Source organism: Pontibacter toksunensis, from assembly GCF_042686245.1.
In the GTDB taxonomy this organism is placed as follows: Bacteria; Bacteroidota; Bacteroidia; order Cytophagales; family Hymenobacteraceae; genus Pontibacter; species Pontibacter toksunensis.
The window spans coordinates 288,358-344,016 of record NZ_JBHUOX010000001.1; the positions used below are offsets into that span (position 1 = coordinate 288,358).

Consider the following 55,659-nt stretch of genomic DNA (forward strand, 5'->3'; position numbering starts at 1 on the left):
TAAGCTAATCGACGACATCCGCATTGGGAAATTACTCATGGCAGATGAGGAGCAAACAGTAGAGTCGTTGATGGACTATGCATTTGTGAGCCTGACCACCACCATGAGCAGAGAGGAGTCTATTGAGCAGTTTAATAAATATGATCGGGCTGTGATGCCAGTGGTGTCGGAGAATGGCGTGCTGGTAGGTATTGTAACGTTTGATGATATTTTTGATGAGATAGAGCGCCGGGATACGGAAGACATTCAAAAGTTTGGTGGTCTGGAGGCCCTGGAGCTGTCCTATACTGAGACACCCCTGCTTACGCTGGTACGTAAGCGGGCAAGCGTTTTGCTAATCCTTTTTTTAGGTGAGATGCTGACGGCCTCTGCCATGGGCTTTTTTGAGGGAGAAATTGAGCAGGCCGTTGTACTGGCCTTGTTTATACCTCTCATCATTTCCAGTGGCGGTAACTCCGGGTCACAGGCAGCCACACTGATTGTGCGGGCGATGGCTATAAAGGAACTCGGCATTAAGGACTGGTGGTATGTGATGCGAAAGGAAGTGTTATCCGGTATGCTTCTGGGATTGATTTTAGGTGCTGTAGGGTACCTTCGGATTATCCTGTGGCAGCAGGCAGGCTTTTATGACTATGGCGAATATGCGCATTTAATTGGATTAACTGTTGGTTTCTCACTGATTGGTATAGTGCTTTGGGGTACTATAACGGGCTCCATGATTCCTTTTGTGCTTCGTTTGTTGCGTCTGGACCCAGCCACCTCATCAGCACCATTTGTGGCTACGCTAGTTGATGTAACAGGTCTGGTAATTTATTTCTCTATTGCGGCAGCGATGTTGACAGGCACATTGCTTTAAAATTTTCAGGCATTGGCTATACTTTATAGGCAGCAAGTTCTATCTTTGTAACCATGGCAGGCATTAACAGGAACATGCATCACCACTACGCACGAAACAATAGTTTCGGAGCCGTCTGCCTATGGATTTGCTAAAAACATAAAAAAATATCCAGAAGCCTGACTCCGAAATGGGTCAGGCTTTTTTATTTGTTTGAATCAGGATTATTAACATTAACAGGATTAGTGCTTTAGCTTAGCATATTTCCCATTACTGAGATAGAAACGGGTAGCCTGTAAAATAATGTCTTAGGTCTAACATCTAATTTCTTACGTCTATCTAGATGAACTTAGTTATAGTTGATTATAAAGCCGGGAACGTACAGTCGGTGCTGTTTGCACTGGAACGGCTGGGCATACAGGCAACGCTGAGCTCCGACTTCGAAACCATCAAGTCTGCTGATAAAGTCATCTTTCCGGGAGTGGGAGAGGCCTCTTCGGCTATGGCACAGTTGAAGTCCCGCAACCTCGACAAGCTTTTGCCAACACTAAAGCAGCCATTTTTTGGTGTTTGCCTGGGCATGCAGCTCCTCTGTGAGCATTCTGAGGAAGGAGATATCGATTTGCTCGGAATCATCCCGTTAAAGGTGAAGCGTTTCCAGACAGATTTGAAAGTGCCACACATGGGCTGGAACCAGCTGGAGAACTTAAACTCGCCACTTTTTGAGGGTATTAAGGAGCAGGAGTATGTTTACTTTGTGCACAGCTATTATGTGCCGAACAGCGACTGCACCATTGCCCAGGCACTTTACCCGGAACCGTTTTCTGCCGCGTTGCAATACAAAAACTTTTATGCCGCGCAGTTCCACCCGGAGAAAAGCGGACCTGCCGGCTCACTAATCATCCAGAACTTCTTAGCCTTATGATGGAAATTATACCAGCAATAGATTTAATTGGAGGCCAGTGCGTACGCCTGACCGAGGGAGACTTTGCCCAGCAGACAACCTACGACAGTAATCCGCTGGAAGTAGCCAAACGCTTTGAGGTGCATGGTATAAAGCGCCTGCATTTAGTTGATTTAGACGGTGCCCGGGCCCGAAAGCCGGTGAACTTAGCTGTTCTGGAGAACATTGCATCCAATACCGGGTTAACGATTGACTTCGGGGGCGGTTTACAATCCGAGGCGGCGGTACAACAGGCATTTGATGCAGGTGCTGCGCAAATTACGGCCGGTAGCATTGCGGTGCGCGAACCGGAAATAGTAAAAGTCTGGCTGCAGCAGTATGGCGCTGATAAAATTATTATTGGCGCTGATTTTAAAGGCCAGCATATCGCCATCAGCGCCTGGACGGAAGAAAGTGACTATGCACTGCAGGCCTTTATCTCCGACTATGTAGAAACGGGTGCAAAGCTGTTTATCTGCACCGACGTAAGCAAAGACGGTAAGCTTCAAGGACCTTCCATCGACACTTACCGGGAGTTAAAAGCGACACTCCCGAAAGCAGGACTCATAGCCAGTGGCGGGGTTACGACAATAGAAGACCTGGAAGTGCTGCAGAAAATAGGAGTGGAGGGTGCCATCATTGGAAAAGCCATTTATGAGGGTACTATTCAGTTAAAAGATTTAGAACGATTCATATGCTAACAAAACGCATCATACCCTGTCTCGACATCAAGAACGGGCGCACCGTGAAAGGCGTCCGTTTCGAGAACATCCGGGATGCAGGCGACCCAGTGGAACTGGCGAAGTGGTATGCCGGGCAAGGCGCCGATGAACTCGTTTTCCTGGATATCACAGCTACAAACGAAGAACGGAAGACTTTTGCTGAACTTGTACGCGATGTAGCCCGGCATATCGATATACCTTTCACAGTGGGTGGTGGTATCAGTGCTGTGGCAGATGTAGAGGTATTGTTACAAGCCGGAGCGGATAAAGTATCTATTAACTCAGCTGCCATTCGAAACCCACAATTGGTGGAGGATTTGGCAAAACGCTTCGGCAGCCAGTGCGTCACTGTGGCAGTGGACACAAAGTATACCCAAGACACCGGGTGGAAAGTTTACGCCCGTGCCGGCACTGTAGAAACAGAACACGCCACTATGGATTGGGCCCGGAAGGTAACAGATTTAGGGGCAGGCGAAATTCTGCTCACCAGCATGAACAACGACGGCACCAAAGCAGGCTTTGCGCTGGATATAACAGGCGCGGTAGCCAAAGCAGTAACTGTACCTGTAGTAGCCTCTGGAGGTGCAGGCAGCATGGAACATTTTGCAGATGTCTTTCATCAGGCACATGCTGATGCTGCTTTAGCTGCCAGCCTGTTCCACTTCCGCGAACTGGAAGTGCCAGACCTGAAAAGATACCTCAAGGAGCAGGGTGTGGATGTGCGTATCTAAAGATATTGAAGGAGTGAATGCATCTATGTTTCACTTTATAACTCTCTAAATTTCTAACTTTCAAACTTATTTACGTGGAATTAGACTTCGATAAAACAGGCGGACTTGTACCAGCCGTGATACAGGACGAACTGACGGGGCAGGTGCTCATGCTGGGCTATATGAACCAGGAGGCGCTGGACAAAACACGGCAGGAAGGCCTGGTTACCTTTTTTTCCCGCTCTAAAAACCGTCTCTGGACAAAAGGAGAGACATCGGGCAACACCCTGCAAGTAAAAAGCATTACCCGCGACTGCGATGCAGACTCGCTGTTGATAAAAGTAAAGCCCACAGGCCCCACCTGCCACACCGGCTCTACCAGTTGCTTCGGTGAGGAAGCCGCCTCTAACAGGGCAGCTGCTATCAGGTTTATTGCTGACCTGGAAGAGGTAATACAGCAGCGAAAATCTGAACCAATTGAAGGCTCCTATACGAACTTCCTTTTTGAGAAGGGTGTTAACAAAATTGCCCAGAAAGTAGGGGAGGAGGCTGTTGAAACGGTTATTGACGCCGTGGCTGGCAAACTCGATACGATGAAAGGCGAAGCAGCAGATTTATTGTACCACCTACTGGTGCTGCTTTCTGCTACAGGGCTGGAACTGAAAGACGTGGTGGAAGTGTTGCAGGAGCGGCACAAAAAATAGGAACTGTAGTATAAGCTTATGCAAAAGCCAGCGGCAGGTTTTTTTACACCTGCCGCTGGCTTTATTTTTTATGGTTGCACCAGTTTAAGGTTTTTGAATCCGCCTGAGACAGTGATATCGCAGGTGCGTACATCAGCTAAGCTGGCATTATACTTTGTAGGGTCAAATGCATCCTCCATGACAACAGTAAATTTGCCGCTGGCCAATTTATTCTTTGGATCGAATGAAATAATTTGTAATTCTCCGTCTATTGTATTGCCACCACTGAACAGGGCACTGCCGGACCCTGAGCCCATGTAATAGTAATAGGTGGTTTCGGCAGGACCAGAATCTGCGTCCGGCAGGGACTTCACTTTATATTTTCCCACATACCCATTTACCAGGTCTGCCTTGTTTATAATGAAAACAAGCGCTTCTTTTCCCTGCGGCCGTGCAGGCGCAAAGATTATTTCGAGCACATCGTTTTCAAGTGCCATTTGGACTTCTGCTGCACCCAAGGTATAGCTCTCCTCGTCATTTGCATCAGCATTGTGAAAGTCGAAAACTCTTTCCATTGTTGCCTCTGTTTCGGGTACAACAGAGGCTGTTTCTTCTTCATCACAGGCTGTAAAAAGGAAGCAGAAGAGAAACAGGATGGAGAGTGGGAATAGCTTTTTCATATGCTTTGAATTTTATCATCAGATGGAATTGCTTCTTCTATTTTCATGCCAGTATTTTATATAGCTAATACCTTTTTTATTTCATCCGTCACCTCGCCTCCTTTTTCTTCCTGTAGAAAATGACCGGCTTCTATCCGCACTACTTTTGCCTCAGGGAAAGCTGTTTTCCACTTGTCCAGGAAATGCAGGGGAAGCAGGGCATCTTTCTCTCCCCATAGTATTAGTTTAAGAATTTTTTTAAGCTTTTCCCGTTGCTCCCAGAGCGATTCAAAATAAGGGTTTGCCTCATGTAGAGCCATTGCAAATTGCCAGGTACCGAATCTTTCAGATGAATTGGAGAGCGGCTTCAGGTAATGTGTATGGATGTCTTTGGGAATGTTCTTTCGCTTGTGGTAACCTCTTGGGAGTAATAAGCGTGCGGAAAAGCCTAGCTGTAGGTACAAGAACCTGCCGATGCCCCCGCTCATGAACTTACTGATTTTGCTTATTTGCTTTTCCTCTTCCAGGCTCCACATCCACGAGTTCAGCACCACCAGGTTCTTCACATTCTCAGGGTGGCGCAGGGCATAAAGCAAACCAATCGGGCCACCAAAGTCGTGCACAACCAGCGTAATGTTCCGGAGCCGGAGGTGCGCTATCAAGCTCTCCAGGTTCTCGGCATGAGCGGCGGGAGTATAGGCAAAGTCATGAGGTTTTTCAGAAAGGCCAAAACCCAAATGGTCTGGGGCGATACAGCGAAAATTACGGCTGAGGCCTTTTATTTGCTGACGCCACACAAAAGACCAGGTGGGCGTACCATGTACAAAAAGAATAACCTCGCCACTTCCTTCGTCTACATAGTGCATTTGTCCTGCCTCTAGCTGCAGCGTGTTGTGCTGAAAGGGATAGAGTATCTTGTCGAGCCATCTTGGGAATTGCATAGTCTTTTCTTTAGAGGTTGGAGTATCTTTGAATTAGAAGATTTGCCACTTCATCAATAGGGTAGTTTTCGTTAAGAAGATAGTGCGCTGCCATGCCATCAATAGCGGCAAACAGCAGCTTCGCTTCTAATTCCGGCGACTGCACTCCAGCCTCTTCAAGGTTCTTTTTTAGCTGTTCCTCTATAAAAGATACCTGTTCCTTTACTTCCAGCGCCATCTGCTCCATCACATTGCCCTGAAAACGCAGGCTATGCAACAGGCGCCAGAAGTTTCTCTTATATTTTAGTAGCTGCACCGTCTGCAGAATATGCTGCTTCAAAGAGGAAGTACCGACAGGTTTGTCATGTATAGCAAAAGAATTGATAATATCGCTGTTGCCCTGTCGGAAAACCTCGTGTAACAGTTCTTCCTTACTGCTGAAGTAGTTGTACATCAGGCCCAATGATACCCTGGCCTCCGCTGCAATCGTACGGATAGAAGTAGCGTCATAGCCTTTTTCAGAAAAAAGCATCAGGGCTGTGTCTACCAGTTGCTTTTTGCTTTTTTCCCGCTTCTCATCTGCTTTGCCCATACAATGAATGAACGTTTGTTCAATAAATATAAGAAGCTACCGGCTGATTTCAAAATAATTATGTTTTGAAATCAGCCTGTATCCTACAATGAAAGAAGAAATGCAGAAATAGCGGCTTATAGAAAATGCAGCAAAAAACGGAAAGGCTTCTTGGGAGGCTTTAGATGTTCGTGGTTTTGATTAGCAGTTTGCGGTATTTGGTGAAAATACTCGATTTGGACACAAACCCGATGTACGTCTCGTTCAGAAGCACAGGCAGGTTCCAGGCGCCTGACTCATCAAATTTCTGCATCACCTCCGCCATACTAGCATCGTACTGCACCACGGCTGGAGGTTTTATCATGAGCTCCTTCACCTGTACTACATTATACTTTTCTGTCTTAAACATGATTTCCCGCACATTCTCCAACAGAATAACGCCTGCTAATTGCTGCTCCGCATTGACCACCGGGAACAGGTTGCGGCGCGAATCAGCGATTACACGCACCAACTCGCCCAGGGTGGAATCCGGTGAAACAGGCTGAAAGTCTGTTTCTATCAAGTGGCGTATTTTCATGATATGCAGGATCGTGCGGTCTTTGTTGTGCGTTAGTAGCTGTCCTTTTTGCGCCAGCTTTTTTGTGTCCAGTGAGTAGGGCTCGAAGTATTTAACCATAGCGAATGAAGTTGCCGCCACAATCATAAGCGGTATCATCAGGGTGTATCCACCGGTTATCTCGGCTATAAGAAAGACAGCAGTCAGGGGTGCATGCATCACCCCGCTCAGTATACCTGCCATGCCCACCATCGAAAAGCTGCTGACAGGAAGGGTGCTGATGTGGAGCATGTTGACAAGACGAGAAAAGAAAAAGCCTGTACAGGCCCCTACAAACATAGAGGGAGCAAAATTTCCGCCGTTACCGCCAGAGGCAATGGTGATGGTGGTCGCAAACGCTTTTATCAGTGCGAGTGCCCCTACAAAGGCAAGTACCAGCCACTCGTTGGTATCTGAGAAAGGCAGCCAGCTGTCCTGAAACAACATTTCCGCATTGTTTCCTTCAAGCAACGTGATACTTCCGTAGCCTTCCCCGAACAGGGGCGGGAAAAGCATAATGAGCAGCCCCAGCAACATACCACCTACAAGCGCACGGGTGTACGCTTTTCCCGGATACGACTCAAAAACCTCCTCTACCCGAAGCGCCATACGGGTGTAGTAAACCGACATCATTCCGGCCAAAACACCCAGCAGCACATAGAATGGTACATGGTAAGCGGCAAAGAATTCACTCTGCCCGATGTTGAAGAGTATCTCTTCCTGGAGGATGATCTTAGAGCAAAGTGCCCCTACCACTGCTGCCATTATGAGCGGAATAAAGGCCGCGATGCTGATATCAGTTAAAAGCACTTCTATGGCAAAGAGAACTCCCGCGATGGGTGCATTGAAAACAGCCGCTATGCCAGCCGCCGCACCACTTGCCAGCAGTAAGGTGCGGTCGCGGTAATTCAGGTGATATTCCCTGCCGTAATTAGAACCAATGGCTGAGCCGGTAACCACAATAGGGGACTCAAGGCCTGCCGAGCCTCCAAAACCAGCAGTGATTCCGCTCGTCAGCACATGCGAAAACATTTTGTGCCGCTCCATCATACTGGACTTCTGGGAAATAATGAACAATACACTGGCCGTTCCGCGCCCGATGGTGCCGTTAAAAAGCGTGCGCACCAGCAGCACAGTGAGCAGGATGCCTATTAGCGGGAATATAACAAGCCAGTACGGCTGGTCCAGCAGGCGATTGCCGTAAGCCAGCAGCACATGTACATAATGCACGAGTGTTTTGAGTGCAACGGCAGCTAGGCCAGCTGTGAAACCAACCAGCACACTTGAAATAAGCATGAACTCGCGATCAGAGGCGTGGCGCCGTAACCAAAGGAGCGGAATCTTAGATTTCTTGTAAAAAGGCATTGCTTGTAGCCACCCTATGGAAGCTTTTAAGTAGAAGGTAAAAGTAGGAAGAACTGAAGCGAACCTCAACCACAACGGTATATGTTATGCGGCAGCCTGCAAAAAAAAATCAGGACTAAACTCAACTTACTGGCTCAGAATGCTGTTAATTTCAAGGAGTATCTCTATCTATACATGAGGTAATGTCTTGATATGGCAGCACAGTTACAGCACGAATATGATTTCCTCACGCTTAGGGATGAGCAGGGCCCTTTTCATATAGTTGGGGATGTGCACGGCTGTTTTGAGGAATTGCTGGAGCTGTTGCAGCGACTGAACTACCGCATTGCGTTTAACGAACAGGATCAGCGGTACGAGGTACAGCCGCCCGATCATTTCAAAGCGCTATTTGTAGGGGATTTGGTTGACAGGGGGCCAAACTCACCGGAGGTGCTTCGGCTGGTGATGGACATGGTAGCAGCAGGGCAAGCTTACTGTGTGAGCGGCAACCATGACAATAAACTGTACCGTAAACTGTTGGGCCACCAGGTGCAGGTGCGTCATGGGCTGGAGCTGACAGTAGCGCAGATGGAAAAGTACCCCCCGGCATTCCATGAGCGCGTCAAAAGCTTCTTAGGAAGTCTCCCGCATCATATTATACTGGACCAGGGGCGGCTGGTGCTGGCTCATGCCGGGTTGGAGGAAAACCTGCACGGCCGAAACAATAAAAAGGTTCAGGCTATGTGCCTGTATGGTCCTACCACGGGAGCCCAGGATGAAAAGGGACTGCCCGTACGCTTAGACTGGGCTGCTGCTTATTGTGGCAAAGCCATTGTGGTATATGGTCATACTCCGGTTTTCAAGCCATTCTGGAGAAACAACACGATTAACATAGATACCGGCTGTGTTTTCGGGGGAAGCCTCACGGCTTTAACTTATCCGCATCATGAACTCACGGTTATAAATGCCTTCCGAAAGTATGCTGATCCTACCAGGCCATTCATTCACCACCACCCTCACGCGCAGCAGCCTTCTTCTTCGCCCTCTTCTTAAACACCTGCTCCTCATATTTGTCGTAATTTACCACTTCCTCAAGGTGTTCCCGGTGCAGGTATTTTCTGAAATCTCTCAGATTTGTTCTGTCCCAGAAAGGTATCTTGTTCTGCACAGCCGTTCTGCCAATTACGTGCGCAGCCACCGGAGCAGTTATAAAAGTGAACATGATTATGGAAAACACTTTCAGCAGCATGCTTGGCTGGTTGAAGTAGATGCCAAGCCCAAGTAGTATCAGCCCCAGGCCAAGGGTGCTTCCTTTCGTAATGGCGGACATTCGGATGTAAAAATCAGGTAAACGCAGCAGCCCTATGGTGGCCACCAGCATAAAGAAAACGCCAGACAGGATAAACACACAGCTGATGATTTCCCTTATCAGGTCATAGTCTATGGTCTCAAACATTTTTATTTGGTGGTTTTCATGAGATAATAGGCAAAGGAAATAGACCCTAAAAATCCAAAAAGCGATAAAATGATGGCGACGTCTATAAAATCCTCGTTGCCCGTGTACTCTGTATAGATAGCAATGATGCCAATGACATTAGCCACTATCAGATCGAAGGCTGTAATCCGATCTGGTAGTGTAGGGCCGATAGCAAACCGTACGGCTGTCAGCAGCAGGCACAGGCTAAGCACCACTATTGCTATCATTAAAGTTGCCTGAAAAATGCTCATGTTGTCAATTCGATTAATCTTCTTTCAAAACCGTCTTTTATTTGCTGCTTCAGCTTCTCTGTGTCATTGTTTTTTATGTACAGGGCGTGCACATACAGGATCTTCCGATTTTTACTGACGTCAATACTCAATGTTCCGGGGGTAAGCGTAATCATGTTCGCCAGGAGCATAATTTCGAAGTTCGTTCTCACGCGCAGCGGTATTGCTATAACTGCTGGGTTCATGTAGTAATGGGGCGTCAAAATATCGAAGGCTATTTTTACATTAGCTATGAGGAGCTCTTTCATAAAAAAGAGACCAAAATTGATTCCCTTGGGCAGCTTCCGGAAATAGTCGCGATTATAAAACCAAGAGCTCAGCCAGAGCAAAATAAAAACAACAACAAAGGCAAGGAAAGCTGTTGCAGCACTATAGGGGAGAAGGCGAAGCAGGCCCTGCCGCAGAAGTATAAATACTGCAACCAAGGTGAATATAAAATGATAAAAGAACAGCTTCATAGTCTACCTTTTGTACCAATGGGTTTTAAAGATTACCAAGATATTTTACTTAAAACGCCTTTGTTGCTTTATTACCTCTATCCCACTTTTCCAATTTTGGCTACTCTGACCAGCGATGTTACAAACTCAGCAGCGTAAGAAAAAACAAGTATAAGCTGCATACTATACTCATCGTGTAGCACTACATTATCATAAGCCTTCTTTCTGATTTAGTACGGCATCTATATAAGTATTGGTGTAAAATAATTGGTTAGCGGCCTCTTGGGCAAGCTGAATGACTGGTTGCGCGAATAGACTGATAAATAATATAAAAAACATGAGCAACACCACGGGCACGTACATAAACCGAATGTGCTTCTGGTTTACTATTTTAGAAAGAGTTTTAAGTTTAGCTTTCTCAGGTTTTGACTTCCAGAATACCTCATTCCAAATCTTGGTCATCGAAAAAAGCGTTATCATGCTTACACCCAGCGACGTGGCCACTAAGTCATAACTGCCTGCTTCAAAACCTCCCTTCGCCAGCATGAATTTTCCCCAGAAGCCTGAGAGTGGCGGCAGGCCGGCCAAAGCGAGTGCCGACAGCAGAAACAGGAGCGCCAGGAACGGTTGCCTGAGGTAAAGCCCTCCCAGTTTTTTCAGGGAGAAGGTATGGTGCTGGTGTGCCACCACACCGCTAACCAGGAAAAGATTTGTTTTGACCAGTATGTTATGAAGTATAAAATAGATGCTTCCGGCTATAGCCAGGGGAGTATAAATTGCAAGGCCCATGAGCATATACCCAATCTGGCTGATGATGTGGAACGAAAGTATTTTCCGGAAGTCTTTTTGCGCGGCGGCACCTATTACTCCTATGACCATGGTTAAGCCCGACATGGCCAGCAACAGGGGCATCATAAAATCTGCTGTGGGTACAAATACCAATGTGAAGAGCCGGATAAAGGTGTAAATGCCAACTTTAGATATTAGTCCAGCTATAAAGGATGATATGGCTATCGGTGGCGCATGATAAGAGGCCGGCAGCCAGAAAAATAGCGGAAAAAGGGCAGACTTTATTCCAAAGCCTGTCAGGAAAAAGATACTGCAAAGGCTCAGCAGTGGCAGATTAGGGTGGTCGGGCCGGCGAACAATCAAAGCCAGTTCAGCCAGGTTAAGGGAGCCATACAGCGCATAAACCACACCCACCCCGGTAAGCAGTATGCCAGAGGCAAAAAAGTTAATGGTCACATACTTCAGCGTCCCTTCCAGTTGTGCTCTCGTGCCACCCAGCGCCAAAAGTGCGAAACAGCAAATCAGCAGCACTTCGAACCATACATACAAGTTAAAAATATCTCCGGTCAGGCACACTCCGCTCACGCCCATCTGCAAAAAAAGCAGCATCGGATAGTACCCGTATTTTTTGCGGGTGTTATCCAGGCCATACAGGGAGAAGAGGAAAACTGCAATGCCAACTATAGCGGCACTGAGGATAACGAGGGCGCTGAAAAGGTCTGCGACAAACGTGATTCCGAATGGGGCAGGCCAGCTCCCGATTTGAGTTGTCAGGATGATGCCCTCCGACACTTCATATAAGAGCAGGCAGGCCGAAGCAAACCAACAAACCTGTGCGATTCCTGCCACTACTGCCTGCGTCCTGACCTGCCTCCAGAAGAGTAGGCACAAGATTGCTCCGTAGAGTGGCATGAGCAACGGAAATAACAAGAGCATACTTTGATCCATTTTGGGGTAGTATTTACCTGCTGTCGGAATAAAAAAGCTTATAAAACTAGTGATGCGAAGGGTTCAGGTTTTATCTGTTTTGTTCAAATCATCGAGGTTATTGGATTTGAATGTCTGATACACCCGTCGGATAAGCACAATGGCAAACGCCTGCAATCCAAATCCTATAACTATCGCTGTTAGAAGGAGGGCCTGTGGTACCGGATCCGGAAAAGGTGCCACAGCTGTTTCCTGGTTTTCAGGGATGATGGCAACTCCTCCGCTTTTTATACCGCCTACCACAAACAAAAACACATTGGTTGCTAAGCCGAAGAGGATTAGCCCTAGTATCAGCTTGAACAGGTGGCGGTGTAGGATGAAGTACAGGCTCACCGAGAACAAAGTGCCAATCAGAAATGGTAACAGTAGCTCCATCGTTTATTCCTTTGACATTGTGAAAATCATTTTCAGCACCATTCCCATGACCAGCAGGTACACACCCGCATCAAACAGCAAGGGCGTGCCCAGAGAACCTATTACCGGAAGTTGCATGTCCATCCATAGTCCTTTCATAAAAGAATAGCCGGATACTAACCCTATCATGCCACTGCTTACGGCCATGAGCAGCCCGACACCAATCAGATATACCGGGCTCACACGCACAAAAATATAGTTCCAGTGAAGTTCTTTATCTCCTTTGCGGCGGCCCCTCAGGTTCGCATTCATGATTTGCAGGAAATAGCGGGTGCGGCTTTTTCCTTCCTGGCGAGGATAGTGGTATAGTGTCAGGCTGAAGAAGACCTTGGCAGTGGCATTTGCTCCGTGGGCCAGCACATGAAATACAAAGGCAATGGAGCCGATAAGCCCTCCGATGAAGCCGCCTCCAGGATGGTTGTGCCCTCTGAAAAGAATGTAAACAGAGAAAATAAGAAACACGGGTGTAAGCAGGCGAATGGCTGTGGAAAGTATGATGGTCCTCATGGTTTGTCTCCTTTCTCCGGGTTCAGGCGCAGCAGCGCAAAAATACCTAGCGCCGCCACAGCCAGTACTATAATTTCACCCAGTGTATCAATGCCCCTGAAATCCACCAGGATAACATTCACTATGTTTTTCCCGTGCGCCTCCAGGTAACTTGCTTTCCCGTAAAATGCTTTTAATTCTGACTCCACCGCATTCTGCTGCACTAACAGCACGATATAGGTCATCACAGCACCAAATAATACGGAAATGGAAATATATTTATATTTCTCCAACTGATGCGACAGGTACCAGAAAGCGGGCAGCTTATGGAGCAGGAGCACAAATATAACGACCGTGAGCGTCTCAATCAGGAGCTGCGTAGCGGCAACATCCGGGGCGCCATACAGGATGTAGAAAAGCGCTGCCGAATAACCTACCAGGCCCATCACCACAATTGATGTGAGGCGGGAACGGGTCGCCAATATGTAGAGCAGTGCCGCAATAACCAGCACAAACAGCACCAACTCATATATCCTGATGTCGTCTAAAATAGATGCCCGCAGGCGGAGATTTACAATCAAGCCGTCCCTCCACAAAGCAAACAGTAGCATGCCGCAAAAGAAGAGCACGATGTAAATGATATACATGCGCAGGTAGCCATTTTGCACCGTATTTATAAATTTCTTAGCACCTTTCAGAAAGCCCTTAAAACCTTTATGATATAGGTTATCTGGGCCGTATCGGTATATGCCCTTCATTGTATGCGCCGACCTGTGCAGCGCCGGCAGGCTGCGGTATAGCAGGTAGCCCAGTAAAAGCGTCAGCAGGCTGAGGCCCAGCACAGGCGTAAACCCGTGCCAGAGCGCAAGTTCAACTTCTATGTCTTTGCCGGGCATGATGCTGGAGGCAGCACGTTCTAAAACAGGGGCAGGCAGAATATTGGCTACAACGCCGAAAGCCAAACCAAGGATTCCTAATACCAGGGGCGGGAGGTATAGGTATGGTGTGGGATGGTGTTGTAGGGGAGTAGGATTACCAGTTTTATACCAGAATAAGCGGTAACTCATCAGCACAGCGACCGCCACAAACACAACCCCAGCCAGCATGTTAATGCCGAGCAGGAGCCAGTTATATGCCGGATTTTCCAGGGATGCCTCATACAGCAGCTCTTTTCCTATAAACCCGAAAAACAAGATAATCCCGGCCATGGAAAAGGCGGCCAATGTGGCGGCTATACCAGTATACCTCATACTGTTGCCTAACCCTTGTAGTGCATATATCTGGCGGGTGCCTGCACTGTGGTCCACAGCACCGGCCACTAAAAACAAAGCACCCTTGTACATAGCATGTGCCAGCAGAAACGCCAGCATTGCCTCTACTGCTAACGCGTTGCCTATACCCAGCATCATCACCATCAGCCCAAGCGCACTGATAGTGGTATAGGCCAGTATCGCTTTCAGATCCGTGTGCTGCAGTGCCAGCAGTGCCCCCAGCACAGCAGTGACACCGCCTACTGCTGTTAAGGAAATCAACCAAACTTCTGTGCCACCTAGCACAGGAGTTAGCCGGGCCAGTAAATAAACTCCTGCTTTCACCATCGTGGCAGAGTGCAGATAAGCGCTCACCGGAGTCGGGGCAGCCATGGCGTTGGGTAGCCAGAAATGAAAAGGGAACTGTGCTGATTTAGTGAAACATCCCAGCAGGATAAGCAGCAGCGCTGGCAGGTATAGGATATGTGAGGTTACATTTATTTTACCATTGATTATAGCGCTAAAGGTGCTTTCGCCTGTCGCCAGGTTTAACAAGATCAAGCCCCCGAATAAGGCAATCCCACCGGCACCGGTCACTATTAAAGCTTGCCAAGCAGAAGTGCGTGATTCTTTCTGGTCCTGGTTAAAACCAATAAGCAAATAAGAACTGATGCTGGTCATTTCCCAGAAAAGGAACAGGCAAAAGAAATTGTCAGCTGTCACCACCCCCAGCATAGCCGTCATAAAAAGGGTGAGGTATAGGTAAAAGCGTCCCAGCAACGGGTGTTTCTCCAGGTAGCCGTAAGCATAGAGCATTATCAGGATTCCGAAGAAAGATATCAGCAACGCAAAGAGCAGACTCAGCCCATCCAGGTGAAACGTTAAATTAATACCCAGATCAGGCACCCAGTTAATTGATTCGTAAATGCTGCTACCTCCCAATACCTGAGGCACCTGCACACAAAAAAATACAAAGATGCACAAGGGCAGCAGCGCCATTGCAAAGACGACATACCTGCCCAGCCAGCGATGCAATAGCGGCGCTGAAAAAGCAACTAGCAACCCTGAAAGCAGGAGATACAGCATCAAAAAATTACTTAATGTATATCTTTTTGGATTTAACCGTATGTTAATTTACTTACCCGCCTACGCTTTTTAAGTTACAGACTTCTTGAAATTGCGCGGTGTAAATATACTATCTAAAGCAAAAAATCTTTCTTAACATGAATACACTGAAACGATTGCTGATTGGCCTAGATCTGACCACAATGGATGATACCCTTATTCATTATGCTGCCTTTTTGTGTGCCGAATTACAAATAGAACAGGTTTGTTTTATTCATGTAGAAAAAAGCCTGGAGGTACCTGCAGAGCTACGGCAAAATCTACAGAGAGAAGCAGTCTCAGCAGAGGAGGGGCTTCGGCAGATGATTGCATCCAAATTAGCTCCCGCCTTTGGCCAACTGACGATGGTGGAAACAGAGATATTGGTGGAGGAGGGGACTCCCCTGAAAGAGTTGCTGCACTGGGCAAAGATTAAAGATATTGACCTGATGCTGGTGGGCCGCAAACTGCGCCTGCGCGGTAGCGGTGTGCTGGCACAGAAAATTCTCCGCTCAGGCAGGTTGAGTGTGTTGTTTGTGCCGGAAATGTACGAGCCTCGTTTGCGCCGCATCGTCGTCAGTGTCGATTTCTCTAAATATAGTGAGATGGCAATGGATCGTGTTCTACATTCTGCGCTCTCAAAGCCTGAGGTGCAGGTGGTTTGCCTGCACGTATACGAGGTTCCTACGGGCTACATCACCCTGGGCATCAGTTATGAGGACTTTGATAAGCGCATGCAGGAATTTGCCAGAGAGAAATACCAGCATATGATGGAGCGGTTTCCTGAACTACAGAACAGGGCACAACTTGTGCTGGTACGGCAGGGGGAACATGATGACATTGGCGAACTGGTGGTGATAGAAGCAAAACGTGCCCGTGCCGATATGCTGGTGATAGGTGCCAAAGGAATGTCGGCGGCGGCGCTGTTTGTGATAGGCAGTGTGACGGAGAAAATACTGCGCCATGATATGGATGTTCCGTTACTTGTGTTTAAGAATAAAGATGAGGAAATTGGTTTTCTGGATGCTTTGATAGACCGGTAGCGAGGTTATACCCGTACTTCATTTTTTAGTTGGCAGTACAATGTATTGTCAGCTTATGGAAGGTGCGTCACAGAATGTAGTGAGTCAAATTCCCATAACAGAAATTCACACTTACTTTTAGTGTATGTTTTATTTGTAAAAGCTGGGATTTGATGCCTCTCTGTTACCACTAAACTTATATTATTTTAGTCTCAACGTATTTTGGGGAGGCTATGCGTAGTAGTAAATAGGCTATGACTCCGGCTACGAAGGAGGCGCAGAGAATGGCAAACTTGGCCTGCGCTAGGAAAGGAGTGTTCACAAAAGCAAGGTTGGCAATGAAAATGGACATGGTAAAGCCGATACCTCCTAGAAGCCCTGCGCCTATAACCTGCAGCCAGGAAAATGTTGCCGGCTTGGATACAAGCCCTGTCACAGAGGCCAGCCAGGTAAACAACATGATGCCAACTGGCTTTCCCAGTACCAGCCCAAGAACGATGCCCCATGATATAGGATTAGAAAAACCACTCGTCAGGTTGGCATCTATGAAAATACCCGCATTGGCCAGGGCAAAGATGGGCATGATGGCATAAGCCACCCACGGGTGCAGCGAGTGCTCCAGCCGGTGCAGGGGAGACAAGGCCTCTTCGCAATTATCCTCGATGGTGTAAACAGCTGCCTGGTATTGTTCTTCTTCCATTTCCTCTACTTCCCGATCCTGGTTTTCCTGCGGCGAGTAAACGGTATGGAGTTCTGCCATAATGTTGTTCGTTGACTTGACAAACTCTGTCTCCGTTATTTTTGATCTGGCCGGAATTGTAATGGCTAACAGGATACCAGCAATAGTAGCGTGCACGCCAGATTTAAGAAACAACACCCACATCACAATACCTAAAAGGGTATACAGCCAGATGTAACGTACCCTCAGTGCACTTAAAACCAACAAAATACCGAATACTAACATGGCTCCAAACAGGAAAACAAAGTTAACCTCTGCTGTATAGAAAAGTGCTATCACCAGTACAGCCCCTATATCATCCACAATAGCAAAGGCCACAAGGAAGAGCTTCAGCGAGAGCGGCACCCTGTTCCCTAAAAGCGTCAGAATGCCCAGTGCGAAGGCTATATCAGTGGCCATTGGGATTCCCCATCCGGAAACTCCGGCAGTATTGTTGTTCAGAAAGAAATAGATCAGCGCAGGAACGAGCATGCCACCTAAAGCCGCAACTACCGGGAATGCGGCACTCTTCAGTGAAGCCAGTTCCCCCATCAGCATCTCCCTTTTTATTTCCAGGCCAACCACAAAAAAGAAGATGGCCATCAAGCCATCGTTGATCCATAGTATGGCCGCTTTTGTTAAACCGAATTCCCCAAAAGCAATGGTGAGCGGTGTATTCCAGGTGTCAGTATAAGTAGCTGCCCAGGGTGAGTTTGCCCAGGCAAGGGCAAGAAGCGTCACAAACATTAAAAGTATACCACTAAAAGATTCTGCCTGAATAAACTGTTGCAATGGAAAGATAATACGACGAATGAGCTTGGTCTTTGCTGACATATTTACTTCTGTGACGTTTTAAAGTAGTTTCCTGTTAGTGGAAAAGACGTGACACCGCTGTAAAGGTTATTTTAAAGGGGAGAAAATAGAACCTGTGTCTTAACAGTGATAGTAGATTATTCCAGTATTTGTGAGCAGGAGGTTAAGGAAGGGAATTGAAATTAGCAGCCAAACGATTGTTCTGGATGATTAGAAAAACTGGTGACTCTTAATAAAAATTCTTCTTAAAGCTAAGACATAAACAGACCCGAAACTTTCCGGGGCTGTTTATGTCTTAGCTTTCAAGCAATGACTTCTTTGCTGACATAGCGGGAGTTTAGCAGGCTTAGTGCCCCCATGTACCGGAGTTTAAAGCGCAGGGTGTCACCTACCTTATAACCGCTTTGGTTTTCACCCAGCTCTACCACCAGCATATCAGAACTGGCTCCGATTACGGAGAGCTTTTCTTTTTCGTGCCCATCTTCAGGAATGAGGAACTTCGGGTTGATGTCCAGCAACCCCACATCCAGAATAGCCCGGTGTGACGTTTTACCGTACAGGCTTTCATCAAGTTCATAGCTTTCCCCGCTAGGGTTTTCTGCCAGCATACCACTTGGCACCATCGGCTTTACCGTCAATTCGATTATCTCTGTCTCAAGCTCTAACACATCGTTGTGCATACCATCAAAAGTCTCCCCGGTAAACAGGTTCAAACCAAAGAACAACGCTTCGCCTATCCGAAAGTGATTGATGCCCTGCGGCAGCTGGTGGTTAAAGAGCAAGGGAATAGTGACGGATGTGCCACCGGATACCCAAGGAATCACTTTGTTGAATTTTGCATCGATGATCTGCTTGTAAAGGCTGAGTTGGATGAGCTTGTCCCGCGTGGGCATCACACCATGCAGACAGTTGAAATTAGCCCCTAAACCAACAACTGAAATGCCAGGCAACTCAAACACTTTCTCATAAAAGCTCACCACGTCATCGCCCATCACGCCCTCCCGAAGGTCACCCATTTCAATCATAATGATAATTTTATGCACTTTGCCCTGCCGCAAGGCCTCCTCCGACACCATTCTGATAGTATCCAGCTCTGTTTCAAAGGAAACATCAGCATACTTCACAATTTCAGGGATGCTCTTTTTGGGGGAGGGTTTTATGTAGACGGTCTGTACATCGGGTGCCACCTTTTTAATGGCTTTGATGTTGGTGACGCGGGAGTCGTGGATTTCGCGAACCCCAAGTGCCAGCACTTCTTTCAGAAAGGCTTCTTCACCACAGAGTAATTTAGTCACAATGCCCCAATCGATGTTGTGCTCTTTGAAAACCTTGTCGAGGTACTTGTAATTATGCTTTAGTTTATCGCGGTACAGCTTTAGAACTGCCATGGTTATCTTAGTAATCTATACTCTAAATATTTATTTGTAAAGCCCATTTTCTCATACAGGTGCCGGGCTGGGTTTTGAGGCTCCACGTGCAGGGCAATGCTACCGGTAGTATTTTCTGCAGCCATTTGCACCAATCTCTTCCCTACGCCTTTTCCACGCTGGCTGCTGTGAACGGCAATGTAAACCAATATATTTTCAGGTATAAACCCGCTCATTCCGGTATTATTAAGTATAAGCACACCCACTACTGTATCTCCTTCACGCGCTACCATAACAGACCCTCCTTTGCCTTCCGCTTCCGATAAGGCATAGCTCAGGCAGCTGGCAATATCTTTCCGTTCGTCTCCATACTCATCAAGCTGGTGGAACAGGAAGTCTATTACCTCATCCTTGTCCAGCCCTTGCTGATTGGTTGGAGTGTATATGTTGTATCGTACCTTGTGGTTTTCTGCCATGTTTCGATTATGTTTTTATCAGGATATAAAAGTCAGAGTGGTAAAATATTTGAGAAGCTGGCAGCAAACCGGGTGCGGGGCCAGGTGGTAAAGGTAGCAGCAACGCCAGGTGCAGCCATGTTAGTTGTACGGTGCATTACCTTGATTGTGTACGTTTCTCACCCCCTGTCAATCGAATGCACTCAGACTAACCCAGTTACTTAAATAATTCTTTAAAGAGGGGGCACCATGTTCCTGAGATTAACAGATACAGACCCGTAACCTGCTGCAATGCTGCACGACTTCTGCAAAGCGGCACGCATTGCAATGCCATTATTGTATATTTGCCACCCGAGGCACATGAAAAAACGCGAAACATCTCCTAAGTCAACGCTGAAAAAGTTTGTGAGCAGCATACGCTCTGCCGGGGAGCAAGCCACCGCATTTATCTATACACTGAAGTGGCTCGTGATCTGTTTGCTGGTAGGCGGGTTGGCCGGTTCAGCCTCTGCTTTTTTTCTGGTGGCGCTGGACTGGGTTACAAATTACCGGGAGGCCCACCCTTGGATTATCTGGCTGTTGCCATTGGGTGGTTTGGCTGTTGGCCTGCTATACCATTATTATGCAGGCAGGGCGGCGCAAGGAAACAACCTGTTGCTGGAGGAAATACACAGGCCCCGGGAGGTAGTTCCTTTCCGGATGGCGCCGCTGGTGCTCCTGGGCACGCTAGTTACTCACTTGTTTGGTGGCTCTGCAGGCCGGGAGGGTACAGCCGTGCAAATGGGCGGCGCCATTGCCGATCAATTCACTTATTTGTTCCGCCTACGCCCCCGAGACCGCAAAATTCTGCTGATTACCGGAATTAGTGCGGGCTTTGCCTCCTTATTTGGAACACCTCTGGCCGGTGCTATCTTTGGACTGGAGGTTTTTGTATTGGGCCGGCTGCGTTACGAAGCGCTCCTCCCCAGCTTTCTTGCCGCCGTTATTGCAGATTATGTCTGCGTAGCCTGGGGTGTGGGGCATATACACTATGCTATTCCATTTGTGCCCGAAACAAATGCCTCTGGAATTGCTTCTGCCTTAGGAGCAGGGGCAATTTTCGGACTGGCCGGTATGGCCTTTGCCAAATCCACTTCCTTCTTCTCCTATCATTTTAAGCAGCGTGTTGCGTATGCTCCTTACCGGCCACTGTTGGGCGGCGCTGTCATTGCGCTGGTGGTATGGAGTATGGGCACAACCAAATACATTGGTTTGGGCATTCCCACTATTCTCCAATCCTTTGAAACGGCCATGCCCTGGTACGACCCGATTGTAAAAATCATCATCACCGCTTTCACACTCGGTGCAGGGTTTAAAGGGGGTGAGGTTACGCCGCTTTTCTTCACCGGGGCCACACTGGGTAATGCCTTGTCCGGAGTGTTACCGCTCCCGATGGCCCTTCTGGCGGGTATGGGCTTTGTAGCCGTGTTTTCTGGTGCCACCAACACCCCACTTACCTGCACAGTAATGGCCATAGAATTGTTTGGTGCGGAGAGCAGCGTGTTTATGGCACTGGCCTGCGTTACGGCCTATCTCTTCTCTGGCCACTCCGGCATCTATGGCTCGCAGGTAATCGGAACACCCAAGCACCTATTCTTTGGCCGCGAAAAGGGGCAACGTTTAACTGCTGTATCTGACTTCAGAAAGAACAAAAACAGAGGAGTTAAAGAGTAAGTTTCCCCTTTTCGGAAGCTCATAACACAACATGTTCCTGCTCTTTATCAGATTAATTTGGTATTCCTGAAACAAATTAGCTCTATTCAGACTTGTTTCGTATATTACTATAATGAACTGATATTGTACAACCTACAGAGTTTCAGGTTATGGCACGAGTTGGATTCCTGATGCTGATTTGCTTTACCTTTTGTCTGCTGCTAACCCCGGCTACGGCACAAGAGGGGCTGAGTATGGAAAGTGACACTGTGTTTTTCACTTCCAAGCGCAAAAAGATTAATATACCCTTCGACCTCGTCCACAATCTCATTATCATTCCTGTTCAGATAAACGGTTCACAGCCACTTAACTTTATACTGGACACTGGTGTAAAAAACACGCTCATCACCCACCTGTACCACAACGATTCCCTCGACCTAAAAGACGTAAACAAAATTACCTTAAGCGGCCTTGGAGAGGGGCACTCTATTGAAGCCTATGAATCTTATGGCAACGAAATGTTCATGAGGGGTATCAAAGGCATTAATCACCAGGTGTATGTGCTGCTGGAGGATGTTTTTGATCTGTCCAGTTATATGGGCATGCCTGTCCATGGCATTATCGGGTATGATATTTTCAAAAACTTTATAGTGAAAGTAAACTATAGCAACAAAATGCTGACACTATACCGGCCCGACACAAAACTGAAGAAAAAGCGAAAAGCAGAGGAATATCCCCTTCACATAGAAGGAACAAAAGCCTATGTGTACGGCAATGTGAGGCAGCACAACGGAGACACAATCAGGGTAAAGCTGGTGGTAGACACAGGGGCCAGCCACAGCCTTTCACTTTACCTGCCTTCTGATGAGCGCCTGACACTTCCTCCAAAAGTGATGAAAGCGTATTTAGGCAGGGGCCTGAGTGGCGACCTGCACGGAAACATCGGCAGAGTGGATGCATTTGCATTGGGCAAGTATGAACTGGAGGATATACCTGCTTCTTATCCGGATGAGGAGTCGATAAAATTAGCCATCAACATTGGGGGCCGGAACGGGAATCTGGGCTCTGACGTGCTTTCACGCTTCACCGTGATTTTTGATTACCCGAACAGCAAGCTCACGCTTATTCCAAACCACCGGTTCAAAGAACCTTTTAATTACAACATGGCCGGCTTTGAAGTGATTACACCTTTGCCTGGTACCAACTACTATGTAATTTCCAATGTCATCGACGGTTCTCCAGCCGAGTTGCTCGGGCTCGAACCCGGTGACCAGCTCCTTGACATCAACGGGAAGAAATGTGCTGAGCTATTGTTACCGGAGGTGATGAATATTCTAAAAAGCAGACCAGGACGTACCCTGCGCCTGCGTCTTAAGAGGCAATCAGAAATATTAAATGTAGACCTGGTGCTGCAAAGCCGCATCTAAACCTACCTTTTTAATTGGCACCTGCGGCCTGTGTGTCCAGGTAAATCTGGAGAGCAAGTAACACAATGGCAAACACAATCAGAAAAATAGCGGTATAGTACCTCGCCTTTGGAACTTGCTTCACATAAGTGTTTCCCTTCTCGTCTTTCGTTGAAAAGCGCAGATCCGAAAGAATGAGGCCATTGCCAAAGCTCAACCAGATAGCTGCCGTCAATGCCTCCCGCGTCAGGAACAAAGAAACCATACCAATAGCAGAAAACAAGATACCGATGATAACAACAATGGATATTTTTCCCATGTACTGTAAGCGAACAGAAGGCTGCAGGAGCCTGTAGAATTAAAACGCAAGTTAGCTCATTTACAACAATACGTTTTTTTCGAACAATGAAATTCAAATTTGTCCGTTTTTAAGGCGTAAGGCTGCTGCATTAACAACTTTACACTACTATTTTCATGGTATTTAATTATTTTTCAGCTTTTAATTTTGAAATATTAAAAATATTGTGAAACATTTGTCCTGTTCATTTGGGTATAAGTATCGTGCTCAATTTTTAACAATTAACTAAGGCAATGCAAAAAAAGGCGCTTTTATCATCAAACATGATAAAACACTCTTCTAACACGAAGCGTGCGACTTTTTCTACTCTTACACCAGGGGTAGTTTTCACAACACCTATCTCCGTAGTCCGCTACAGGCCCTAGGCCGGCGTGCTTTCCGACTGCCTATGTGGTAGTCATTTTTTCTCTCAACAGTTCTGCATAGCGTTTCAACCAGGCACCGAATTGGAGGCCGGTAAAAGCTATTTGTCATTCAAATCTTTTATTCATTGATTTTAAGCTGTGGCAATCACAGCAAGGGTATATATTTTAAAAAAATGAATCAATCAGAATTCATTGTTACCGTTGCCGGAGAGCAACACATCGTTCATGCATTGCAGATTACGCAGGAAATGGAGGAATCTGCCAAAGCCAGAGGAACAGGCATTGCCAAGCGTTCCCCGGATTACATTGCCCAGAAAATGCAGGAAGGCAAGGCGGTAATAGCCCTACATAAAGATGGCCGCTGGGCTGGCTTTTGCTACATAGAAACCTGGGGCCACGGGAAGTATGTGGCAAACTCTGGTCTCATCGTGTCGCCGGAGCTGCGTAAAAGCGGTTTGGCCCGACAGATAAAGCAGAAGATCTTTGAGTTGTCGCGCACCAAATACCCCGACGCTAAGATCTTTGGTTTGACGACTGCCCTGCCTGTGATGCGCATTAATTCAAGCCTCGGGTATAAGCCGGTAACATTTTCAGAATTGACCGATGATGAGGAATTCTGGAAAGGCTGCCGCAGCTGTGTAAACTTTGAGATTCTGCAGAGTAAGAACCGTACGAACTGCCTTTGCACGGCGATGCTCTTTGACCCTACCAAGGATGAAAGTTATATGGCTTTAACAGTAGTGGAGAAGCAGCCGCAGCCAAAAGCCAACAGCGTGCAGGAACGATGGATGCGGCATCGCCAGCGCCCATCACAGCAACCGGAGAACGCGAGTAAAGTATCGGCAGCTTAATGCCCTTCAATCAGAAAAGCAAAAAGAATGAAAAAAGTAGTTTTAGCCTTTAGTGGCGGCCTCGATACCTCTTATTGTGCCATTTACCTTGCCCGGGAACTGGGGCTGGAAGTATATACCGCCATAGTGGATACAGGTGGGTTTTCTGCGGAAGAACTGGCAGACATTGAGCGCCGTGCCTATGCCATGGGATCTAAGAAGCACACACACCTGAACGAAACGGAGAACTTCTATAACAGCTGTATCCGGTACCTGGTGTTTGGCAATGTGCTCAAGAACAACGTGTACCCGCTGTCTGTAAGCTCTGAGCGCGTAACGCAGGCACTGGCTATTGCTAAGTATGCTAAAACAATAGACGCAGATTATGTAGCCCATGGCAGTACCGGTGCCGGAAATGACCAGGTTCGCTTCGACATGATCTTCCAGGCCATCATCCCGGAGGTGGAAATCATCACGCCGATTCGTGATAAAAAGTTGTCGCGCGAGGAAGAGATAGCTTACCTGAAGGAGAATGGCGTGGAGATGGACTTTCAAAAGGCGCAATATTCTATCAACAAAGGCATCTGGGGAACATCAGTGGGTGGTAAAGAAACGCTGACTTCACACCTGCCATTGCCGGAAGAAGCTTACCCGACACCACTGAGCAAGCAGGAGCCGGAGCGTGTGATATTGCATTTCGAGAAAGGTGAACTGGTGGGTGTGAACGAGCAGACATTCAGACACCCGGTGCAGGCCATCCAGCACCTTCAGGAACTGGCGGCACCGTTTGCCATTGGCCGTGATATTCATGTTGGCGATACGATTATCGGCATTAAAGGGCGCGTGGGATTTGAGGCAGCGGCTCCAATGGTCATCATTAAAGCCCACCATACGCTGGAAAAGCATGTGCTCACTAAATGGCAGCTGTACTGGAAAGATCAGCTGTCGGTGTGGTATGGTAACTGGCTGCACGAGGGGCAACTGCTGGACCCGACCATGCGCGACATCGAAGCTTTCCTGGAGAGCACGCAGCAGAACGTATCAGGAAAAGTGTATGTGCTGCTGGCGCCATACCGTTTTCAGGTAGAGGGCATCGAGAGTGCGCATGATCTGATGAGCAATAAGTTTGGTACCTACGGCGAAATGAACCGCGCCTGGACTTCCGATGATGTAAAGGGATTCGCAAAGATTTTCGGTAATCAAAACAAAATGTACCATAGCATCAACAACGAAGCGGCATGGGCGACGGAGTAAGCATAAAAGCAGGCATAGTAGGCGGTGCTGGTTATACCGGCGGAGAGTTACTACGCCTCCTGGTACACCACCCCAACGTAGAAATTGCCTTTGTGCACAGCAACAGCCAGGCAGGAAAGCCTGTTTACGACGTGCACAAAGACCTGCTCGGAGATACGGAACTTTCTTTTACCGATTCCCTGCAACCGGATGTAGAGGTGCTGTTCCTGTGTGTGGGCCATGGCGAAGCAAAGAAATTTATAGAAGCACATGACCTGCCGCAGCACATCAAGGTAATAGACCTGAGCCAGGACTTCCGCTGGAACGAAAGCATCAATGAAGCCACTGTAACTGAAGCGGGTCGTACCTTTGTTTACGGCTTGCCTGAGCTGCAACGTAATGCCATTAAGGAAGCAGAGAACATCGCGAACCCAGGATGTTTTGCCACGGCCATACAGTTAGCCTTGTTACCCTTAGCAGCAGAAAACCTGCTAACAGACGAGGTGCACGTAAGCGGGATTACGGGTAGCACGGGAGCTGGGCAAAGTCTGAGCGCCACCTCACATTACAGCTGGCGCAGCAGTAACATCTCAAACTATAAAGCGCTGAATCACCAGCACCTGAACGAGATACGCCGCACACTGCAGGGATTGCAGGAAGAGAAACTGCCGGAAATTAACTTTGTGCCATACCGTGGTCCGTTTACCCGCGGCATCCTGTGCACGTCCTACCTGCGCAGCAACCAGAGCTTAGCCGAAGCCACAAATAAGTACAAAGCCTTCTATAAAGAGCACCCATTTGTTTCTATTAGTTCTACCACACCGGACCTGAAGCAGGTGGTGAACACGAACAAATGCCTTCTTTACCTGGAGAAGCAGGACAAAAACCTGGTTATCACGAGCATGATTGACAATCTCCTGAAAGGTGCTTCCGGCCAGGCCGTTCAAAATATGAACCTGCTGTTCAACCTACCTGAAAAGGCAGGCCTGAACCTCAAAGGCTCCGCCTTTTAATCCCGAACAACTAATAACAAATAACCATAAACCAATAACGACACAAGCCATGTACATCAAGTACTTCCTTTATTGTTTAACCTCTTACCTCTAACTTCCTTACCATGAATTTATTCGATGTTTATCCCCTCTTTGATATAACACCTGTAAAAGCCCAAGGTGCCTACCTTTGGGACGAGCACGGCAGACGCTACCTCGACCTTTACGGCGGCCATGCGGTTATCTCCATCGGCCACAGTCATCCGCTCTATGTCAAGCGCATGGCACGCCAACTGTACAACATCGGTTTTTATTCTAACTCTGTGCAAATGCCGCTACAGCAGGAGCTGGCAGAGAAGTTAGGGAAACTGAGTGGCTATGAGGACTATAGCCTGTTCCTGTGCAGTTCCGGCGCTGAGGCTAACGAGAATGCCCTCAAACTTGCCTCAATCCATACAGGCCGCAAAAAGTTACTGGCATTCAAAGGAGCCTTCCATGGTCGTACCTCTGCTGCTGTGGCTGTAACAGATAACCCTGCAATACAGGCACCCATCAATCAAACGGAAAACGTCGTTTTTGTACCTCTGAATGATACAGAGGCTTTCAACTATGCCCTCAAGGTACATGGGCCTGAGCTGGCTGCTGTCATAGTAGAAGGTATACAGGGAGTTGGCGGTGTGCATGCACCGGAAGGAGAATTTTTAAAAGAAGTAGCCGCTGGCTGTGAGCGGGTAGGAGCGCTTTTGATTCTGGATGAGGTACAGACAGGGTATGGCCGCACAGGCAGGTTCTTTGCCCACCAATACACCGATGTGAAGCCGGACCTGATTACGGTTGCCAAAGGGATGGGCAATGGTTTTCCGGTGGCTGGTGTTCTGATTCACCCGAAGATTGAAGCAAAGCATGGTTTGCTTGGAACTACCTTCGGCGGTAATTACCTGGCATGCGTGGCAGCACTGGCTGTACTGGAAGTAATAGAGGAAGAGAACCTGCTGGAGAACGCGCAGCATATCGGCAACAGGTTAATACAAGCCCTGCGTGAGTTACCGGGTGTGCGGGAAGTACGGGGTGAAGGACTGATGATAGGTGTAGAACTGGAGGAGCATTGTGCGCCTATCCGGAAACAGCTACTGACTGAATTCGGTATCTTCACCGGCTCATCCTCCGATAAAAATACGTTGCGCCTCCTGCCGCCCCTGTGCATCGGCGCCCGTGAAGTAGACACTTTCCTGTCTGCTTTCGAATCCATACTTCACACTTCTACCATACAAACCCGCTAATGGAAAAATTTACCTCTGTGCAGGATGTAGCCGACCTGAGAGAGCTGGTGAAAGAAGCACAGCAACTGAAGCAAAACCCGTATCAACATAAAGAATTAGGACAGAACAAGACACTGGGCCTGCTCTTTCTGAACCCAAGCCTTCGCACCCGCATGAGTACACAGATAGCAGGTGCCAACCTAGGCATGAACGTGATGGTGATGAACCTAGATAAAGAAGGCTGGGCACTGGAGACGCAGGAGGGCGCCATCATGAACGGCAGTACTGTGGAGCATATAAAGGATGCAGCCGCCGTAATGGGCCGGTACTGCGACATCATTGGCATCCGCTCTTTTCCGAGGCTGCAGAACAGGGAGGAGGACTATAGTGAGGACCTGCTGCATAAATTTATCTCCTACTGCAAAGTACCGGTGGTGAGCCTGGAGTCAGCAACGCGCCACCCGCTGCAAAGTTTTGCTGACCTGCTGACCATTACCGAAAACACCCCGGCTGGTAAGCGGCCAAAAGTGGTACTGACGTGGGCACCACACGTGAAAGCAATTCCGCAGTGCGTCGCTAACTCTTTTGCTGAATGGATGGGACAGGCGGATGTGGACCTGGTGATTACACACCCGGAGGGCTATGAGTTGGATGATGAGTTTACCAGAAGTGCGCAGGTGACAACAAACCAAGAGGAGGCGCTGCAGGATGCAGATTTTGTGTATGTCAAGAACTGGTCGAGCTATACGCAGTATGGACAGGTGCTGACGGATGGCGAAGGTTGGATGATGACAAATGAAAAGCTCCGGAACACAAACAACGCAAAGGTGATGCACTGCCTGCCGGTGCGCCGCAACGTGGAGCTCAGCGACGAGATTCTGGATGGCCCGAATTCTTTGGTGGTGGAGCAGGCAAATAACCGCACCTACACCGCCCAGACAATACTAAAGCGTCTGCTGGAAAAAACAATCTAAAATGGGGTATCGGCTTTTCCGGTATTAATAAACTGAGATTGCCTTTCAAAAAGAAGAAAACAATCTATGCAAGAGCTAAATATCATTAAGATTGGAGGAAACATACTGGACAAGCCGACGCAGTTGCACCGCTTTTTAAGTGATTTTGCGTCGTTGCCTGGTGCCAGAATTCTGGTGCACGGCGGCGGTAAGATTGCCTCTACCATAGGCCAGCGGCTGGGAATAACGCCGAAGTATGTGGATGGCCGCAGGATAACAGATGCTGAAACGCTGGAACTCGTAACGATGGTCTATGGCGGGCTTATCAACAAGCAGGTGGTGGCGCATTTGCAGGCTCTGCATTGCAATGCCATGGGCTTAACCGGTGCCGATGCCAATACCATACTTGCCTCTAAGAGAACAGTTCTGGAAGTAGATTATGGCTTTGCAGGTGATGTGGCTGGAAACAAGAGCATCAATGTAGAGGTGCTGCACGGGATGCTGGCGTTAGGCATAACTCCTGTTTTTGCCCCGTTAACACATGATGGTGACGGCAGCCTTTTAAACACCAATGCCGATACCATTGCTTCTGTACTGGCTACGGCTTTAGCTTCCAGGTACCAGGTAAAGCTCACCTACTGCTTTGAGAAGAGAGGGGTGCTGCAGGATGCCACAGACGATGACTCCGTCATCGCACAGATAGATCGGGAAAAGTTTTTGGAGTTAAAAGAAACAGGAGTAGTATCAGCAGGTATGATACCTAAACTGGACAATGCCTTTGCAGCATTGACCCAGGGCGTGCGGGCGGTGCAGATAGGAGATGCAGCCGAAATTAATGATATTGTAGCAGGTGGAAAGGCTGGCACCCTGATTACGCTGTAGCTATACATCTCAGAAAACCATTCTAAAGTTTCCTAAAACCAAAATCATGAATTCAGAATTAAAACGAGTTGCTATACTGGGTGGAGGCAATATGGGCATTGCCCTTGCCAAGGGTATGGTGGCTTCCGGTAAATATGCACCTGCCGCTATCACCCTGACCCGCCGGAACCTGCAGGCGCTTGAAAGCCTGGAAAAAGAGGGTTACCAGATAACGAGCGACAATGCACGTGCTGTGGAAGAGGCTGATATTATCATTCTGAGTATGTTGCCGCAACAACTCGACTTCGTGCTGGATACTGTAGCCGATAAGATAGACGTGCAGCGCCACCTTGTTATTTCCATCGTTACCGGTGTAATGGTTTCAGACATCATAGAGCGGGTGGGAAAGATGGGCTTACAGGTGATTCGTGCTATGCCCAATACCGCTATTGCCATACGGGAATCCATGACCTGCATTGCGGGCAATAAAGCGTCTCAGGAAAATCTGTCGCTGGTGAAGGAAATTTTTGAGGCAGTAGGAGACACAGTAGAAATTGAGGAGGAACTGATGACCTCGGCTACAGCGCTATGTGCCTGTGGCATCGCATTTTTCCTGCGCTCTATTCGGGCGGCCACACAGGGTGGTACTGAAATTGGATTTCATGCGGCAGATGCACTTCGAATGGCTGCTCAGACAGCCAAAGGGGCTGCTTCCCTGCTGCTTCACTTCCAGAGCCACCCTGAAAGTGAAATTGATAAAGTGACGTCTCCAAAGGGATGCACCATTGCCGGCCTCAACGAGATGGAGCATAATGGTTTCAGCTCAGCATTGATTAAAGGCATCAGAACCTCTTCACAGAAAGCAGAGCAGCTTTATCATAAAGAAAAATAAAACAGGTAAAGAACGCTTGATGATACCCTGCAAACTTTACAATGAAGCTGTCGGGCTGCTGAAACAACTGATTCGAACCCAATCATTCAGCAAGGCAGAAGGCAATACAGCGGATATCATTGCCGGTTTCCTGGAAGAGTATGAGGTGAATATTCAGCGGGAGCAGCATAACGTTTGGGCCTTAAACAAGTATTACAATGCTTCTAAGCCTACTATACTGCTCAACTCGCACCACGATACGGTAAAGCCTAACACCAGCTGGACACGAAATCCTTTTGAGGCTGCTGTTAAAGAGGGAAAGCTGTATGGCCTTGGCTCTAATGATGCCGGAGGATGCTTGGTTTCTCTGATAGCGACTTTTCTGCACTTCTATGAGCGGGAGGACATGAAGTATAACCTTATACTTGCAGCAACAGCAGAAGAGGAAATTTCAGGCAGGAATGGCATTGAGTTAATTTTCCCACAGCTGGGGTCCCCGGAGGCCGCCATAGTGGGTGAACCTACTGAGATGCATCTGGCTATTGCAGAAAAAGGACTGCTGGTGCTGGATTGCGAGGCGAAAGGCAAATCAGGACATGCAGCCCGCGAAGAAGGCCTCAATGCTATCTATGAGGCGCTGCCGGATATACAGTGGTTCCAGCAGTACCAATTCCCAAACGAGTCGGAGTACCTGGGGCCGGTGAAGATGAGTGTAACAATGGTACAGGCGGGAACACAGCATAACGTGGTGCCGGATACTTGCAAGTTTACAGTGGATGTGCGTCTGACAGACGCCTATACAATGGAGGAGGTACTGGACGTGATACAGCTGCATGTGAAAGCAGCGGTTACGCCCCGTTCCATGCGCCTTAAACCGTCCGCTATACCCATAGCGCATCCGCTGGTGCAGGCAGGAATACATCTGGGCCGGAAAACCTACGGTTCTCCCACTACCTCTGATCAGGCACTGATGCCTTTCCCTTCACTGAAAATGGGACCTGGCTTTTCCGGCCGCTCCCACATGGCAGATGAGTACATTTACCTGCACGAGATTGAGGAGGGAATTAGCCTGTATATTGAGCTGCTGGAGCAGGTGTTATAAGCGTCTTTTGCTTACCGTATCCAAAGCTTCTTTGCACTTTGTGCTTCCTCCAACAGCCAAAAAAGGCTTCAAGACCTTAGATTAATTTTAAAATCCCTACATTTTCAAAACTTCAAACCATTAGCATGAAACTTTGGCAAAAGAATACGGGCACAGAAGCTGAGATAGAGAAATTCACTGTCGGCAAAGACGCGCAGCTGGATATGCAGCTGGCTTCCTTTGATGTGTTGGGTTCGCTGGCGCACACGCGCATGCTGCAAAGCATCGGGCTACTCTCTGCTGAAGAATTAGCGGTGCTGCAGGCTGAACTGAAGAACATTTACAAAGACATCGAAGCAGGCAGTTTCTCCATAGAGCCAGGTGTAGAGGACATCCATTCGCAGGTAGAACTGGAACTGACACGACGGGTAGGAGAGGCAGGGAAGAAAATTCACAGTGGCCGCTCCCGGAACGATCAGGTTTTGCTCGACCTAAAACTGTTCTTCCGCCATCAGTTGCAGGAAACCGTCGGAGAAACGAAAGCTTTGTTTGAGGTCCTGCAGCAGCAAAGCGCGAAGTATAAAGACGTGCTGCTGCCGGGCTACACGCACCTGCAGATAGCAATGCCCTCTTCCTTTGGCTTATGGTTCGGCGCCTATGCTGAAAGTCTGGTAGATGATATGTACCTGCTGCAGGCGGCTTATAAAATAGCAGATAAAAACCCACTAGGCTCTGCCGCTGGTTATGGTTCTTCCTTTCCACTTAACCGCCAGATGACTACGGAGCTGTTGGGTTTCGGGAGCATGAACTACAATGTGGTGTATGCGCAGATGGGACGCGGCAAATCAGAGCGTGTAGTAGCGACAGCCTTAGCCTCTGTGGCTGCTACGCTTGCGAAAATGGCGATGGACCTGTGCCTGTACATGAACCAGAATTTCAATTTCATCACCCTCCCTGACAGCCTCACTACCGGCTCTAGCATCATGCCGCACAAAAAGAACCCGGATGTGTTTGAGCTGTTGCGTGGCAAGTGTAACAAACTGCAGGCCTTGCCCACCGAAATCTCTATGCTCCTCATTAACCTGCCCTCCGGCTACCACCGTGATCTGCAGTTGCTGAAAGAAAACCTTTTTCCTGCTTTCTCGGAGCTTCAGAGCTGCCTGCAGATGATGGCTTTCATGGTGGAACAGGTACAGGTTAAAGAGAATATCCTGCAGGACGAGAAGTATCAGTATCTGTTTAGTGTGGATGCCGTGAATGCGCTGGTGCTGGAAGGTATGCCTTTCCGGGATGCCTATAAAAAAGTAGGAGCTGATATAGAAGCCGGTACTTTTTCTCCAACAGCGAAAGTAACACACACGCATGAAGGCAGTATCGGAAATCTTTGTAATGAAGAAATTGCGATTCAAATGCAGCAGGCTCTGGCACAGTTCAATTTTGAGTGTGTGGAAGCAGCATATGCCCGGCTGCTGAGCTAAAGTCACCCGTTTTGCCGGGCAGGGCAAGAGCAGAAAAGCCAGGAGAACACCGTCACTTTATTTCAGCTTTTTTCTATAGCAGAAACGAAGCTGGCAGGGGAGGCGCTGTACCTAATTTTAGTTCAGGTGAAAGTTCTGTGGCTTGATGTTCTTTATTTTGCGGGATGTTTGCAGCAGTGAGCCAACAAGTAAGGCCAGTATAACAGCAAGTGCTATAACAAGGTAGGAGAGGGTCTTCAATGAACTCAGCTGACGTTCTGCAGAGGCATACAGTTCATGTCCTACTTCCTGCTGCAGCTGGCTCAGGGCATGCAAGGGCAACAACATCTGGTTGAAAGCAGGCACCACCTCCGTTTTATACATGTTGGCAGCAGCAGCTTTGTCTCTTGCATGGCTCAGTTCCATTGCTCTAAGTTGCAGCTGTGTCAGCTTCGTCACAGCGCTTTTCAACTGCTCTAAATCAGCTGCTTCTTTTTGCGTGAGGTAAGTAGTTTCGTACTTCGCCAGTAGCGAGTCAACTTCCTTCAGATTATGATTAAAGCTCACATGTAGTTGCAACTCCAGTTCCTCGGTCTGCGCCTGCATATGCTCTTCCAGCAGCATAAGGTTCTGGTAATAACGCTCCTGCATAGCAGCAATGTCTAGTGCCGGCACAAGCCGGTCCTGGTACACAGATCTGAACTGGGTGCTTACCTGTTGCATGCTGAAACTTACCCACCAGTTTGCCAGCACAATGATCAAAAAAACAGCCCCTAAGGCCAGTGCTACTTTGTTACGTTCCCGTATCCGATATGTCCACTTCATTCGTTGCCAGTTAGCTTATACTAAATATAACAAAAATTAACTTCTTTTGCTAGAGCCCCTCATACTGCTGTATATAGCTTTTGAACCGGTAACTAAATTCTTGGAAAATTAGCGCATCAAATCTTTTCTATCGCGTATAACAGGCAATTCTAAGTATTAAAAAAGGATAGCTTATACCGTGATCCCGATCAAAATCCATACCCAGCCGGATGATTCTACTTGTGGCCCCACCAGCCTTCATGCCGTCTATAGATACTTTAAAGACACTATTTCATTAAGTGAGGTGATCAAGGAAGTGCCTTATCTGGATGAGGGAGGAACACTGGAAGTGCTGCTTGCCTGTCATGCCCTGCAAAGGGGGTACAGTGCCCGCATTTATACGTATAACCTGCATATTTTTGATCCTACCTGGTTTTCACTCAGCAACGAGGATATTATTCTGAAGCTGGAGAAGCAGATGCAGGTTAAAAAGGGCAGCAAGTTACATCGGGCCTCCCATGCCTATATAGAATTTCTAAGGTTAGGAGGAGAACTCCGTTGCCGTGACCTGACTAAAACGATGCTGCGGGAGTATTTTGACCAGGGTATTCCGCTCCTTACAGGGCTTAGCGCCACGCATTTGTACCAGAGTGCCCGTGAGATGGAAGATGAATTGGGAAAATCTATATACCATGATGTGCGGGGATATCCGATGGGCCATTTTGTAGTGCTTTGCGGCTTTGCCGAAGATCCCAAATGCATTGTGGTGGCAGACCCTTACCGGGAGAATCCCTACTTTAAAGACAACTATTACGAAGTGAAGGCCTCGCACCTGATTAACTCCATTATGCTGGGCATGGCCACCTTCGATGCCAACATATTAGTGATACGACCAGCCACGCTCGACCCAGTGCTAGAATAAAACATGCGAAAAATTGTTGTTGTTGATTATCTCAGGGACTGGGATGAGGCGACGGAAGATACAGAAGTAGTGGATACGCAGACCTACCTGACGGATTCTGCTTATACCGATATTAAAAACGCCCGGATTTTTAACCTTAGCCGCTCTTACCGGTACCAAAGTGCAGGATACTATGTGTCTTTGCTGGCAGAGGCAAGGGGGCATAAAGCCATACCGAGCGTAACGACCATGCAGGACCTGAAAAGCCCTACTATTGTAAGGGCGATAACGGTTGAGATAAATGACCTGATTCAAAAAAGTCTGTCGGGGCTACGTTCAAACACCTTTACCCTTAGTATCTACTTCGGGCATAATGTGGCCATGAAGTACGAGAAGCTCTGCAAGCAACTCCATGACCTGTTTAAAGCACCCCTGTTACGGGCCCAGTTTGTGCTTAAAGAGGAGTGGGTGCTGCAAAGCATTTCACCGATTCCGGTTCACGAAGTCCCGGAGAGCCATAAAGCGGACTTAAAACGTTTCGCAAAAGCCTATTTTTCCCGACACCGTTTTTCCAGTGTCCGCGTAAACCGGAAAGTTTATGATTTGGCCATTCTGGTAGACCCGAACGAGAAGGCGCCGCCATCGAACGAGAAGGCTATCCAGAACTTTGTTGAAGCCGCAGAAAACCAGGGCTTCTATACCGAACTCATTACCAAGGAGGACTACCGTCGCTTGGCTGAGTTCGATGCGCTTTTTATCCGGGAAACAACGGCTGTCAATCACCATACCTACCGATTTGCCCGCAAGGCACACGCAGATGGAATTGTTGTGATCGATGATCCCATTTCGATTCTACGATGCACTAATAAAGTATACCTGGCAGAGCTGCTGACAAAAGCAAAGGTGCCTGTGCCAAAGACGATGATCATCCACAAAGACAACAGGTGCAAGGTAGAAGCTACCTTGGGTTTGCCTTGTGTGCTTAAAAAACCGGATTCTTCTTTCTCGCAGGGAGTAGTAAAAGCAAAAGATGCGGAAGGGTTGAAAGAAGAGTTGGATAAGATGCTGTTGGATTCAGAGCTGATCATCGGGCAGGAATACACCCCTACAGATTTCGACTGGCGCATAGGCGTACTGGACAAACAGCCGCTGTATGCCTGCAAATACTTTATGGCCAAAGGCCACTGGCAGATCTATAACTGGAACGGAAAGAAAAAGCAGGATGAAGAGGGAGAGGGGGAAACAGTTCCTTTCGAGCAGGTGCCATTTCACGTGTTGCATACCGCCTTGAAAGCAGCCAACCTGATTGGTAACGGCCTGTACGGCGTAGATCTGAAAGAAATAAACGGCAAAGCCTACGTAATAGAGGTGAACGACAATCCCAGTATAGATGCAGGAGTGGAAGACAGGATCCTGAAAAAAGAGCTGTATGCCTCCATCATCAGGTCCATTAAAAGGCGTATAGACACCCACAAAAATTTCCGTATTGATGAATAGCCTTAAGAAGCCGCTACACCTGTTCGAAGGATTCGGTGTGGAACTGGAATATATGATTGTGCAGCGCGATGGCCTGCAGGTGCTTCCCATCACAGACAAGCTAATTTATGAAGAGGTGGGAGAGTACCTGTCGGATGTGGATTTTGGCGAGATTGCCTGGAGCAATGAACTGGTGCTGCATGTGGTGGAACTGAAAACGCAGGAACCAGCTAAAGGCCTAGTTGGTTTGCAGGAGAAGTTCCAGGAACATGTGCAGAAGATAAACGGGATGCTGACAAAACATAACGCCATGCTGATGCCCACAGGGGCACACCCGCTCATGAACCCTGATACGGATACAAAGTTATGGCCCCATGAGCACAATGCGGTATACGAGGCATACAACCGAATCTTCGATTGCCGTGGCCACGGCTGGTCTAACCTCCAGAGCACACATCTCAACCTGCCTTTTGCAGATGACGAAGAGTTTGCAAAGTTGCATGCAGCTATAAGACTGCTGTTGCCAATCATTCCGGCTATAAGCGCTTCAACACCTATACTGGATGGCAAAGTGAGTGGGCTGCAGGACACGCGGCTGGAAGTATACCGCCATAACCAGGACAAAATTCCAGCTATAGCGGGAAAAATCGTACCAGAGGCTGTTTTCTCGAAGCAGGAGTATGAGGAGCAGATCCTGCAAAAAATTTATAATGACATAGCCCCCTACGACCCGGAGGAAACGCTGCAGGAGGAGTTTCTGAACTCACGGGGAGCCATAGCGCGCTTCACCCGGAACGCCATCGAAATTCGTATCATAGATATCCAGGAGAGCCCGGTGGCGGATATAGCAGTGCTGCAGGCCATAGTTGCCGTGCTGCAGGCGCTCGTGGCCGGGCGCTGGATACCTGTGGCGGATCTGAAAAGCTGGCATGAAGATGAATTAGCTACTATGCTGCTGGAGGTCATCCACAAAGGGCAGGAGGCTGTGATCACCAACCATGACTACGTACGCTGCTTTGGATACGACTGCAGCGGAAACTGCACAGCCGGTGAACTCTGGAATTACTTAGTGCAGGAGCTGCTGGTGCTGGATGATGAACCTGAAATAGCGCATGCTATCAACATCATCGTTTCAAGGGGTAATTTGTCGGCCAGGATTTTGGAAGCCACTGGCGCGAATCCTACAGAAGAAAAAATAAAAGAAGTATACCGGCAACTGGCTGCCTGTCTGCAAGAAGGAGGTGTGTTTCTGCCCGATGAGCCATGTTGACTTTTGTTTTAACCTGTGAGCACGGAGGAAACAGAGTGCCTGTGTCCTATGTCCCATTATTTAAGGGACACCAGGACTTGCTTGCTTCGCACCGCGGCTATGATATAGGTGCGAAGGAACTGTATGAGGAACTCCAAGACCTTGCCGAGGTACATTATTTTGCGGATACCACGCGGCTGCTGGTTGAACTGAACAGGTCGCTTCGCAGCAAAACCCTTTTTTCTTCTGTAACAGACACCTTGCCCGAGCGTGAAAAAGAGCGGATTATTGAGAAGCATTACTACCCGTACCGGCAGGAAGTTGAACGTAAAATGAAGGAGTTAATCATGGCACAGAAGCGGTTGCTGCACATTTCAGTGCATTCCTTCACGCCTGTTCTGGAGGGGAAAGAGCGACAGGCCGATGTAGGACTGTTGTTTGATCCGGCGCGTCAATTCGAAAAAAGCTTCTGCAACAAATGGAAATCTGAAATGCAAAAGCTGCAGCCAGACCTGTGGGTTCGGTACAATTACCCTTACCTGGGCATCTCCGACGGCTTTCCAACCTACCTGCGGCGTATATTTCCAGAAAAGCAGTACAGCGGCATCGAACTTGAAATTAACCAGAAGTTCCCGCTTGGAGATAAGATGCAATGGTATGAGTTGCGGAGGGTTGTGAAGGAGAGTTTACAGCAGGTGCTAACATCATACTGCCATTCTTGAAATGAGCGAGGCAGGTAAAGCAGCCTGACAGATAACAAAATGAGGAGATAAGAAGTATTGTACAGAAGTATACAAGCCTTTCGTGATGAAAAGAAAATGTGTAGTAGGCTAAAGAGGTACCATCTTAATTTGTTTTTTCACCATAATCCTTAAACCTATGAAAATCAAAAGTCTACTACACCTAGTTGTAGTTCTGTTCGCTGGTCAGTTCCTTTTTTCATGTAGCTCCGCCGAATACTACAAATTCTCGGCGCAAAAGCCGGAAGCTTACAACAAGGTAAAAGAAAAACCTGCCACGGCTGCGGAACAGGCGGAGGCTACCCCTACCATGGCTGAGGTTGCACTTGCCGCCGCTAACCAGGAGGCGAGCGCAACTGAAACAGCACCACCAGTAGAAGCGAACGCCGCAGCAACGGCACCCCTTGTAACGAAGCCTAAAGCTATTGAAGTTGTAAAAGCAGCTGCTGTAAAGGAAAATGCCTCCCTCGAAAAAAGAGAGATAACAGTAGCAGAGGCAGAAGCACTGGCTATGGCCAAAGAGCGACTAGCCAACATGACGAAAGCTGAGAAGAAAGAGCTGAAGAAAGAAATAAGAGAGGCGTACCGCCAGGATCGGATAGGAGGTACTTCTATCATAGAAATTATTCTGGCTATTCTTCTTCCACCACTGGCAGTATTCCTGCACGATGGCATCGGCACTTCGTTCTGGATAAGCATCATTCTGTGGCTGCTGTTCATTATACCAGGTATTATATACGCCTTACTGGTGGTAACTGACACTATTTAAACAGGTATAACTACTCATAAACAAAAGGAGCACTGTTCGAAACGGTGCTCCTTTTGTTTATGAGTAGATTTGACTTAACCTAGTATTTTCGATATCGTTACAGGAATAGCAAGGAGTAATAAAACACGTTCATGTTTTTTTCAATACATCTACCAAATGGAATACAAAGACTATTATACCATACTTGGGGTAGATAAATCTGCTTCACAAGCCGACATAAAGAAGGCGTACCGTTCACTGGCAAAGAAGTATCACCCTGACAAAAACAAAGGCGACAAAGCCGCAGAAGACAAGTTCAAGGATATAAGCGAGGCGTATGAGGTGCTCGGCGACGAAGCCAAACGCCAGCAATATGATCAGCTGGGAGCTAACTGGCGGCAGTTCCAGAATGCAGGCGCAGGAGGCGGACAGTATTACGGGCAGCCGGGAGGCTTCAATCAGGGTGACTTCAATGATATGTTTGGCGGCGGTGGCGGAGGAGGGTTCTCCGATTTTTTTCAGCAGTTCTTTGGTGGGGGCGGTGGTGGCTTTGGCCAGTCGGGAGGCGGCAGGGCCAGAGCACGCAAAGGCCAGGATTATAAGGCAGATTTAGATCTGTCCCTGACAGAGGCCTATACAGGCTCCTCCAGGCTCATTAACCTGAACAACCAGCAGCTTCGCATCACCACGAAGCCAGGAGTAGCTGACGGGCAGCAATTGCGCATCAATGGAAAGGGTGGCCCGGCAACGGGTAGTGGCACGCCCGGTGATTTGTACATCGACATTCGGGTACATCCGGATCCCCGGTTTGAGCGCCGTGGAAACGATCTGTATACCACCTTGCCTGTAGACATGTTCACGGCTATACTGGGGGGGCAGGCGCAGGTAAACACCATGAGCGGATTACTTAAGCTAACGATACCTGCCGGAACGCAGGCAGGTAAAACATTGCGCCTCCGCGGTAAAGGAATGCCAGTTTACGGCAAAACAGACCAGTTTGGAGATCTTTACGTAAAAATAGAAGTAATCTTACCCACAGACTTGTCTGCAGAAGAACGCCAGTTGCTGGAGAAGCTACGGGAAAAGAGGCAGGCAAAAGCAGTATAATTCATGAATCGTTTTTGAAAAGCTTAAAGTCTTTTGCCATGTTAGTGACTTTTGAACAAACCAGAACGTATAGCCCACTTGATGAATTTTTAAATAGCCTTGCGGAGCAACAGCTGACTTATTATGCTTCTGATCTGCTGGAGAAACGCTGTTGCGACAGCATGGAAGAACTGGGGCAGGCGGTGCGACGGGCTACAGAAGTTTGCCATACCATGCACCTGCCGCTCCGCGAGAACTTTAAAGTAGTGTACCGCTCCCGAAACGGGGAAGTAGTGCAGGACTGGCGGCTTTCTCCTATGGCTTACCTGCTCATGGTCATAAACTCCGACTCTCATAAGGACGTTGTGGCCCGGATGCAGGTAGAGATGGTGAAGCGGGTGCTTTCCTCATAAAAATTGGATTGGCTGTGGCAATGCCTCCTGCGATGCCATTACGCTGGTCCAGTTAAACTGCTGGCACAGACGTCGAATGTTTAGCGGTAACTGCGCTTTAATGTTCACAGGTTCACCTGTAAAAGGATGAACGAATCGCAGTTGAGCCGCGTGCAGCAGAAGAGAAGAACTTTCAAAGTGCTCCACGAACATTTTATTATGGCGCCAGTCACCGTGGCGCTTGTCTCCCACTATATAATGCCGAATGTGCGCACAATGCTTGCGTATCTGGTGCATCCGACCAGTTTCGGGCTTTATTTCAATCAGGCTGTAGCGGGAGGTCTGGTAAGGACCTACGGGAATCTGCAGCTCTACAGTAGCCAGGCGGCTATAGTGTGTTACTGCATCCTGTGCCGCTTTGTGTTTGTGGTCTTTATCTGGCTGTATAGGGCTGTCTATAGTGCCCGCTTCAGCCGTATAGCCGCGCACAATGGCATAGTATAATTTATCTGGCAGTCGTTCTTCAAAAGCTTTTACAATAGGAGTGGCCGCCTCCGGCGATTTAGCGAACAGCAGCACACCGGAGGTGCCTCTGTCGAGCCTGTGCACCGTGAACAGGTGGTAGCCTAACTGGTCGCGCAACAGTTGCAGTGCAAATTCCTTATTTTCTTCGGCAATACGCGTCCGGTGCACCAACAAACCATTTGGTTTATTTATTCCAACATAGTGGGCATCTTCGTAAACTATTTCCAACACGTCCTTAAAGTTTAATGCAAAGTTACTGGTCTTGCTATATTTTCCAGCTTTATATGAAATCATCTTAAAGTATGAAGTCTGGACAAAGCAAACGAAAGGACCACCGTATATTCACAGGAAAAAAATTTATAACAAGATATAAAGCTGCAGCGATGGCAATTTCGATGGATAATCTCAGGAAGGGAAAGAAATACCGTATGAAGAACTATGGAGAAGAATTCGAATTCCAGGTAGTCGAGATACCAGAAGACGGTGTATATAAAGTGAAAGACCTCATCACGTTAGACACCTACCTGCTGCACGAATTGGTGAAGTACGGCAAGGGCAAAGATTATGATCTGGATGAACTATAGCCCGGAAGCTAGCTGCGGCTCACTTTACCCTTGTTTTCCCAGTGGCTTTTCTGAATCTCCAGGCTATCCGGTTTCCGCACAATGCGCCTTACATAACGTTCACCGCCTATACTGCCGTCTTCACGTCGGTTGCCAATGAAAAGTGTTACTGGTTCACCATGCTCATTTGTGATGTATGTAACATCCTTTCCCAATAGTTTCTGATCAAACCGTTCTTCCGGTGCATATGTCTTGTCCAGTACCTTAAGCAGTTTCGGGTTAAGAGCCATGCATTTAAGTTTTTTGATTTAAAAATAATCTGTGCTTTAAAAGTAAAGAACACCTCATATCACCTTGTATACTTCTCTCACGGTCCTTAGGATACTAACAGAAAGACAATGTGTGTTAGGAACCCACAGGAGTGTAAATATTCTACTCTTTTTAAGCCTTAAGGCTTATGTATTTCCGGCAATAAGATGTATCTTAATACGTTTAGTCAGGAGGAGAGGGACAGTTATTCAACGCTGTTGTTTTACCTTCGTATACACCCGAATAAGCCAAACCCTATGCAAGTACCACAACCACATTATTACATTTATATTCTTGGCGACCAGCCACGTAGCAGCCTTAGAATCGGAATAGCCGGCGACTTGCAGCAACACATTCAGCAGGTCAACCAGGGCTCTGCTCAGTATGCAGCTGTTGCAGGAGAGCAGCCCAAGCTGGTTTACTACGAACATTATGAAAGAGAAGAGATTGCTCTCAACAGGGAGCGGGAGATAAAGAACGGGGGAGAAGATTTTACACTTCGCCTGGTTGAGTCAATGAACCCGAACTGGTTAGATTTAAGCGATACGCTTGCTTAGAGTGTGTTAACCACTTGAACAACATCATATAAGAGCGATGGCATTAAACCATCGCTCTTGCTTTTTTTATGAAGTTGGAATGGAGGTTGAGCCAAACAACAAAGGCCGTGTTTCATCTCTATGCACATCTACAGCATCAGCAGGTATAGTGAAGGTTGCTACATTAAGCTTACAGCCCTTCCGGCAGATAATGTAATTTTAGTTTAACGGGCTATTCTGTTACCTTTGTGCCCCCAGCGATGCCTGCAGGTGTTGTTTACTGGTACCAGATTTACTCTCTATTGAAAGCGGCATAGTGATCGGGAAACTAATAAGTAAAAGTGAGAATGTAAGGCTGCAGATACTGGTTGTGGCAGTAGGTGTGCTGCTGCTGCTGGCAAAGTTCATCGCCTTCTTCCTGACCAACTCGAATGCTATTCTCACAGATGCGCTGGAGTCTATTATTAATGTGGTTGCTGGCGGCTTTTCGCTTTACAGTCTCCTCTTGTCTGCGCTTCCGCGGGACGAAAACCACCCTTACGGACATGGTAAAATTGAATTCATAGCTGCAACGCTGGAGGGTTCGCTCATATTAGTAGCGGGCAGCATCATCATACTCAAGTCCATTTACAATTTAATTGAACCTGTTCCGATACAACAACTGGACATAGGTATCCTTCTGATTGCTGTGTCCGGAGTTGTCAATTTTATAGTAGGTTATGTCACCACCCAGAGAGGAAAGAACTCCAATTCGATGGTGCTGACAGCGGGCGGCAAACACCTGATGTCGGATGCTTACTCTACCGCTGGCATTCTTCTGGGCCTTGTCCTGATATATTTTACGGGACAGATTTGGATAGACAGCGTGGTGGCCATTCTTTTTGGAGGAATCATCTGCGTGACAGGCGCCCGCATTCTCAGAGGCTCCGTAGCTGGCATTATGGATGAAGCAGACTATGAGCTCCTGAAGGATATTGTACAGGTACTCAATGAAAACCGCCGTGAGAATTGGATAGATATACATAACCTGCGGGTGATAAAGTACGGCTCCACCTTACACATTGATTGTCATTTAACCTTGCCGTGGTACCTCAATGTATTAGAGGCGCATGATGAAGTGGAGGCTGTAGGAAAAGTAGTGCGCGAAAGAATTGATTCCAACATTGAGCTTTTCATCCACACAGATCCATGTATAGAACCATCCTGCTCCATTTGCACCAAAAGAGACAACTGCGATGTGCGGCAGCACCCTTACAAGGCACGGGTAGAGTGGGAGCTTGATAAGGTAATTGCAGACAGGAAACACAGCCTGGACTAAAACAGCTTTAGAGTAAACTTCTTAAACCCGGGAAGTAACTTATTTTTGCAGCAGCATAAACCGCTTACCAGGTAAGGCCCGCACTATCCCTCTGAACTCCAGGTTTAAAAGAACGGAAGCCAGAAGACTCACAGGCACCTGCGCCTTCCAACTCAGGTTATCCATCTGCTCCTCCCGCGTTTGCTGCAGCACCTGAAGCACTTTCAGTTCATCAGGGTTGAAATCTGTAGCATCAAAAACAAGCTTAGTGGCTTTAGTTTTGGCCGCTGCGGCATCCTGTAAGTCCCAGTTCAGCAGCTCCACCAGGTCCTGCGCTGTGGTATAAGCCGCTGCTTTGTTTGTTTTGATAAGGTAGTTGGTGCCTTCTGATAGCGGTGAGGTAATGTTGCCGGGCACAGCCAATACTTCTTTATCATAGCTGTGGGCAATATCGGCTGTAATGAGAGAGCCGCTTTTTATTGCTGCTTCTATAACTATTGTGCAATCAGACATTCCGGCGATGATGCGGTTTCGGGCAGGGAAGCGCGGTGCGTCTGGTTTTGTGCCAAAAACATTCTCCGTCAGTAGCCCTCCCTGTGTCAGCATTCGCTCCGCATACTTACGGTGTGCTGCCGGATATATGATATCCAAGCCGCTGGCCATTACACCAATGGTCGGCATACCAGCCTGCAGGGCTGCCCTGTGCGCCACAATGTCAACGCCATAGGCCAGGCCGCTCACCACCATCACGTTGTACTGCTTCAGCTCTTCTACTATGCGTTCTGTTACATTCTGGCCGTAGGAGGTAATCTGGCGGGTTCCGACGATGCTGATGATGCGAGTCTGGTTCAGGTTGGAATTGCCGTGGTAGTACAACAGTACGGGAGCATCTGCAATTTGCTTCAGGCGGTCTGGGTATTTAGGGGAAGTGTAGAAGAGTGGCTGTACCTCCATCTCCTCTGCCTGCTTCAGCACCTGCTCGGCCTCCAGCAAGGCAGACTTAGCGCCATCTAAAATGCTTTTGGCTTTGCCGCCTCCAATTCCCGGAATCTTGAGCAGCTTGCCCGTTGTGGACTCAAAAACAGCCTTTGGTGAACCGCAGTAACTTACCAGCAGGCGCGTGAGCTGTGATCCTAAACCGGGAAGCTTGGTTAAGGCTATTTCATAAATATTTTGCTCATCCACCATTACAGGCACCGTACGAGTGGATTAAGCTTTTGTGTTCAACTGATTCTTAATCCCCTGCAGGAAAGCCTTTACTTTCTCCAGCGATTCAATGATTTCAATCTTATCCTTTGTCTGCACCGACTTGTTCTTCATCATCTCTTTGGCACCCTGAATGGTATAGCCGCGTTCCTTCACGAGGTGGTATACCGTGCGCAGGTTTTCGATGTCTTTGGGCGTGTACTGTCTATTGCCTTTCTTGTTCTTCTTAGGCTTCAGCTGCTCAAATTCTGTCTCCCAGAAACGGATAAGGGAAGGTGCCACATCAAACTGGGCAGCCACCTCGCCAATACTGTAGTACTGTTTCTCGATTTCTTTTTCTTTATAAGGCATTGCTTTTCTTCTATATTTAGAGTGGCCTCAGCACTAATTTTCGCGCTGATGCTACTGATTACGGCTAATTTATGCTACTTTTGCCTCTAATGAGCTTTTCGGTTAAGCCCATGAGGTGGGATACTGTAAGGCAAAAATTCGTTATTTTTTGTTATTAAACAACAAGTACAGCACTTTGTATCTAAAGGCTTAATACTCATACATGAATTCAGCTGAGATAAGACAGAAGTTTTTTGACTTCTTCGCTTCTAAACAACACCAGGTAGTGCCCTCTGCGCCGCTTGTGGTGAAAGACGACCCGACTTTGATGTTTATCAATTCTGGTATGGCACCCTTCAAAGATTATTTTCTGGGTAACAAACCAGCGCCCTACAAGCGCATTGCAGACACGCAGAAATGTTTGCGCGTAAGCGGCAAGCACAATGACCTGGAGGAAGTAGGATATGACACCTACCACCACACCATGTTTGAGATGCTTGGTAACTGGTCTTTCGGAGATTATTTTAAGAAGGAAGCACTGCATTGGGCTTGGGAGTTATTAACGGAAGTATACCAGCTGCCAAAAGACAGGCTGTATGTCTCGGTTTTCCAGGGTGACGAGAAAGACAACCTGGAGAAAGACCAGGAGGCGTATGACATCTGGAAGACCATGATTTCAGAAGACCGCATTTTGTTCGGCTCTAAGAAAGACAATTTCTGGGAGATGGGCGATACCGGTCCCTGCGGCCCCTGTTCAGAAATACACATTGACCTGCGTACCGAGGAAGAAATTGCCCAGGTGCCAGGGAAAGAGCTTGTGAACAATGATCACCCACAGGTAGTAGAAATATGGAATAACGTGTTCATGGAGTTCAACCGCCTGGCCGATGGCTCTCTCGTAAAACTTCCTGCACAACATGTAGATACCGGCATGGGCTTCGAGCGTTTGTGTATGGCGATTCAGAAGAAACGCTCTAACTACGATACAGACGTATTCCAGCCGATGATCCAGTTTATTGCTGGGGAAGCAGGTGTGAAGTATGGCGAGAATGAGAAAACAGATATTGCCATACGTGTCATGGCCGATCACATTCGTGCAATTGCCTTTGCTATTACCGATGGACAGCTACCTTCTAATAACAAGGCGGGTTATGTGATCCGTCGCATTCTGCGTCGTTCTGTACGTTACGGCTTTACCTTCCTGGACTTCAAGAAACCATTCCTGTACAAGCTAGCGGAAGTGCTGTCTGACCAGATGGCGCATGTGTTCCCGGAGCTGAAGCAGCAGTTAAGCTTTGTGCAGCGGGTAATAGAGGAGGAGGAGAATGCGTTCCTGCGTACACTTGATAATGGCTTGAAGCGCCTGGATACGCTGGAAGAGCGATTCAAAGAAAACAATAATACCATCGACGGCAAAACAGCCTTTGAACTTTACGATACCTTCGGATTCCCACTGGACTTGACGGCGCTAATAGCCCGGGAGAAAGGCCTGAGAGTAGATGAAGCTGGTTTCGGTGTGGAGATGGAACAGCAGAAAAACCGCTCCCGCAATGCCTCTGCCACCGAACAAAGCGACTGGGTGGTGTTGCAACCTGATGTTTCTACTGACTTTGTGGGCTACGACAGGGATGAAGCAGAATCCTACGTTGTGCGTTACCGCCAAGTGAAAACCAAGAACAAGAGCGAGTACCACCTTGTACTGGACCAGACGCCTTTCTATGCCGAAAGCGGCGGACAAATTGGAGACACCGGCTACCTCATCTCCGACTCAGAGCAAATTGAAGTGCTGGACACGAAAAAGGAGAATGATCTGATACTGCACATCACTTCTAAATTGCCGCAGAATATAGAGGCTGCCTTCAAGAGCCAGGTAAATGCGGAGCGGCGTAACTTTATTCGTAAAAATCACTCAGCTACACACTTACTGCATGCTGCTTTAAGAAAAGTTTTAGGTGTGCACGTGCAGCAGCGCGGTTCCCTTGTGAGCGAGAAGCTGTTACGTTTCGACTTCTCACACTTCGCTAAAGTGGAGGAAGCGCAGCTACGTGAAATAGAGCATATCGTAAATGAGCGCATCCGGCAGAGCATACCTTTGGAAGAGCAACGGAATGCCCCAATTGCCGAAGCAAAAGGCATGGGTGCCATGGCCTTGTTTGGGGAGAAGTATGGCGAGTTTGTACGCGTTATATCTTTTGATCGGGAACATTCTGTCGAGTTATGCGGCGGTACCCACGTGTACAATACCGGTCAGATTGGTTATTTTAAAATCATCTCTGAAAGCTCTGTGGCGGCAGGTGTTCGTCGTATCGAGGCAGTGACCGCTACAGTGGCTGAAGACTATGTACAGCAACAACTGAACGAACTGAATGCAGTACGGGAGGTTGTCGGTACGCAAAGCAACTTATCTGGTGCTGTTCAGAAATTGCATGAGGACTTCAAGGTGCTGCAGAAACAACTGGAGCAGTTTGAGTTGAAGCAGTTAGGCACTTTGAAAGAGAGTCTTGTACAGCAGGCACAGCAGCTGGATGGAGTGAACTTTGTAGCAGAACAGGTGGAGGTAAGCAACGCGGATCACCTGAAGAAACTTGCTTTCGACATGCGGCAGGTAGTTGATAACCTGGTGCTGGTCTTGGCTGCTGAAATAGACGGGAAGCCGCAGATTGCAGTCATGTTATCAGATAACCTGGTGTCAGAAAAGAACCTGAACGCCAGCCAGCTGGTACGTGAACTGGCCAAAGAAATCAAAGGTGGCGGTGGCGGACAACCCTTTTATGCGACAGCAGGCGGGAAAGACGCAGCAGGTTTGCCTGTTGTACCCGCTAAAGCACTGGAATTAGTAAAGAACTCATTAAAACAATAATCTGTACTTAAACAGATGGATAAAGAAATAAAAGATAAGTATCAGGCAGTAATTGGTTTAGAAGTGCACGCTCAGCTCCTGACAGAGAGCAAAGCGTATGCTGCAGACTCTACAGAGTATGGCATGCTGCCGAACACCAACCTGAGTGTGATTACTTTGGGCCATCCCGGTACATTACCACGCATCAACAAAAAGGTAGTGGAAATGGCCATTAAAATGGGTCTTGCCACGAACTGCGATATTACACGCTACAACCTTTTCGCGAGAAAGAATTATTTCTACCCGGACCTTCCAAAGGGCTACCAGATTACACAAGATAAAACTCCGGTCTGTACCCATGGCCATCTGGTGGTGAAGAATGCAGAGAACGAGGACAAGCGCATCGGTATCACGCGTATTCACATGGAGGAAGATGCCGGTAAATCGATTCACTTGCCGGGAGAGGTAGAAACCCTTGTGGACCTGAACCGTGCTGGTGTTCCTCTGATAGAAATAGTGTCGGAGCCGGATATCAGGGATTCTGTTGAAGCCTACAACTACCTCACAGAAATAAAGCGGCTGGTAGAATACCTCGAAATTTGCGATGGTAATATGGAGGAAGGTTCTTTACGCTGCGATGCCAATGTTTCGGTGATGCTGAAAGGCTCCAAGATATTTGGTACGAAAGTAGAAGTAAAGAACATGAACTCCTTCCGAAACGTGCAAAGGGCAATAGAACATGAAATAGAGCGCCAGATAGCCATCCTGGAGCGAGGTGAAAAGGTTGAGGGAGAAACGCGTGGCTTTGACGCTAACTCCGGTACCACCACTGCCCAGCGTTCTAAGGAAACTATGAACGATTACCGCTACTTCCCAGAGCCAGACCTTCCACCTTTGGTAATAGAAAAAGAATGGCTGGAAGAAATAAAAATAGGAATGCCGAGCCTGCCGCAGAAGCTTTATGCGCGTTTTGTGGGTGAGTTTGGTCTGCCAGAATATGATGCTGCCGTACTGACAGACGAGAAAGGCATAGCTTTATACTTTGAGGAACTGTGCAACCACACCACGAACTACAAGGCAGCTTCTAACTGGATGATGGGCCCTGTAAAATCTTATCTGAACGAGTTACAGCTGCACATGAGAGACTTTCCGCTTGCGCCGGAACAAATTGCGCAGATAATCTCTTTAGTAGATGAGAACAAGGTAAGCCATTCCATCGCTTCCAAGCAGATTTTCCCATACATGCTGGAGCATCCTGCTACTACAGCACAGCAGGTGGCCGAAGAGCAGAACCTGCTGCAAGAGTCTGATTCTGATGAACTAGGCCAGATTGTACAGGGCGTACTTTCTGAAAACCCTGCGAAGGTAGAGGAATATAAAGCAGGAAAGCAGTCGCTCATTGGTATGTTTATGGGTGAGATAATGAAGAAGACGAAAGGAAAGGCAGACCCTAAAGTAGCAAACAAGCTGCTTCGTGAAAGTTTAAATGCTTAATGCCAACGTATATGAAGTTGAGAAACATTGCGGCAATTGCCTCGGCTGTTGTTGTATTAGCTGGTTGCCAGGGAAATAAAACTGCCTCTAACAGCGGAGAGAACAGCTATACCATCAAAGGAAAGTTGAACAATGCTGCTGCTGGCCCTATTTATCTTTATGAGCTAGGAGAAGTGCAGTTTGAGGCGCGTGATACAGCACAGGTATCTCAGGATGGTACTTTCTCTTTTGAAGGAACTGTAGCAGAGCCAACATTCTACCGGATTGCAACAGACCAGCAAAATGGATTGATGCTGGTGCTGGACAAAGGAGAGATCAATGTCGTAGCGGATGCAAAAGACCTGAACGGTACAGCCAAAGTGGAAGGTTCCGAAGATACCAAGTTGTTTCTGGAGCTAAACCAACTTGTGAATGACACCCGAAGGAAGCAGATGGAACTGGAAGAGCAGTTCAAGAAGGCCATGCAGGAGGGTAAAACTGAGCAGGCAGAACAGGTTCGTCAGGAGTTTATGGTGCTGCAAAACCAGGTGAAGAATTTTATTGCGCAGCATCCTTCTTCAGTTGTTGCCGCTTTCGGTACAGCAAGCCTTGTTGACCCGAACAATGACTTTGCCTTCGCGGATAGTATGTCGACCTTGTTCAACCAGAACATCCCAAATTCTAAATATACTACGCTGCTAAATGAGCGCCTGAAGCCTTTCCGCAGCACAGCGATTGGCCAGACAGCTCCGGATATTTCTTTGCCTACACCAGATGGTGGCTCTAAGTCCCTTTCCTCACTACGAGGAAAGTATGTGTTGATTGACTTCTGGGCCAGCTGGTGTGGTCCTTGCCGCCAGGAGAATCCGAATGTGGTGAGGATGTACAATGAGTACAAAAACAAGGGTGAAGGATTTGAAATATTTGGTGTATCCCTTGACCAGTCGAGAGAAAAGTGGCTGCAGGCAATCGAGAAAGACAAACTCACCTGGCCACACGTTTCTGATTTGCAGGGTTGGCAAAGCAGTGCAGCCTCTTTGTACAATGTAACCGCCATTCCACAGACTGTGCTCGTTGACCCACAAGGTAAAATTATAGCGAAAGGTTTGAGAGGCCCTGAATTGGAGCAAAAGCTGGCTTCCTTACTAAACTAATTCTTTGGCCCCTATTAAGAGACACCTCTCGAACATAAAAAGCAGCTGCCTTTCCATATCGGAAAGGCAGCTGCTTTTTAAACATTATGCTTTTGTTTAAGTTTTAAGAGAGAAAACTCTTGTTTTACTTTATACTCTATAAGAATACCTGCTGCAAGGCTCCCCAAAGCTTTTTCTTATGCTCCGTATCTTTTTCCAGTATAGAGAGTGCCTGAGAAAATACAACTGGCACATCACTTATCATCACCGGGTGGTACAGCGTAAACTTGTCATGCGGCAGTGAGGTTTCCAGTCGGCTGGCAAAGCTGATGATATAATTTACATGTATTGCCTGCTGCAGTTCTTCAAAAAGGGCAGTGGTTCCTGTTTTGTTATTCACGTATGCCACATCTCCAGGATGTAGTCCGATAGCCGCTAAAATCTTTTGCAGGAACTGCAACTGCGGCAGCCTGTCGAATTCATCGTCAGGCAAGGTTACCAGCACTACTATTCCTTTGGCGTTGGCTCCGGCAACTTTGTACCTTACAGCTGCATGTGCTACTGCAGCAGCTGCATCCGGCGACTTAGGAATATGTGGCGTAGCTACAGGGGAATGTTCAGTTATCAGGTTCCTCACATGTGCCTCAGCCTTAGGTTTATCAGGTGCTGGTTTAGGAGCAGGCTTTTTATCAGCTTGAGGTGTCTCATCAACCGCTGCTGAAGAAACAGGTGCAGGCATAAAGGTATCACCATCCACCAGGTAAACGGTTTCGGAGATGAAATTCCGGAGGAATTCCGGATGCATGTTATCTGCCTGTAGACCTGCCATACATTTTATACTTTGTCTATACCCTGCGCATCTTCCTTAATTTCGAAGATGGATTTTAATTCCTTCGCCTCAGTAGGCTTCATGCGGCCAGCTAAAACCAGGCGCAACTGTCGACGGCGCAATGCACCATCATAAAGCTTTATCTCTTCCTCTGTTTCTGGTATAGCTTCCGGCACATCGATGGGATTCCCTAACTGGTCTACAGCAACAAAGGTAAAAAAAGCCTGGTTCGACATTACTTTCTTACCGCTTGGAATATCCTCGGCATACACCACAATGTGTACTTCCATAGAGGAGTTGAAGGCGCGGGTTACCTTAGCCTCCAGTGTTACCACGTTGCCAAGTTTAATACTTTCTGAGAAAGAAACATTGTCTACAGAAGCAGTTACTACTATTCGGTTCGAGTGCCGCTGTGCGGAAATGGCTGAAACAATGTCCATCCAGTGCATCATGCGGCCGCCCATCAGGTTATGTAGGGTATTGGTGTCGTTGGGCAACACCAGCTCTGTCATGATGACGTATGAGTCTTGTACTTTTTTGGATTTGCGCATTATGTTATGCTTGTTTGATGCCGCAAAGATACGCGCAGGAAAACAAAGGAGGAAATATAATTCAACAGTGTGAGCAAAGTGCTGTAGCGAAAGGCACATCCATGAGCCAAGAGCATCACTATATTTCTGCTTCCCACCCCGACTTCCCTAATAGTGGCACAAACTTAAAGCTGCTGAATGCCTCTTTCGTAAATTCATTGGGCGCCACCTGGGTAATACGCATCATTTTCTGGCTCTTTTCATTCCCCACCGGTATAACCAATGAACCTCCCACACTCAACTGCCGGACCAGGCTTTTTGGCACACCCGGAGCACCAGCAGTCACAATTATCTTATCGTAAGGCGCATGGGCTGTAAGGCCTTCTGAGCCATCACCATGAAAAGCATTTGGCTTAAGGCCATACTTCTTAAAAAAAAGAAGCGCCTTCTCATACAGCACGCGGTTGTATTCTATGGTATACACATGAGGTGTTAGCTGCAACAGTACAGAGCATTGGTAACCGGAGCCAGTGCCTATCTCCAGAACTTTGTCCGTCGGTTTCAGGTTCAGCAGTTCTGTTTGAAAAGCCACGGTGTATGGCTGTGAAATAGTTTGTCCTTCCCCAATCGGAAAAGCTTTGTCTTGGTAAGCCTGCTCCAGGAACGCTTTTTCAAAAAAATAATGTCTTGGTACAGCCTCAATGGCAGCCAGCACACGCGGATCGCGAATACCTTTTTGTTGCAAAATTTTGATTAATGCCCGGCGCATGCCCTTGTGTCTGTACGAATCTGCTTCCATTTAAAGTTTATTTATAGTGGTAATGAAGTGGAGAAATGCTTTGCTGTATCACACACAGCTTTGCGAATTTAAGCATAGCGCTTTAAAAACTCTCCTTTAATCATACTTTAACTTCTGAAAAAAGGTGGCGGGGGAGCATTAGCCGGTGAAAAAAGCTAATTTTGTGGAGGTTCAAATCGAGTTGATGTACAGCCATAAAGTTTAGCATGCTTCTTGGTTAATTAGCTGATGATGAAAACACAAAACAGCGGCGAAGTCAACTTCAAGTATTTGCTAAATAAAAATACCAGCCTAAACTAACCCCATAGGTAGTCAAAACAGGGGCGGCCAGTAATCAAATTAAAACAGCAACATGTTTACAGGAATCATAGAAACATTAGGACGTGTGACCAAAATCCGGGAGGAGAACACGAATAAGCATTATACCATCACGTCCCCTTTCACAAATGAATTAAAAATTGACCAGAGCGTGGCGCACAATGGCGTCTGCCTGACCGTGGTAGGTATAGAAGGGGATGCCTATACCGTGACAGCCATAGACGAGACACTGCAGAAAACAAACATGAACAGCTTGCAGGAAGGAGATATCGTTAACTTGGAGCGCTGCATGCAGGCCAATGGCCGTTTCGACGGACACGTGGTGCAAGGGCACGTAGACCAGACCGCTGTTTGTGAATCAGTAGAAGATGAGAACGGAAGCTGGGTGTATACCTTCAGGTATACACCCAGCAAAGGGAATGTGACAGTAGAAAAAGGGTCTATTTGTGTGAATGGTATTAGCCTGACGGTATTGAACTCTAAGGAGGATGCTTTCTCAGTAGCGATTATACCCTATACCTATGAGCACACAAACCTGAAACACGTGAAGCCAGGAGAAACAGTAAACCTGGAGTTTGACATCATCGGCAAGTACGTGGCGCGGCTGCTGGGAAAATAGAATAGAATAGGTTAAGAAGAGGAAGAAAGAGATGTTTAACTCTTTTTTCCTCTGTTGTTACTTACCTCTCATCTAATTACAATCCTGTGGTAAGAAACACCGTAGCCACCCCAGATGCCGAGGCCTCCCTGTATGTTAGACTGGGTGATGTTGGGGGTGCCGATCGGACTGCCGTTGCTATTCTGTTCATTCTCTAAGCTATACCAAAAACGGTAGTGTGGGAGGTCGATAGCGGCCCAGCGGACTATCACTGTGTCACCTACGCCAAAGTAACTGTACAGATCCACATCTACTTCTGCCTGACCTTTTGGCTCTCCACGGTCCAGTGGGAAAGAGATCCTTCTTCCGTTTACCAGTTCATCGTTGAAAACAGAAGTAAATAAACCAGGAAAAAAGGGCTCGTTGTTGCGCTTTGTAAAGTAACGTATGCTGTTTCCTAACGTGTCTGGGTCCGTGTAACTATAGTACAGCACCCGTAGGCTGTCCTGTTTCGGATCAGGGTGGGGCTCTGTCCAGAGCGAATCGAGTGGGTTGAGCTGCGGTATGGTAGTCGTTGCAGTAAGCACACGACCTTCCTCACTGATGCGCAAGGCATAACTTTGACCTGTTTCACCTAACAGTGCATCGGTGGTATACACATAAAACAAGAACCCGCTGTTGCGCCTCAGCTGCTCCACCGGAATGCCAAACTGCAGACTCACCACATTGCTCAACTCTTCTGAAAATGCCGGAGAGGCTACTTCTGTTAAGTTATAGGTTTGCCCGTTGTTTGTCACCGTTACCTGCGCATCGTGCACAAAGCTTTGCTCCAGTGCTTCCAGGGTCAGGTCTGAGAAAACCGGTACCGACCGCGTAAGCACAATAATGGGTGGCGCACCTTGTTCAATATGCCCTTCAACTACTATTTTCTCTTCTCCTTCAGGAAGTATCAAATTCAGATCCTGCTCACAGCTTACCAATAGCAGGAGCATCAAGAAAGCACAAAAGTAGTGTCGTGTTTTCATACTTATTTCCAGCTAAAGTTCCAGGTAACAGCAGGCAGCGGGAATGGGATGATAGAAATCTTCTTCGCCTGCAGTCTCACATTTTGGTTTGTGACGCTTCCTTCGTTGTCAACGTAGTACAGGAAGGGATTTCGCCTCCCGTACACGTTGTAGATGGAGAATGTCCAGCTTGATTTAATTTTTTCTAGTGCCTTTCCTTCCAATGTTGCCGACAAATCGAGGCGGTGTGTCGGTTGCATCCGGAAGCTGTTGCGGTTGCCATACTGGTAATTCACCGTTCCTTCCAGGTAGTAGCGCCGCAGCGGCAGGGTAGTAGCCTGTCCGGTGCCAAAGACGAACGTGCCACCAAAGGTCCAGCGGTTGTTTAACTTGTAGCTGCTCACCACCGACAAGTCGTGGCGGCGGTCGAAACGGGCCGGAAACTCAGCTCCGTTGTTCAGTTTCGGAAATTGGCGTGTTGTTTTCGATAAAGTATAACCAATCCAGCCCTGTAAATTGCCATAGTTCTTGCGCAGGAACAACTCAATGCCATAAGACTTTCCGCTTCCGCTCACAAACTCATACTCCAGATCGCGGTTGCTGGGGCCTGGAGCAAACCCTTCGCGGTACTCTAACTGGTTTTCAAGGTCTTTGTAGTATACTTCCACTGATCCTTCATATTGATTTTGCGCCATGCTCCTGAAATAGCCTACTGCAAACTGTGTGGCATATTGTGGTTTTACGATGGCAGAACTGGGCACCCACACATCCAGCGGAAGGGTAGTGTAGGCGTTAGAGACCAGGTGCAGGTATTGTGCAGAACGGGCAAACCCAGCTTTAACGGAAGACAGTTCATCTAGCGTATATCTTGCAGATGCCCTGGGCTCCCACGTCTGGTATGTTTTAACTTTATCGCCACTTCCATACCGGGTGGAGTCAGTCACGACGTTGTTTTGGTTAAAGTTGTAGTAATTGAATGGGCCCACCTGCATAAAATAGCTGTTGCGCAGCCCCAAATTCAACAA

57 protein-coding genes (2 of these 57 cut by a window edge) are annotated in these 55,659 nt (G+C 47.7%); 32 read left to right on the forward strand and 25 right to left on the reverse strand.

Translation table 11 applies throughout. The annotated features are described in order from the left end of the window. The 5 genes from mgtE to hisIE all read left to right on the forward strand — a co-directional run. Positions 1 to 856: the 3' portion of a magnesium transporter gene (mgtE, locus tag ACFS7Z_RS01260; RefSeq protein WP_377479663.1), read on the forward strand. 488 nt of this gene lie to the left of the window's left edge; 856 of the gene's 1,344 nt are visible here — the last part of the coding sequence; its start codon lies beyond the left edge, outside the window; its stop codon occupies positions 854 to 856. A 322-nt stretch (positions 857 to 1,178) separates the two neighbouring features. Next, the gene (gene hisH / locus ACFS7Z_RS01265; protein WP_377479666.1) at positions 1,179 to 1,760 is read left to right on the forward strand and encodes an imidazole glycerol phosphate synthase subunit HisH; all 582 of its coding nucleotides are present in this window, start codon (positions 1,179 to 1,181) and stop codon (positions 1,758 to 1,760) included. Next, positions 1,757 to 2,479 (forward strand): 1-(5-phosphoribosyl)-5-[(5-phosphoribosylamino)methylideneamino]imidazole-4-carboxamide isomerase, encoded by a 723-nt coding sequence (gene hisA, locus ACFS7Z_RS01270; RefSeq protein WP_377479669.1) that lies wholly within the window; start codon positions 1,757 to 1,759, stop codon positions 2,477 to 2,479. Before hisH ends, hisA begins: the two co-directional genes overlap by 4 nt. After that, entirely contained in the window at positions 2,473 to 3,231 is a 759-nt protein-coding gene (hisF, locus tag ACFS7Z_RS01275) for an imidazole glycerol phosphate synthase subunit HisF (protein WP_377479672.1), read from the forward strand. Before hisA ends, hisF begins: the two co-directional genes overlap by 7 nt. A 74-nt stretch (positions 3,232 to 3,305) precedes the next feature. Next, positions 3,306 to 3,914, forward strand: a complete 609-nt coding sequence (gene hisIE, locus ACFS7Z_RS01280) for a bifunctional phosphoribosyl-AMP cyclohydrolase/phosphoribosyl-ATP diphosphatase HisIE (RefSeq protein WP_377479675.1) — start codon at positions 3,306 to 3,308, stop codon at positions 3,912 to 3,914. Between the two features lie 68 nt (positions 3,915 to 3,982). On the opposite strand, the gene ACFS7Z_RS01285 is transcribed toward hisIE, so the two are convergent. From ACFS7Z_RS01285 to ACFS7Z_RS01300, 4 genes are all read right to left on the reverse strand, one after another. After that, positions 3,983 to 4,573, reverse strand: coding sequence for a hypothetical protein (locus ACFS7Z_RS01285; protein ID WP_377479678.1), 591 nt, complete (start codon positions 4,571 to 4,573; stop codon positions 3,983 to 3,985). Between the two features lie 56 nt (positions 4,574 to 4,629). Further along, the gene (locus ACFS7Z_RS01290; RefSeq protein ID WP_377479681.1) at positions 4,630 to 5,493 is read right to left on the reverse strand and encodes an alpha/beta fold hydrolase; all 864 of its coding nucleotides are present in this window, start codon (positions 5,491 to 5,493) and stop codon (positions 4,630 to 4,632) included. Between the two features lie 10 nt (positions 5,494 to 5,503). Beyond that, positions 5,504 to 6,064, reverse strand: coding sequence for a TetR/AcrR family transcriptional regulator (locus tag ACFS7Z_RS01295; protein WP_377479683.1), 561 nt, complete (start codon positions 6,062 to 6,064; stop codon positions 5,504 to 5,506). Between the two features lie 160 nt (positions 6,065 to 6,224). After that, positions 6,225 to 8,003, reverse strand: coding sequence for a chloride channel protein (locus ACFS7Z_RS01300; RefSeq protein ID WP_377479686.1), 1,779 nt, complete (start codon positions 8,001 to 8,003; stop codon positions 6,225 to 6,227). A 192-nt stretch (positions 8,004 to 8,195) separates the two neighbouring features. Between ACFS7Z_RS01300 and ACFS7Z_RS01305 the strand changes: the two genes are divergently transcribed. Beyond that, positions 8,196 to 9,035, forward strand: coding sequence for a metallophosphoesterase (locus ACFS7Z_RS01305; RefSeq protein WP_377479689.1), 840 nt, complete (start codon positions 8,196 to 8,198; stop codon positions 9,033 to 9,035). On the opposite strand, the gene mnhG is transcribed toward ACFS7Z_RS01305, so the two are convergent. The 7 genes from mnhG to mbhE form a co-directional block, all read right to left on the reverse strand. Next, on the reverse strand, positions 8,983 to 9,438 hold the full coding sequence (gene mnhG, locus ACFS7Z_RS01310) for a monovalent cation/H(+) antiporter subunit G (protein WP_377479692.1): 456 nt from the start codon (positions 9,436 to 9,438) through the stop codon (positions 8,983 to 8,985). The two genes, ACFS7Z_RS01305 and mnhG, sit on opposite strands and share 53 nt — an antisense overlap. 2 nt (positions 9,439 to 9,440) lie before the next feature. Next, positions 9,441 to 9,710 carry a monovalent cation/H+ antiporter complex subunit F gene (locus ACFS7Z_RS01315; protein WP_377479695.1) on the reverse strand — a complete coding sequence of 90 codons (270 nt, stop codon included), beginning with the start codon at positions 9,708 to 9,710 and terminating at the stop codon, positions 9,441 to 9,443. After that, complete coding sequence (locus ACFS7Z_RS01320) at positions 9,707 to 10,207, reverse strand: Na+/H+ antiporter subunit E (protein WP_377479698.1); 501 nt, start codon at positions 10,205 to 10,207, stop codon at positions 9,707 to 9,709. The genes ACFS7Z_RS01315 and ACFS7Z_RS01320 overlap by 4 nt, the downstream gene beginning before the upstream one ends. A gap of 189 nt (positions 10,208 to 10,396) precedes the next feature. Next, positions 10,397 to 11,911, reverse strand: coding sequence for a proton-conducting transporter transmembrane domain-containing protein (locus tag ACFS7Z_RS01325; RefSeq protein WP_377479701.1), 1,515 nt, complete (start codon positions 11,909 to 11,911; stop codon positions 10,397 to 10,399). A 75-nt stretch (positions 11,912 to 11,986) separates the two neighbouring features. Beyond that, positions 11,987 to 12,337: an NADH-quinone oxidoreductase subunit K gene (locus ACFS7Z_RS01330; protein ID WP_377479705.1), complete on the reverse strand. Its 351-nt coding sequence runs from the start codon at positions 12,335 to 12,337 to the stop codon at positions 11,987 to 11,989. A 3-nt stretch (positions 12,338 to 12,340) separates the two neighbouring features. Continuing rightward, the gene (locus tag ACFS7Z_RS01335; RefSeq protein ID WP_377479709.1) at positions 12,341 to 12,883 is read right to left on the reverse strand and encodes an MnhB domain-containing protein; all 543 of its coding nucleotides are present in this window, start codon (positions 12,881 to 12,883) and stop codon (positions 12,341 to 12,343) included. After that, a complete protein-coding gene (gene mbhE, locus ACFS7Z_RS01340; protein ID WP_377479712.1) occupies positions 12,880 to 15,198 on the reverse strand; it encodes a hydrogen gas-evolving membrane-bound hydrogenase subunit E in 2,319 nt (772 codons plus the stop codon). The genes ACFS7Z_RS01335 and mbhE overlap by 4 nt, the downstream gene beginning before the upstream one ends. Before the next feature lie 137 nt (positions 15,199 to 15,335). Between mbhE and ACFS7Z_RS01345 the strand changes: the two genes are divergently transcribed. After that, positions 15,336 to 16,259: a universal stress protein gene (locus ACFS7Z_RS01345; protein WP_377479715.1), complete on the forward strand. Its 924-nt coding sequence runs from the start codon at positions 15,336 to 15,338 to the stop codon at positions 16,257 to 16,259. 175 nt (positions 16,260 to 16,434) lie between these two features. Here ACFS7Z_RS01345 and nhaA read toward each other — a convergent pair whose 3' ends face one another. The 3 genes from nhaA to ACFS7Z_RS01360 form a co-directional block, all read right to left on the reverse strand. After that, a complete protein-coding gene (gene nhaA / locus ACFS7Z_RS01350) occupies positions 16,435 to 17,790 on the reverse strand; it encodes a Na+/H+ antiporter NhaA (protein ID WP_377479718.1) in 1,356 nt (451 codons plus the stop codon). 281 nt (positions 17,791 to 18,071) lie between these two features. Further along, entirely contained in the window at positions 18,072 to 19,157 is a 1,086-nt protein-coding gene (locus ACFS7Z_RS01355; RefSeq protein ID WP_377479720.1) for an alanine racemase, read from the reverse strand. A gap of 2 nt (positions 19,158 to 19,159) precedes the next feature. Then, the gene (locus tag ACFS7Z_RS01360) at positions 19,160 to 19,612 is read right to left on the reverse strand and encodes a GNAT family N-acetyltransferase (RefSeq protein ID WP_377479723.1); all 453 of its coding nucleotides are present in this window, start codon (positions 19,610 to 19,612) and stop codon (positions 19,160 to 19,162) included. Between the two features lie 339 nt (positions 19,613 to 19,951). Between ACFS7Z_RS01360 and ACFS7Z_RS01365 the strand changes: the two genes are divergently transcribed. Both ACFS7Z_RS01365 and ACFS7Z_RS01370 read left to right on the forward strand, forming a co-directional pair. After that, positions 19,952 to 21,304, forward strand: a complete 1,353-nt coding sequence (locus ACFS7Z_RS01365) for a voltage-gated chloride channel family protein (RefSeq protein ID WP_377479726.1) — start codon at positions 19,952 to 19,954, stop codon at positions 21,302 to 21,304. Positions 21,305 to 21,453: 149 nt separating this feature from the next. Then, on the forward strand, positions 21,454 to 22,710 hold the full coding sequence (locus ACFS7Z_RS01370; protein ID WP_377479730.1) for an aspartyl protease family protein: 1,257 nt from the start codon (positions 21,454 to 21,456) through the stop codon (positions 22,708 to 22,710). A 10-nt stretch (positions 22,711 to 22,720) separates the two neighbouring features. Here ACFS7Z_RS01370 and ACFS7Z_RS01375 read toward each other — a convergent pair whose 3' ends face one another. Then, positions 22,721 to 23,008: a hypothetical protein gene (locus ACFS7Z_RS01375; RefSeq protein WP_377479733.1), complete on the reverse strand. Its 288-nt coding sequence runs from the start codon at positions 23,006 to 23,008 to the stop codon at positions 22,721 to 22,723. A gap of 577 nt (positions 23,009 to 23,585) precedes the next feature. On the opposite strand from ACFS7Z_RS01375, the gene ACFS7Z_RS01380 reads away from it, so the two are divergent. The 9 genes from ACFS7Z_RS01380 to argH all read left to right on the forward strand — a co-directional run bounded on the left by ACFS7Z_RS01380 (position 23,586) and on the right by argH (position 32,970). Then, positions 23,586 to 24,263, forward strand: coding sequence for a GNAT family N-acetyltransferase (locus tag ACFS7Z_RS01380; RefSeq protein ID WP_377479737.1), 678 nt, complete (start codon positions 23,586 to 23,588; stop codon positions 24,261 to 24,263). A 27-nt stretch (positions 24,264 to 24,290) separates the two neighbouring features. Further along, complete coding sequence (locus tag ACFS7Z_RS01385) at positions 24,291 to 25,496, forward strand: argininosuccinate synthase (RefSeq protein WP_377479740.1); 1,206 nt, start codon at positions 24,291 to 24,293, stop codon at positions 25,494 to 25,496. Beyond that, the gene (gene argC / locus ACFS7Z_RS01390) at positions 25,481 to 26,488 is read left to right on the forward strand and encodes an N-acetyl-gamma-glutamyl-phosphate reductase (protein WP_377479742.1); all 1,008 of its coding nucleotides are present in this window, start codon (positions 25,481 to 25,483) and stop codon (positions 26,486 to 26,488) included. Before ACFS7Z_RS01385 ends, argC begins: the two co-directional genes overlap by 16 nt. Positions 26,489 to 26,592: 104 nt before the next feature. After that, positions 26,593 to 27,747 carry an aspartate aminotransferase family protein gene (locus ACFS7Z_RS01395; RefSeq protein ID WP_377479745.1) on the forward strand — a complete coding sequence of 385 codons (1,155 nt, stop codon included), beginning with the start codon at positions 26,593 to 26,595 and terminating at the stop codon, positions 27,745 to 27,747. Beyond that, positions 27,747 to 28,700, forward strand: a complete 954-nt coding sequence (locus ACFS7Z_RS01400; RefSeq protein ID WP_377479747.1) for an acetylornithine carbamoyltransferase — start codon at positions 27,747 to 27,749, stop codon at positions 28,698 to 28,700. Before ACFS7Z_RS01395 ends, ACFS7Z_RS01400 begins: the two co-directional genes overlap by 1 nt. 66 nt (positions 28,701 to 28,766) lie before the next feature. After that, on the forward strand, positions 28,767 to 29,561 hold the full coding sequence (gene argB / locus ACFS7Z_RS01405) for an acetylglutamate kinase (RefSeq protein WP_377479750.1): 795 nt from the start codon (positions 28,767 to 28,769) through the stop codon (positions 29,559 to 29,561). A 46-nt stretch (positions 29,562 to 29,607) separates the two neighbouring features. Continuing rightward, positions 29,608 to 30,432, forward strand: coding sequence for a pyrroline-5-carboxylate reductase (proC, locus tag ACFS7Z_RS01410; protein WP_377479753.1), 825 nt, complete (start codon positions 29,608 to 29,610; stop codon positions 30,430 to 30,432). Positions 30,433 to 30,451: 19 nt separating this feature from the next. After that, positions 30,452 to 31,513: a M20 family metallo-hydrolase gene (locus ACFS7Z_RS01415; RefSeq protein ID WP_377479756.1), complete on the forward strand. Its 1,062-nt coding sequence runs from the start codon at positions 30,452 to 30,454 to the stop codon at positions 31,511 to 31,513. 125 nt (positions 31,514 to 31,638) lie between these two features. Continuing rightward, positions 31,639 to 32,970, forward strand: coding sequence for an argininosuccinate lyase (argH, locus tag ACFS7Z_RS01420; protein ID WP_377479758.1), 1,332 nt, complete (start codon positions 31,639 to 31,641; stop codon positions 32,968 to 32,970). A gap of 117 nt (positions 32,971 to 33,087) precedes the next feature. Here the strand turns inward: argH and ACFS7Z_RS01425 are convergent, their stop codons facing one another. Continuing rightward, on the reverse strand, positions 33,088 to 33,774 hold the full coding sequence (locus ACFS7Z_RS01425) for an MCP four helix bundle domain-containing protein (protein WP_377479761.1): 687 nt from the start codon (positions 33,772 to 33,774) through the stop codon (positions 33,088 to 33,090). A 178-nt stretch (positions 33,775 to 33,952) separates the two neighbouring features. On the opposite strand from ACFS7Z_RS01425, the gene ACFS7Z_RS01430 reads away from it, so the two are divergent. The 7 genes from ACFS7Z_RS01430 (at position 33,953) to ACFS7Z_RS01460 (ending at position 40,366) form a co-directional block, all read left to right on the forward strand. Further along, positions 33,953 to 34,675 carry a peptidase-C39 like family protein gene (locus ACFS7Z_RS01430; protein ID WP_377479764.1) on the forward strand — a complete coding sequence of 241 codons (723 nt, stop codon included), beginning with the start codon at positions 33,953 to 33,955 and terminating at the stop codon, positions 34,673 to 34,675. Positions 34,676 to 34,678: 3 nt separating this feature from the next. Further along, positions 34,679 to 36,151: a RimK family protein gene (locus ACFS7Z_RS01435; RefSeq protein WP_377479767.1), complete on the forward strand. Its 1,473-nt coding sequence runs from the start codon at positions 34,679 to 34,681 to the stop codon at positions 36,149 to 36,151. Beyond that, positions 36,144 to 37,400, forward strand: coding sequence for a carboxylate-amine ligase (locus tag ACFS7Z_RS01440; RefSeq protein WP_377479769.1), 1,257 nt, complete (start codon positions 36,144 to 36,146; stop codon positions 37,398 to 37,400). The genes ACFS7Z_RS01435 and ACFS7Z_RS01440 overlap by 8 nt, the downstream gene beginning before the upstream one ends. Further along, on the forward strand, positions 37,394 to 38,101 hold the full coding sequence (locus ACFS7Z_RS01445; protein ID WP_377479772.1) for an N-formylglutamate amidohydrolase: 708 nt from the start codon (positions 37,394 to 37,396) through the stop codon (positions 38,099 to 38,101). The genes ACFS7Z_RS01440 and ACFS7Z_RS01445 overlap by 7 nt, the downstream gene beginning before the upstream one ends. A gap of 157 nt (positions 38,102 to 38,258) precedes the next feature. Continuing rightward, entirely contained in the window at positions 38,259 to 38,888 is a 630-nt protein-coding gene (locus ACFS7Z_RS01450; protein ID WP_377479775.1) for a YqaE/Pmp3 family membrane protein, read from the forward strand. A gap of 156 nt (positions 38,889 to 39,044) precedes the next feature. Continuing rightward, positions 39,045 to 39,974 carry a DnaJ C-terminal domain-containing protein gene (locus ACFS7Z_RS01455; RefSeq protein WP_377479778.1) on the forward strand — a complete coding sequence of 310 codons (930 nt, stop codon included), beginning with the start codon at positions 39,045 to 39,047 and terminating at the stop codon, positions 39,972 to 39,974. A 38-nt stretch (positions 39,975 to 40,012) separates the two neighbouring features. Continuing rightward, the gene (locus ACFS7Z_RS01460) at positions 40,013 to 40,366 is read left to right on the forward strand and encodes a hypothetical protein (protein WP_377479781.1); all 354 of its coding nucleotides are present in this window, start codon (positions 40,013 to 40,015) and stop codon (positions 40,364 to 40,366) included. Here ACFS7Z_RS01460 and ACFS7Z_RS01465 read toward each other — a convergent pair. Further along, on the reverse strand, positions 40,361 to 41,164 hold the full coding sequence (locus ACFS7Z_RS01465) for a pseudouridine synthase (protein WP_377479784.1): 804 nt from the start codon (positions 41,162 to 41,164) through the stop codon (positions 40,361 to 40,363). The genes ACFS7Z_RS01460 and ACFS7Z_RS01465 overlap by 6 nt on opposite strands. Positions 41,165 to 41,298: 134 nt before the next feature. Here ACFS7Z_RS01465 and ACFS7Z_RS01470 point away from each other — a divergent pair, with 134 nt between their 5' ends. Further along, positions 41,299 to 41,454, forward strand: a complete 156-nt coding sequence (locus ACFS7Z_RS01470) for a hypothetical protein (RefSeq protein WP_377479787.1) — start codon at positions 41,299 to 41,301, stop codon at positions 41,452 to 41,454. Positions 41,455 to 41,462: 8 nt separating this feature from the next. On the opposite strand, the gene ACFS7Z_RS01475 is transcribed toward ACFS7Z_RS01470, so the two are convergent. Then, positions 41,463 to 41,723 (reverse strand): hypothetical protein, encoded by a 261-nt coding sequence (locus ACFS7Z_RS01475; RefSeq protein ID WP_377479789.1) that lies wholly within the window; start codon positions 41,721 to 41,723, stop codon positions 41,463 to 41,465. Positions 41,724 to 41,999: 276 nt separating this feature from the next. Here ACFS7Z_RS01475 and ACFS7Z_RS01480 point away from each other — a divergent pair, with 276 nt between their 5' ends. Next, positions 42,000 to 42,299: a GIY-YIG nuclease family protein gene (locus ACFS7Z_RS01480; protein WP_377479792.1), complete on the forward strand. Its 300-nt coding sequence runs from the start codon at positions 42,000 to 42,002 to the stop codon at positions 42,297 to 42,299. A gap of 295 nt (positions 42,300 to 42,594) precedes the next feature. Next, complete coding sequence (locus ACFS7Z_RS01485) at positions 42,595 to 43,596, forward strand: cation diffusion facilitator family transporter (protein WP_377479795.1); 1,002 nt, start codon at positions 42,595 to 42,597, stop codon at positions 43,594 to 43,596. Between the two features lie 39 nt (positions 43,597 to 43,635). Here ACFS7Z_RS01485 and dprA read toward each other — a convergent pair whose 3' ends face one another. Further along, positions 43,636 to 44,763 (reverse strand): DNA-processing protein DprA, encoded by a 1,128-nt coding sequence (gene dprA, locus ACFS7Z_RS01490; protein ID WP_377480642.1) that lies wholly within the window; start codon positions 44,761 to 44,763, stop codon positions 43,636 to 43,638. 21 nt (positions 44,764 to 44,784) lie between these two features. Beyond that, complete coding sequence (locus ACFS7Z_RS01495) at positions 44,785 to 45,132, reverse strand: MerR family transcriptional regulator (RefSeq protein ID WP_115565859.1); 348 nt, start codon at positions 45,130 to 45,132, stop codon at positions 44,785 to 44,787. 202 nt (positions 45,133 to 45,334) lie between these two features. On the opposite strand from ACFS7Z_RS01495, the gene alaS reads away from it, so the two are divergent. Genes alaS through ACFS7Z_RS01510 form a run of 3 tightly spaced genes read left to right on the forward strand, consistent with a single transcriptional unit; the run spans position 45,335 to position 50,577 of the window. Then, the gene (gene alaS, locus ACFS7Z_RS01500; protein ID WP_377479799.1) at positions 45,335 to 47,971 is read left to right on the forward strand and encodes an alanine--tRNA ligase; all 2,637 of its coding nucleotides are present in this window, start codon (positions 45,335 to 45,337) and stop codon (positions 47,969 to 47,971) included. A 15-nt stretch (positions 47,972 to 47,986) separates the two neighbouring features. Beyond that, a complete protein-coding gene (gatB, locus tag ACFS7Z_RS01505) occupies positions 47,987 to 49,444 on the forward strand; it encodes an Asp-tRNA(Asn)/Glu-tRNA(Gln) amidotransferase subunit GatB (RefSeq protein WP_377479801.1) in 1,458 nt (485 codons plus the stop codon). Positions 49,445 to 49,455: 11 nt separating this feature from the next. Then, positions 49,456 to 50,577 (forward strand): redoxin domain-containing protein, encoded by a 1,122-nt coding sequence (locus ACFS7Z_RS01510; RefSeq protein ID WP_377479804.1) that lies wholly within the window; start codon positions 49,456 to 49,458, stop codon positions 50,575 to 50,577. Positions 50,578 to 50,713: 136 nt separating this feature from the next. On the opposite strand, the gene ACFS7Z_RS01515 is transcribed toward ACFS7Z_RS01510, so the two are convergent. The 3 genes from ACFS7Z_RS01515 to ACFS7Z_RS01525 form a co-directional block, all read right to left on the reverse strand. Continuing rightward, positions 50,714 to 51,385, reverse strand: a complete 672-nt coding sequence (locus ACFS7Z_RS01515; protein ID WP_377479807.1) for a hypothetical protein — start codon at positions 51,383 to 51,385, stop codon at positions 50,714 to 50,716. Positions 51,386 to 51,390: 5 nt separating this feature from the next. Continuing rightward, positions 51,391 to 51,936, reverse strand: a complete 546-nt coding sequence (locus tag ACFS7Z_RS01520; RefSeq protein ID WP_377479809.1) for an acyl-CoA thioesterase — start codon at positions 51,934 to 51,936, stop codon at positions 51,391 to 51,393. Positions 51,937 to 52,054: 118 nt separating this feature from the next. Beyond that, positions 52,055 to 52,714 carry a protein-L-isoaspartate(D-aspartate) O-methyltransferase gene (locus ACFS7Z_RS01525; RefSeq protein WP_377479813.1) on the reverse strand — a complete coding sequence of 220 codons (660 nt, stop codon included), beginning with the start codon at positions 52,712 to 52,714 and terminating at the stop codon, positions 52,055 to 52,057. 352 nt (positions 52,715 to 53,066) lie between these two features. On the opposite strand from ACFS7Z_RS01525, the gene ACFS7Z_RS01530 reads away from it, so the two are divergent. After that, entirely contained in the window at positions 53,067 to 53,651 is a 585-nt protein-coding gene (locus ACFS7Z_RS01530) for a riboflavin synthase (RefSeq protein ID WP_377479816.1), read from the forward strand. Between the two features lie 68 nt (positions 53,652 to 53,719). Here the strand turns inward: ACFS7Z_RS01530 and ACFS7Z_RS01535 are convergent, their stop codons facing one another. Together ACFS7Z_RS01535 and ACFS7Z_RS01540 are read right to left on the reverse strand one after the other, a co-directional pair. Beyond that, positions 53,720 to 54,655, reverse strand: a complete 936-nt coding sequence (locus tag ACFS7Z_RS01535) for a DUF4249 family protein (RefSeq protein WP_377479819.1) — start codon at positions 54,653 to 54,655, stop codon at positions 53,720 to 53,722. Positions 54,656 to 54,657: 2 nt separating this feature from the next. Further along, positions 54,658 to 55,659 carry the end of a TonB-dependent receptor gene (locus ACFS7Z_RS01540; protein ID WP_377479822.1) on the reverse strand. 1,374 nt of this gene lie beyond the right edge of the window, so 1,002 of the gene's 2,376 nt are visible here — the last part of the coding sequence; the start codon falls outside the window, past its right edge; it ends in the stop codon at positions 54,658 to 54,660.

What these genes read in the sequence shown, in the direction of transcription:
- ACFS7Z_RS01375 (WP_377479733.1), bottom strand. Translation starts at nt 23,008, where the DNA reads ATGGGAAAAATATCCATTGTTGTTATCATCGGTATCTTGTTTTCTGCT.
- mnhG (WP_377479692.1), bottom strand. Translation starts at nt 9,438, where the DNA reads ATGTTTGAGACCATAGACTATGACCTGATAAGGGAAATCATCAGCTGT.
- ACFS7Z_RS01415 (WP_377479756.1), top strand. Translation starts at nt 30,452, where the DNA reads ATGATACCCTGCAAACTTTACAATGAAGCTGTCGGGCTGCTGAAACAA.
- hisF (WP_377479672.1), top strand. Translation starts at nt 2,473, where the DNA reads ATGCTAACAAAACGCATCATACCCTGTCTCGACATCAAGAACGGGCGC.
- ACFS7Z_RS01510 (WP_377479804.1), top strand. Translation starts at nt 49,456, where the DNA reads ATGAAGTTGAGAAACATTGCGGCAATTGCCTCGGCTGTTGTTGTATTA.
- ACFS7Z_RS01370 (WP_377479730.1), top strand. Translation starts at nt 21,454, where the DNA reads ATGGCACGAGTTGGATTCCTGATGCTGATTTGCTTTACCTTTTGTCTG.
- ACFS7Z_RS01445 (WP_377479772.1), top strand. Translation starts at nt 37,394, where the DNA reads ATGTTGACTTTTGTTTTAACCTGTGAGCACGGAGGAAACAGAGTGCCT.
- ACFS7Z_RS01360 (WP_377479723.1), bottom strand. Translation starts at nt 19,612, where the DNA reads ATGGCAGAAAACCACAAGGTACGATACAACATATACACTCCAACCAAT.
- ACFS7Z_RS01515 (WP_377479807.1), bottom strand. Translation starts at nt 51,385, where the DNA reads ATGGCAGGTCTACAGGCAGATAACATGCATCCGGAATTCCTCCGGAAT.
- ACFS7Z_RS01535 (WP_377479819.1), bottom strand. Translation starts at nt 54,655, where the DNA reads ATGAAAACACGACACTACTTTTGTGCTTTCTTGATGCTCCTGCTATTG.
- mbhE (WP_377479712.1), bottom strand. Translation starts at nt 15,198, where the DNA reads ATGCTGTATCTCCTGCTTTCAGGGTTGCTAGTTGCTTTTTCAGCGCCG.
- ACFS7Z_RS01525 (WP_377479813.1), bottom strand. Translation starts at nt 52,714, where the DNA reads ATGGAAGCAGATTCGTACAGACACAAGGGCATGCGCCGGGCATTAATC.
- ACFS7Z_RS01400 (WP_377479747.1), top strand. Translation starts at nt 27,747, where the DNA reads ATGGAAAAATTTACCTCTGTGCAGGATGTAGCCGACCTGAGAGAGCTG.
- ACFS7Z_RS01425 (WP_377479761.1), bottom strand. Translation starts at nt 33,774, where the DNA reads ATGAAGTGGACATATCGGATACGGGAACGTAACAAAGTAGCACTGGCC.
- hisA (WP_377479669.1), top strand. Translation starts at nt 1,757, where the DNA reads ATGATGGAAATTATACCAGCAATAGATTTAATTGGAGGCCAGTGCGTA.
- ACFS7Z_RS01365 (WP_377479726.1), top strand. Translation starts at nt 19,952, where the DNA reads ATGAAAAAACGCGAAACATCTCCTAAGTCAACGCTGAAAAAGTTTGTG.
- ACFS7Z_RS01315 (WP_377479695.1), bottom strand. Translation starts at nt 9,710, where the DNA reads ATGAGCATTTTTCAGGCAACTTTAATGATAGCAATAGTGGTGCTTAGC.
- ACFS7Z_RS01305 (WP_377479689.1), top strand. Translation starts at nt 8,196, where the DNA reads ATGGCAGCACAGTTACAGCACGAATATGATTTCCTCACGCTTAGGGAT.
- hisH (WP_377479666.1), top strand. Translation starts at nt 1,179, where the DNA reads ATGAACTTAGTTATAGTTGATTATAAAGCCGGGAACGTACAGTCGGTG.
- ACFS7Z_RS01330 (WP_377479705.1), bottom strand. Translation starts at nt 12,337, where the DNA reads ATGGAGCTACTGTTACCATTTCTGATTGGCACTTTGTTCTCGGTGAGC.
- ACFS7Z_RS01440 (WP_377479769.1), top strand. Translation starts at nt 36,144, where the DNA reads ATGAATAGCCTTAAGAAGCCGCTACACCTGTTCGAAGGATTCGGTGTG.
- ACFS7Z_RS01300 (WP_377479686.1), bottom strand. Translation starts at nt 8,003, where the DNA reads ATGCCTTTTTACAAGAAATCTAAGATTCCGCTCCTTTGGTTACGGCGC.
- ACFS7Z_RS01355 (WP_377479720.1), bottom strand. Translation starts at nt 19,157, where the DNA reads ATGGCAGTTCTAAAGCTGTACCGCGATAAACTAAAGCATAATTACAAG.
- ACFS7Z_RS01520 (WP_377479809.1), bottom strand. Translation starts at nt 51,936, where the DNA reads ATGCGCAAATCCAAAAAAGTACAAGACTCATACGTCATCATGACAGAG.
- alaS (WP_377479799.1), top strand. Translation starts at nt 45,335, where the DNA reads ATGAATTCAGCTGAGATAAGACAGAAGTTTTTTGACTTCTTCGCTTCT.
- ACFS7Z_RS01495 (WP_115565859.1), bottom strand. Translation starts at nt 45,132, where the DNA reads ATGCCTTATAAAGAAAAAGAAATCGAGAAACAGTACTACAGTATTGGC.
- argH (WP_377479758.1), top strand. Translation starts at nt 31,639, where the DNA reads ATGAAACTTTGGCAAAAGAATACGGGCACAGAAGCTGAGATAGAGAAA.
- ACFS7Z_RS01385 (WP_377479740.1), top strand. Translation starts at nt 24,291, where the DNA reads ATGAAAAAAGTAGTTTTAGCCTTTAGTGGCGGCCTCGATACCTCTTAT.
- ACFS7Z_RS01320 (WP_377479698.1), bottom strand. Translation starts at nt 10,207, where the DNA reads ATGAAGCTGTTCTTTTATCATTTTATATTCACCTTGGTTGCAGTATTT.
- ACFS7Z_RS01380 (WP_377479737.1), top strand. Translation starts at nt 23,586, where the DNA reads ATGAATCAATCAGAATTCATTGTTACCGTTGCCGGAGAGCAACACATC.
- gatB (WP_377479801.1), top strand. Translation starts at nt 47,987, where the DNA reads ATGGATAAAGAAATAAAAGATAAGTATCAGGCAGTAATTGGTTTAGAA.
- nhaA (WP_377479718.1), bottom strand. Translation starts at nt 17,790, where the DNA reads ATGTCAGCAAAGACCAAGCTCATTCGTCGTATTATCTTTCCATTGCAA.
- ACFS7Z_RS01460 (WP_377479781.1), top strand. Translation starts at nt 40,013, where the DNA reads ATGTTAGTGACTTTTGAACAAACCAGAACGTATAGCCCACTTGATGAA.
- ACFS7Z_RS01465 (WP_377479784.1), bottom strand. Translation starts at nt 41,164, where the DNA reads ATGATTTCATATAAAGCTGGAAAATATAGCAAGACCAGTAACTTTGCA.
- ACFS7Z_RS01470 (WP_377479787.1), top strand. Translation starts at nt 41,299, where the DNA reads ATGAAGAACTATGGAGAAGAATTCGAATTCCAGGTAGTCGAGATACCA.
- ACFS7Z_RS01475 (WP_377479789.1), bottom strand. Translation starts at nt 41,723, where the DNA reads ATGGCTCTTAACCCGAAACTGCTTAAGGTACTGGACAAGACATATGCA.
- proC (WP_377479753.1), top strand. Translation starts at nt 29,608, where the DNA reads ATGAATTCAGAATTAAAACGAGTTGCTATACTGGGTGGAGGCAATATG.
- dprA (WP_377480642.1), bottom strand. Translation starts at nt 44,763, where the DNA reads ATGGTGGATGAGCAAAATATTTATGAAATAGCCTTAACCAAGCTTCCC.
- ACFS7Z_RS01480 (WP_377479792.1), top strand. Translation starts at nt 42,000, where the DNA reads ATGCAAGTACCACAACCACATTATTACATTTATATTCTTGGCGACCAG.
- ACFS7Z_RS01335 (WP_377479709.1), bottom strand. Translation starts at nt 12,883, where the DNA reads ATGAGGACCATCATACTTTCCACAGCCATTCGCCTGCTTACACCCGTG.
- ACFS7Z_RS01285 (WP_377479678.1), bottom strand. Translation starts at nt 4,573, where the DNA reads ATGAAAAAGCTATTCCCACTCTCCATCCTGTTTCTCTTCTGCTTCCTT.
- ACFS7Z_RS01395 (WP_377479745.1), top strand. Translation starts at nt 26,593, where the DNA reads ATGAATTTATTCGATGTTTATCCCCTCTTTGATATAACACCTGTAAAA.
- ACFS7Z_RS01325 (WP_377479701.1), bottom strand. Translation starts at nt 11,911, where the DNA reads ATGCTCTTGTTATTTCCGTTGCTCATGCCACTCTACGGAGCAATCTTG.
- ACFS7Z_RS01450 (WP_377479775.1), top strand. Translation starts at nt 38,259, where the DNA reads ATGAAAATCAAAAGTCTACTACACCTAGTTGTAGTTCTGTTCGCTGGT.
- ACFS7Z_RS01295 (WP_377479683.1), bottom strand. Translation starts at nt 6,064, where the DNA reads ATGGGCAAAGCAGATGAGAAGCGGGAAAAAAGCAAAAAGCAACTGGTA.
- ACFS7Z_RS01530 (WP_377479816.1), top strand. Translation starts at nt 53,067, where the DNA reads ATGTTTACAGGAATCATAGAAACATTAGGACGTGTGACCAAAATCCGG.
- argB (WP_377479750.1), top strand. Translation starts at nt 28,767, where the DNA reads ATGCAAGAGCTAAATATCATTAAGATTGGAGGAAACATACTGGACAAG.
- ACFS7Z_RS01455 (WP_377479778.1), top strand. Translation starts at nt 39,045, where the DNA reads ATGGAATACAAAGACTATTATACCATACTTGGGGTAGATAAATCTGCT.
- ACFS7Z_RS01345 (WP_377479715.1), top strand. Translation starts at nt 15,336, where the DNA reads ATGAATACACTGAAACGATTGCTGATTGGCCTAGATCTGACCACAATG.
- ACFS7Z_RS01435 (WP_377479767.1), top strand. Translation starts at nt 34,679, where the DNA reads ATGCGAAAAATTGTTGTTGTTGATTATCTCAGGGACTGGGATGAGGCG.
- argC (WP_377479742.1), top strand. Translation starts at nt 25,481, where the DNA reads ATGGGCGACGGAGTAAGCATAAAAGCAGGCATAGTAGGCGGTGCTGGT.
- ACFS7Z_RS01290 (WP_377479681.1), bottom strand. Translation starts at nt 5,493, where the DNA reads ATGCAATTCCCAAGATGGCTCGACAAGATACTCTATCCCTTTCAGCAC.